This window comes from Pedococcus sp. NPDC057267, assembly GCF_042668795.1.
Taxonomy (GTDB): Bacteria; Actinomycetota; Actinomycetes; order Actinomycetales; family Dermatophilaceae; genus Pedococcus.
In genome coordinates this window covers 56,106-110,032 of record NZ_JBHUYG010000004.1, presented here as the reverse complement: position 1 = coordinate 110,032, position 53,927 = coordinate 56,106, and the positions used below count along the sequence as shown (strand labels likewise).

Annotated in this window: 54 protein-coding genes and 1 tRNA gene (1 of these 55 only partly in view); 19 read left to right on the top strand and 36 right to left on the bottom strand. The window is 72.9% G+C overall.

Annotated elements, in window-relative coordinates; translation table 11 throughout:
- The 5 genes from ACFUC1_RS02290 to ACFUC1_RS02270 form a co-directional block, all read right to left on the bottom strand.
- Positions 1–640 (bottom strand): nucleoside/nucleotide kinase family protein (locus ACFUC1_RS02290; RefSeq protein ID WP_379116284.1); only part of this gene is annotated, 640 nt, incomplete at its 3' end.
- Positions 637–1,029: a universal stress protein gene (locus ACFUC1_RS02285; protein ID WP_379116283.1), complete on the bottom strand. Its 393-nt coding sequence runs from the start codon at positions 1,027–1,029 to the stop codon at positions 637–639. The genes ACFUC1_RS02285 and ACFUC1_RS02290, both read right to left, overlap by 4 nt.
- Complete coding sequence (locus ACFUC1_RS02280; RefSeq protein WP_379116282.1) at positions 1,026–1,892, bottom strand: ATP-binding cassette domain-containing protein; 867 nt, start codon at positions 1,890–1,892, stop codon at positions 1,026–1,028. The genes ACFUC1_RS02285 and ACFUC1_RS02280 overlap by 4 nt, the downstream gene beginning before the upstream one ends.
- Positions 1,892–2,890: an ABC transporter permease gene (locus ACFUC1_RS02275; protein ID WP_379116281.1), complete on the bottom strand. Its 999-nt coding sequence runs from the start codon at positions 2,888–2,890 to the stop codon at positions 1,892–1,894. Before ACFUC1_RS02275 ends, ACFUC1_RS02280 begins: the two co-directional genes overlap by 1 nt.
- 2 nt (positions 2,891–2,892) lie before the next feature.
- A complete protein-coding gene (locus tag ACFUC1_RS02270; protein WP_379116280.1) occupies positions 2,893–3,930 on the bottom strand; it encodes a substrate-binding domain-containing protein in 1,038 nt (345 codons plus the stop codon).
- A 160-nt stretch (positions 3,931–4,090) separates the two neighbouring features.
- Here ACFUC1_RS02270 and ACFUC1_RS02265 point away from each other — a divergent pair, with 160 nt between their 5' ends.
- The gene (locus ACFUC1_RS02265; RefSeq protein WP_379116279.1) at positions 4,091–5,116 is read left to right on the top strand and encodes a LacI family DNA-binding transcriptional regulator; all 1,026 of its coding nucleotides are present in this window, start codon (positions 4,091–4,093) and stop codon (positions 5,114–5,116) included.
- A gap of 5 nt (positions 5,117–5,121) precedes the next feature.
- On the opposite strand, the gene ACFUC1_RS02260 is transcribed toward ACFUC1_RS02265, so the two are convergent.
- The gene (locus tag ACFUC1_RS02260) at positions 5,122–6,357 is read right to left on the bottom strand and encodes an alpha/beta hydrolase family protein (RefSeq protein ID WP_379116278.1); all 1,236 of its coding nucleotides are present in this window, start codon (positions 6,355–6,357) and stop codon (positions 5,122–5,124) included.
- 319 nt (positions 6,358–6,676) lie between these two features.
- Between ACFUC1_RS02260 and ACFUC1_RS02255 the strand changes: the two genes are divergently transcribed.
- A complete protein-coding gene (locus ACFUC1_RS02255) occupies positions 6,677–7,240 on the top strand; it encodes a hypothetical protein (RefSeq protein WP_379116277.1) in 564 nt (187 codons plus the stop codon).
- A 36-nt stretch (positions 7,241–7,276) separates the two neighbouring features.
- Here ACFUC1_RS02255 and ACFUC1_RS02250 read toward each other — a convergent pair whose 3' ends face one another.
- Positions 7,277–7,831, bottom strand: coding sequence for a MarR family winged helix-turn-helix transcriptional regulator (locus tag ACFUC1_RS02250; protein ID WP_379116276.1), 555 nt, complete (start codon positions 7,829–7,831; stop codon positions 7,277–7,279).
- A gap of 100 nt (positions 7,832–7,931) precedes the next feature.
- Here ACFUC1_RS02250 and ACFUC1_RS02245 point away from each other — a divergent pair, with 100 nt between their 5' ends.
- Genes ACFUC1_RS02245 through ACFUC1_RS02235 form a run of 3 tightly spaced genes read left to right on the top strand, consistent with a single transcriptional unit; the run spans position 7,932 to position 10,244 of the window.
- Positions 7,932–8,504 carry an NADPH-dependent F420 reductase gene (locus tag ACFUC1_RS02245; protein WP_379116275.1) on the top strand — a complete coding sequence of 191 codons (573 nt, stop codon included), beginning with the start codon at positions 7,932–7,934 and terminating at the stop codon, positions 8,502–8,504.
- A gap of 49 nt (positions 8,505–8,553) precedes the next feature.
- Complete coding sequence (locus ACFUC1_RS02240; protein ID WP_379116274.1) at positions 8,554–9,060, top strand: VOC family protein; 507 nt, start codon at positions 8,554–8,556, stop codon at positions 9,058–9,060.
- Positions 9,060–10,244 (top strand): phospholipase, encoded by a 1,185-nt coding sequence (locus ACFUC1_RS02235; RefSeq protein WP_379116273.1) that lies wholly within the window; start codon positions 9,060–9,062, stop codon positions 10,242–10,244. Before ACFUC1_RS02240 ends, ACFUC1_RS02235 begins: the two co-directional genes overlap by 1 nt.
- A 356-nt stretch (positions 10,245–10,600) precedes the next feature.
- On the opposite strand, the gene ACFUC1_RS02230 is transcribed toward ACFUC1_RS02235, so the two are convergent.
- Complete coding sequence (locus ACFUC1_RS02230) at positions 10,601–11,443, bottom strand: hypothetical protein (RefSeq protein ID WP_379116272.1); 843 nt, start codon at positions 11,441–11,443, stop codon at positions 10,601–10,603.
- A 195-nt stretch (positions 11,444–11,638) separates the two neighbouring features.
- Here ACFUC1_RS02230 and ACFUC1_RS02225 point away from each other — a divergent pair, with 195 nt between their 5' ends.
- Entirely contained in the window at positions 11,639–12,145 is a 507-nt protein-coding gene (locus ACFUC1_RS02225) for a hypothetical protein (RefSeq protein ID WP_379116270.1), read from the top strand.
- 134 nt (positions 12,146–12,279) lie between these two features.
- On the opposite strand, the gene ACFUC1_RS02220 is transcribed toward ACFUC1_RS02225, so the two are convergent.
- A tRNA-Tyr gene (locus ACFUC1_RS02220) sits at positions 12,280–12,360 on the bottom strand.
- A 102-nt stretch (positions 12,361–12,462) separates the two neighbouring features.
- On the opposite strand from ACFUC1_RS02220, the gene ACFUC1_RS02215 reads away from it, so the two are divergent.
- Positions 12,463–12,963: a YajQ family cyclic di-GMP-binding protein gene (locus ACFUC1_RS02215; RefSeq protein WP_379116269.1), complete on the top strand. Its 501-nt coding sequence runs from the start codon at positions 12,463–12,465 to the stop codon at positions 12,961–12,963.
- A gap of 116 nt (positions 12,964–13,079) precedes the next feature.
- On the opposite strand, the gene ACFUC1_RS02210 is transcribed toward ACFUC1_RS02215, so the two are convergent.
- The 5 genes from ACFUC1_RS02210 to pepN form a co-directional block, all read right to left on the bottom strand.
- Positions 13,080–15,227, bottom strand: coding sequence for a carboxypeptidase regulatory-like domain-containing protein (locus ACFUC1_RS02210; protein WP_379116268.1), 2,148 nt, complete (start codon positions 15,225–15,227; stop codon positions 13,080–13,082).
- A 246-nt stretch (positions 15,228–15,473) separates the two neighbouring features.
- Positions 15,474–17,687 (bottom strand): catalase/peroxidase HPI, encoded by a 2,214-nt coding sequence (gene katG / locus ACFUC1_RS02205; protein WP_379116267.1) that lies wholly within the window; start codon positions 17,685–17,687, stop codon positions 15,474–15,476.
- A 105-nt stretch (positions 17,688–17,792) separates the two neighbouring features.
- Entirely contained in the window at positions 17,793–18,212 is a 420-nt protein-coding gene (locus ACFUC1_RS02200; protein ID WP_379116266.1) for a Fur family transcriptional regulator, read from the bottom strand.
- Between the two features lie 138 nt (positions 18,213–18,350).
- Complete coding sequence (locus ACFUC1_RS02195; RefSeq protein ID WP_379116264.1) at positions 18,351–19,568, bottom strand: serine/threonine-protein kinase; 1,218 nt, start codon at positions 19,566–19,568, stop codon at positions 18,351–18,353.
- A gap of 293 nt (positions 19,569–19,861) precedes the next feature.
- A complete protein-coding gene (gene pepN / locus ACFUC1_RS02190) occupies positions 19,862–22,333 on the bottom strand; it encodes an aminopeptidase N (protein WP_379116263.1) in 2,472 nt (823 codons plus the stop codon).
- Positions 22,334–22,479: 146 nt separating this feature from the next.
- On the opposite strand from pepN, the gene ACFUC1_RS02185 reads away from it, so the two are divergent.
- A complete protein-coding gene (locus tag ACFUC1_RS02185; RefSeq protein ID WP_379116262.1) occupies positions 22,480–23,358 on the top strand; it encodes an SGNH/GDSL hydrolase family protein in 879 nt (292 codons plus the stop codon).
- Positions 23,359–23,459: 101 nt separating this feature from the next.
- Here the strand turns inward: ACFUC1_RS02185 and ACFUC1_RS02180 are convergent, their stop codons facing one another.
- From ACFUC1_RS02180 to ACFUC1_RS02125, 12 genes are all read right to left on the bottom strand, one after another.
- Positions 23,460–23,663: a cold-shock protein gene (locus ACFUC1_RS02180; protein WP_379116261.1), complete on the bottom strand. Its 204-nt coding sequence runs from the start codon at positions 23,661–23,663 to the stop codon at positions 23,460–23,462.
- A 273-nt stretch (positions 23,664–23,936) separates the two neighbouring features.
- A complete protein-coding gene (gene htpX, locus ACFUC1_RS02175; RefSeq protein ID WP_310153897.1) occupies positions 23,937–24,824 on the bottom strand; it encodes a zinc metalloprotease HtpX in 888 nt (295 codons plus the stop codon).
- 71 nt (positions 24,825–24,895) lie between these two features.
- Complete coding sequence (locus ACFUC1_RS02170) at positions 24,896–26,386, bottom strand: NADH-quinone oxidoreductase subunit N (protein ID WP_379116260.1); 1,491 nt, start codon at positions 26,384–26,386, stop codon at positions 24,896–24,898.
- On the bottom strand, positions 26,383–27,858 hold the full coding sequence (locus tag ACFUC1_RS02165) for a NuoM family protein (protein ID WP_379116259.1): 1,476 nt from the start codon (positions 27,856–27,858) through the stop codon (positions 26,383–26,385). Before ACFUC1_RS02165 ends, ACFUC1_RS02170 begins: the two co-directional genes overlap by 4 nt.
- Positions 27,852–29,690 carry an NADH-quinone oxidoreductase subunit L gene (locus ACFUC1_RS02160; RefSeq protein ID WP_379116257.1) on the bottom strand — a complete coding sequence of 613 codons (1,839 nt, stop codon included), beginning with the start codon at positions 29,688–29,690 and terminating at the stop codon, positions 27,852–27,854. Before ACFUC1_RS02160 ends, ACFUC1_RS02165 begins: the two co-directional genes overlap by 7 nt.
- Positions 29,687–29,986, bottom strand: coding sequence for an NADH-quinone oxidoreductase subunit NuoK (gene nuoK, locus ACFUC1_RS02155; protein WP_379116256.1), 300 nt, complete (start codon positions 29,984–29,986; stop codon positions 29,687–29,689). Before nuoK ends, ACFUC1_RS02160 begins: the two co-directional genes overlap by 4 nt.
- Positions 29,983–30,549 (bottom strand): NADH-quinone oxidoreductase subunit J, encoded by a 567-nt coding sequence (locus ACFUC1_RS02150; protein ID WP_379116255.1) that lies wholly within the window; start codon positions 30,547–30,549, stop codon positions 29,983–29,985. The genes nuoK and ACFUC1_RS02150 overlap by 4 nt, the downstream gene beginning before the upstream one ends.
- On the bottom strand, positions 30,546–31,256 hold the full coding sequence (locus ACFUC1_RS02145) for a NuoI/complex I 23 kDa subunit family protein (RefSeq protein WP_379116254.1): 711 nt from the start codon (positions 31,254–31,256) through the stop codon (positions 30,546–30,548). Before ACFUC1_RS02145 ends, ACFUC1_RS02150 begins: the two co-directional genes overlap by 4 nt.
- Positions 31,253–32,209, bottom strand: a complete 957-nt coding sequence (locus ACFUC1_RS02140) for an NADH-quinone oxidoreductase subunit H (RefSeq protein WP_379116253.1) — start codon at positions 32,207–32,209, stop codon at positions 31,253–31,255. The genes ACFUC1_RS02145 and ACFUC1_RS02140 overlap by 4 nt, the downstream gene beginning before the upstream one ends.
- Positions 32,206–32,736, bottom strand: coding sequence for an NADH-quinone oxidoreductase subunit C (locus ACFUC1_RS02135; protein ID WP_379116252.1), 531 nt, complete (start codon positions 32,734–32,736; stop codon positions 32,206–32,208). Before ACFUC1_RS02135 ends, ACFUC1_RS02140 begins: the two co-directional genes overlap by 4 nt.
- Complete coding sequence (locus ACFUC1_RS02130; protein ID WP_379116251.1) at positions 32,733–33,341, bottom strand: NADH-quinone oxidoreductase subunit B; 609 nt, start codon at positions 33,339–33,341, stop codon at positions 32,733–32,735. Before ACFUC1_RS02130 ends, ACFUC1_RS02135 begins: the two co-directional genes overlap by 4 nt.
- Positions 33,341–33,700: an NADH-quinone oxidoreductase subunit A gene (locus ACFUC1_RS02125; RefSeq protein ID WP_379116250.1), complete on the bottom strand. Its 360-nt coding sequence runs from the start codon at positions 33,698–33,700 to the stop codon at positions 33,341–33,343. Before ACFUC1_RS02125 ends, ACFUC1_RS02130 begins: the two co-directional genes overlap by 1 nt.
- A 66-nt stretch (positions 33,701–33,766) precedes the next feature.
- Between ACFUC1_RS02125 and ACFUC1_RS02120 the strand changes: the two genes are divergently transcribed.
- Positions 33,767–34,414 carry an LON peptidase substrate-binding domain-containing protein gene (locus ACFUC1_RS02120; protein ID WP_379116249.1) on the top strand — a complete coding sequence of 216 codons (648 nt, stop codon included), beginning with the start codon at positions 33,767–33,769 and terminating at the stop codon, positions 34,412–34,414.
- Between the two features lie 31 nt (positions 34,415–34,445).
- Here ACFUC1_RS02120 and ACFUC1_RS02115 read toward each other — a convergent pair whose 3' ends face one another.
- From ACFUC1_RS02115 to ACFUC1_RS02100, 4 genes are all read right to left on the bottom strand, one after another.
- Entirely contained in the window at positions 34,446–34,988 is a 543-nt protein-coding gene (locus ACFUC1_RS02115; RefSeq protein WP_379116248.1) for a GNAT family N-acetyltransferase, read from the bottom strand.
- Between the two features lie 75 nt (positions 34,989–35,063).
- Positions 35,064–35,366: a hypothetical protein gene (locus ACFUC1_RS02110; RefSeq protein ID WP_379116290.1), complete on the bottom strand. Its 303-nt coding sequence runs from the start codon at positions 35,364–35,366 to the stop codon at positions 35,064–35,066.
- On the bottom strand, positions 35,260–36,462 hold the full coding sequence (locus ACFUC1_RS02105) for a DUF222 domain-containing protein (protein ID WP_379116246.1): 1,203 nt from the start codon (positions 36,460–36,462) through the stop codon (positions 35,260–35,262). The genes ACFUC1_RS02110 and ACFUC1_RS02105 overlap by 107 nt, the downstream gene beginning before the upstream one ends.
- Positions 36,463–36,602: 140 nt before the next feature.
- Positions 36,603–37,577: a glycosyl hydrolase gene (locus ACFUC1_RS02100; protein WP_379116245.1), complete on the bottom strand. Its 975-nt coding sequence runs from the start codon at positions 37,575–37,577 to the stop codon at positions 36,603–36,605.
- A 247-nt stretch (positions 37,578–37,824) separates the two neighbouring features.
- Between ACFUC1_RS02100 and ACFUC1_RS02095 the strand changes: the two genes are divergently transcribed.
- From ACFUC1_RS02095 to rarD, 10 genes are all read left to right on the top strand, one after another.
- A complete protein-coding gene (locus ACFUC1_RS02095; RefSeq protein WP_379116244.1) occupies positions 37,825–38,127 on the top strand; it encodes an urease subunit gamma in 303 nt (100 codons plus the stop codon).
- A gap of 9 nt (positions 38,128–38,136) precedes the next feature.
- Complete coding sequence (gene ureB, locus ACFUC1_RS02090; RefSeq protein ID WP_379116242.1) at positions 38,137–38,475, top strand: urease subunit beta; 339 nt, start codon at positions 38,137–38,139, stop codon at positions 38,473–38,475.
- On the top strand, positions 38,468–40,177 hold the full coding sequence (locus ACFUC1_RS02085; RefSeq protein WP_379116241.1) for an urease subunit alpha: 1,710 nt from the start codon (positions 38,468–38,470) through the stop codon (positions 40,175–40,177). Before ureB ends, ACFUC1_RS02085 begins: the two co-directional genes overlap by 8 nt.
- 14 nt (positions 40,178–40,191) lie before the next feature.
- On the top strand, positions 40,192–40,860 hold the full coding sequence (locus ACFUC1_RS02080) for an urease accessory protein UreF (RefSeq protein WP_379116240.1): 669 nt from the start codon (positions 40,192–40,194) through the stop codon (positions 40,858–40,860).
- Positions 40,853–41,545 carry an urease accessory protein UreG gene (gene ureG / locus ACFUC1_RS02075; RefSeq protein ID WP_379116239.1) on the top strand — a complete coding sequence of 231 codons (693 nt, stop codon included), beginning with the start codon at positions 40,853–40,855 and terminating at the stop codon, positions 41,543–41,545. The genes ACFUC1_RS02080 and ureG overlap by 8 nt, the downstream gene beginning before the upstream one ends.
- 73 nt (positions 41,546–41,618) lie before the next feature.
- The gene (locus ACFUC1_RS02070) at positions 41,619–42,329 is read left to right on the top strand and encodes an urease accessory protein UreD (RefSeq protein ID WP_379116238.1); all 711 of its coding nucleotides are present in this window, start codon (positions 41,619–41,621) and stop codon (positions 42,327–42,329) included.
- Between the two features lie 69 nt (positions 42,330–42,398).
- Positions 42,399–42,647 (top strand): SCO4226 family nickel-binding protein, encoded by a 249-nt coding sequence (locus ACFUC1_RS02065; protein WP_379116237.1) that lies wholly within the window; start codon positions 42,399–42,401, stop codon positions 42,645–42,647.
- Between the two features lie 125 nt (positions 42,648–42,772).
- On the top strand, positions 42,773–44,680 hold the full coding sequence (locus tag ACFUC1_RS02060; protein WP_379116236.1) for a 2-oxoacid:acceptor oxidoreductase subunit alpha: 1,908 nt from the start codon (positions 42,773–42,775) through the stop codon (positions 44,678–44,680).
- Between the two features lie 17 nt (positions 44,681–44,697).
- The gene (locus tag ACFUC1_RS02055) at positions 44,698–45,777 is read left to right on the top strand and encodes a 2-oxoacid:ferredoxin oxidoreductase subunit beta (RefSeq protein WP_379116288.1); all 1,080 of its coding nucleotides are present in this window, start codon (positions 44,698–44,700) and stop codon (positions 45,775–45,777) included.
- 22 nt (positions 45,778–45,799) lie between these two features.
- Complete coding sequence (gene rarD, locus ACFUC1_RS02050) at positions 45,800–46,792, top strand: EamA family transporter RarD (RefSeq protein ID WP_379116235.1); 993 nt, start codon at positions 45,800–45,802, stop codon at positions 46,790–46,792.
- 127 nt (positions 46,793–46,919) lie between these two features.
- On the opposite strand, the gene ACFUC1_RS02045 is transcribed toward rarD, so the two are convergent.
- The 6 genes from ACFUC1_RS02045 to nuoL all read right to left on the bottom strand — a co-directional run.
- Complete coding sequence (locus tag ACFUC1_RS02045; protein WP_379116234.1) at positions 46,920–48,245, bottom strand: D-arabinono-1,4-lactone oxidase; 1,326 nt, start codon at positions 48,243–48,245, stop codon at positions 46,920–46,922.
- Entirely contained in the window at positions 48,242–49,396 is a 1,155-nt protein-coding gene (locus ACFUC1_RS02040; RefSeq protein ID WP_379116233.1) for an amino acid deaminase/aldolase, read from the bottom strand. Before ACFUC1_RS02040 ends, ACFUC1_RS02045 begins: the two co-directional genes overlap by 4 nt.
- 222 nt (positions 49,397–49,618) lie before the next feature.
- Complete coding sequence (locus ACFUC1_RS02035; RefSeq protein ID WP_379116232.1) at positions 49,619–50,659, bottom strand: polyprenyl synthetase family protein; 1,041 nt, start codon at positions 50,657–50,659, stop codon at positions 49,619–49,621.
- Positions 50,660–50,691: 32 nt separating this feature from the next.
- Positions 50,692–52,293: an NADH-quinone oxidoreductase subunit NuoN gene (gene nuoN / locus ACFUC1_RS02030; RefSeq protein WP_379116287.1), complete on the bottom strand. Its 1,602-nt coding sequence runs from the start codon at positions 52,291–52,293 to the stop codon at positions 50,692–50,694.
- Positions 52,294–52,301: 8 nt separating this feature from the next.
- On the bottom strand, positions 52,302–53,834 hold the full coding sequence (locus ACFUC1_RS02025; RefSeq protein WP_379116231.1) for an NADH-quinone oxidoreductase subunit M: 1,533 nt from the start codon (positions 53,832–53,834) through the stop codon (positions 52,302–52,304).
- A protein-coding gene (gene nuoL, locus ACFUC1_RS02020; protein ID WP_379116230.1) for an NADH-quinone oxidoreductase subunit L crosses the window boundary here: on the bottom strand, positions 53,834–53,927 show its final stretch. Its footprint extends 1,844 nt past the window's final position; 94 of the gene's 1,938 nt are visible here — the last part of the coding sequence; its start codon lies off the right edge, out of view; it ends in the stop codon at positions 53,834–53,836. Before nuoL ends, ACFUC1_RS02025 begins: the two co-directional genes overlap by 1 nt.

Genomic DNA, 53,927 nt, shown 5'->3' with positions numbered 1-53,927 from the left:
CCACGAGGTCCGCGCGGACGCGGGTGCGCCGGACCAGCTCGGCGTTGACCTGGTCGTGGGTCCGCGCCCGCTCCCAGGCCTGGGCCTCGGCACGGCCGAAGGACCGGTGCCGCAGCGCGAGCCGGCGCAGTCGCTCGTCGTGGTCGAGGTCGAGGAACCAGACCGCGTCGAGGTGCTGGCGCACCTGCAGCCACGGGTGCTCGTCGAGCAGGAGGTAGTTGCCCTCCACCAGCACGACGGGGGTGTCACGCGTGACGGCGATGCGGCCGGCGATGGACTCGTCGTGCTCGCGGAGGAACTCCGGCGCGTAGACGACGTCCTCGCGCTGGTCGCGCAGCCGCTCGAGGAGCTGGACGAAGCCGTGCGCGTCGAAGGTCTCGGGCGCTCCCTTGCGCTCGCGCAGCCCCAGGTCGTCCAGCACCTTGTTGGAGAGGTGGAAACCGTCCATCGGAACGGGTGCGGCTTCGGGCCCCAGGGCCTCGGCGAGCTCCGCAACCAGGGTCGACTTGCCGGCACCGGGCTCGCCGACCACCCCGACGATCGTGCGCCGCCCGGGTGGTGAGGCAGCCCGCATCCGACCGATGAGGTCGCGGAGGTGCTCGACGTCCCGTGGCGCGACGGGCGGGGCCTGCGCGCTCACGGGGCCTTGACCGCGAGCACCGCGCACTCGGCGTCGAGCAGCACCCGCTGGGCGGTGCTGCCCGTGACGAGCTTCCCGACGGGCGAGCGCCGGCGGATCCCGATGACGATGAGCTCGGCCGACACCTCCTCGGCCGCGGCGAGGATCTCCTGCGCGGCCGAGGACGCTGCCGTGGGCTGCCGGATCTCGTGCTCGATCCCGAGGCCGTCCAGCTTGGCGTCCAGGGCGTCGAGGTCGGCGGCCGTGGCGAACAGCGCGTGGGCGTTGTCGCCGTGGTGGCCGGTGTTCACGACGACGAGGCGCGCGCGCTCCCGCTCGGCGAACTCGATCGCGTGGTCCACCGCCGCCAGGCCCTCCGGGGTGGGGATGTAGCCCACCACGACGGTCACGACGGCCCACCCCCTCGCCCGGCACCGGCACCGGCACCGGCACCGGCGATGTCGACGTCCGCAGGGATCTCCTCCGCACCGGTGATGAACGACACGACGTCGCTCATGGACACCCGGCTCGGCTCGACCACGCCGGCACGCCGCCCGAGCCGGTGGACGTGGATGCGGTCGGACACCTCGAACACCGCAGGCATGTCGTGGCTGATGAGGACGACCGGGAGCCCCCGCTCCTTGATCCGCCGGATGAGCTCGAGCACCTGCGCCGTCTCGCGGACGCCGAGGGCAGCGGTCGGCTCGTCCATGATGACGACCTTGCTGCCGAACATCGCCGCCCGGGCCACGGCCACCGCCTGCCGCTGGCCGCCCGAGAGCGTCTCGACGGTCTGGGAGATGTCCTGGATGGTGGCGATGCCGAGCGAGTTGAGCTCGTCGCGGGCCGCGGCGCGCATGCCCTTCTTGTCGAGCAGCCGGAACCGGCCGAGCACGCCCTCCCGCCGCCGCTCGCGCCCGAGGAAGAGGTTGCTCGCGATGTCGAGGGCCGGCGCCACCGCCAGGGTCTGGTAGACGGTCTCGATCCCCTTGCGGCGCGCGTCGATCGGCGAGTGGAACCGGACCTCGTCGCCGTCGAGGGTGATGGTCCCCGCGTCGGGCTGCAGGGCGCCGGTGAGCGCCTTGACCAGGCTCGACTTGCCGGCTCCGTTGTCGCCGACGATGGCCAGGACCTCGCCCGGGTACAGGTCGAAGTCCGCGCCGTTGATGGCCGTCACGTGGCCGTACCGCTTGACCAGGCCGCGGCCGGTCATCACGGGCTCACGGGTGGCCGTGCCGCCCGGTGCGGTCTCGCTTCGCGTCACGGTGTCCATCACGCCCTCCTGCGGGTCGCCTGGTCGAACGCGACGGCTGCGATGACGAGCACGCCGGTCGCGAGGTTCTGGTAGTTGGAGTCGATGCCCATCTGGGTCAGGCCACTGCGCAGGATCGCCACGATGAGGGCACCGACCACCGTGCCGACGACGCCACCACGCCCACCGAACAGGCTCGTGCCGCCGATGACGACCGCGGTGATGCTGTCGAGGTTGCCGGTCTGGTAGGCGTTGGGGTCGGCCGTCGGCGTCCGGCCCAGAGCCATCCACGCGGCGAACCCGTAGATCAGCCCGGCCACGAGGTAGACGCTCACGAGGGTCCGGTCGATATGGATCCCGGTGAGGCGGGCCGCCTCGGGCTCGTTGCCCACGGCATACACGTGCCTGCCCCACGCCGTCTTGCCCAGGACGAACCACATGACCGCGAACAGGATCGCCGCGAGGATCATGCCGAGCGTGAACTGGACGCGCCCGAAGAGGTAGAGCGACGTGCCGAGCCACGTGAGCGCGCCGTCCGGGACCGCGAAGGTGGTGCCCGTGCTGTAGAGGTTCGTCACCGCGGTCATCACGGCGAGCATGCCGAGGGTGACGATGAACGGGGGCAGCTTGACCCTGGTGACGAGCAGGCCCGAGATGGTCGCCGCGATGGTGCAGGCCACGAGGCCGGCGAGGATGGCCAGGCCGCTGGGCAGGCCGCCGATCGTCAGCCGGGTCAGCAGGAGCGTCCCGAAGACGGCGATCGCCGCGTTCGCGAGGTCGATGCCGGCCGTGAGGATGACCAGCGTCTGGCCCAGCGCGAGGGTCCCGATGACGACGGACTGCTGGACGATCAGCGAGAAGTTGTCGATGTTGAAGAACGTGCTCGTGCTGACCGAGAAGAACGCGATGGCGATGACGAGCGCGGCCGTCGGCCCGAGGACGGGGTTGCGGGCGAAGGCCCGGCGTATGCCGTCGCCGCGGCCCCGGTGCTGGGCGGCGGTTCCCGAGGTGGTCGACATCGTCAGCCCCAGCAGTTCGCGGCGCCCCAGGTCGTGTCCTTGGACGCGAGACCGGGAACGGGCTTGTCGGTGATGAGGGTGGCGCCGGTGTCGATGAAGCCGCTGGGCTTGGTGCCCGACTTGGCGTACTCGACGACGGCGTTGACGCCGTCCTCGGCCATCTTCTTCGGGAACTGCATCACGGTGGCGACGAACTGGCCGTCCTTGACGTTCTGCACGCCGGCGCAGCCGCCGTCGATCGCGCCGACGAGCACCTTGTCGGCGATGCCCTTCTCCTTGAGGGCCTGGTAGGCGCCCCGGGCGGCCGGCTCGTTGATGTCGTACACGACGTTGACCTGGCCGCCGACGCGCTGCAGGAGGTTCTCCATGGCCGCCTGGGCCTTGGTCTGGTCACCCTGCGTCAGGGCGCTGCCGATGATGTCCGGGGTCTGGAGCGGCAGGCCCATCCCCTCGAGGAAGCCGTTGTGCCGCTGGATGCCGACCGAGGCGCTGGGGTCGAGGTCCATCGCGACGATCTGCGGCTTGGTGCTGCCGAGGCGAGCCTTGACGTACTGGCCGAGCAGCTTGCCGGCCTGCTCGTTGTTGGTGGCGTAGGTCGCCGCGACCGCGTCGGGCGGCGTGGTCGCCGTGTCGAGCGCGATCACGATGACGCCGGCGTCCTGCGCCTTCTTGATGGCCCCCAGCACGCCGGCCGAGTTGCTCGGGGTGATGAGGATGCCCTTGACGCCCTGCTGGACGAGGTTCTCGATGGCGGTGACCTGCCCCGCGTTGTCGCCGTCGAACTTGCCGGCGAGGGCGATCAGGGTGTCACCGTTCTTCTGCGCCTCGGCCTTGGCCGACTCCCGCAGCTTGACGAAGTAGGGGTTGCTGTCGGTCTTGGTCACGAGCCCGATCTTGATCGGGCCCTTGGATCCTCCGCTGCTGCCGACCGCACCCGGGCCGGACGTCTTCGTGGTGCTGCACGCCCCGAGGGCGAGGGCGGTCGTCGATGCGAGCGCGACGGCCGCTGCAGCCGTCCGCGTCCTGCTGTGCCGGTTCATGTGCGTTCTCCTGGTTCGAGGCCTAAGCGGCGTTGGTCGGGACTCGTGACCTTCGGCGTGATACCTCCGGGCTTCCGTCACAGTAGGAGCGTCGGCCGCCCGGGAAAATGGTTTGCGCAAATGCTTGCGCGAAAACTCGGCGTCCCGGGACGATGCCACGGTGAAGCCCGCGCGGCGTACCCCTCGGCTCGCAGACGTCGCCACGCTGGCGGGGGTCTCGATCTCGACGGTGTCCCACGTCGTCAACGGCACCCGCTTCGTCTCGCCCGACACCCGGGACCGGGTCCGGCAGGCGATGAGCACCCTCGACTACGAGCCGCCGCCCATGGCCGTCCGCACGCGGTCGGGTCGCGCCATCGGCCTGGCCATCACGGGCGCCTCCAGCCCCTACTTCGCCGAGCTCATCCAGGGCGTGGAGTCCGAGGCGAGCCGCGCCGGGTTCGCGCTGCTGCTGTGCGACACCCACGACGACGTGCAGCGCGAGGCGGATGCCGTGTCGATGTTGTTGGCACACAACGTCGAGGCGATCGTCATCGCCCCCACCACGGGCTTCCAGTCCGAGACCCTGCCGCTCCTGCGCAAGCACGAGACGCCGTTCGTCTTCGTCGACCGCATGAGCGACGTGCGCTGCGACCAGGTGGGCACCGAGAACGAGGCCGTGTCCGTCGCGCTGGTGGAGCACCTGCTCGAGCTGGGTCACCGCCGCGTGGGCATGCTCACGGGGCTCGAGGGCCTGTCGACGACCGAGGAGCGCAGGCGCGGCTACGCCCGGGCGCACGAGCTCGCAGGGGTGCCGATGGACCCTCGGCTCGTCGTCCCGGCCCACTCGACGGTGGGCGGCGGACGCGCGGGCACCACGGCCATGCTGCGTCTCCACGAGCCGCCGACAGCGATCTTCAGCGGCAACAACGCGATGACCATCGGTGCGCTGCTGGCCCTCAAGCAGGGCGGCCGGCGCGTCCCCCAGGACGTCGCGCTCGTCACGTTCGACGACTTCGAGTGGGCCAGCGCCATGTCACCCGCGCTCACCGCCGCCGCCCAGCCGTTCCACGCCATGGGGGCGCAGGCCGTGCAGCTGCTCATGCGTCGGCTCGAGGACCCCTTCGCCCCTCGCCGGGTGGTCCGGCTGCCCGTGGAGATCGAGCACCGGGAGAGCTGCGGCTGCCGCGCAGAGCCCGCCCCCTGACGGAGTCAGCCGACCCTGCGCAGGAAGGCGCTCACGAGCGCGTCGTACCGTGCGCTGTCGAAGTTCCAGGACTCGGCATGGAGCGCGCCCGGGAACTCCTCGAGCCGCACCCGGTCCGGTCGAGCCGCGTGAAGCCTGCGCGACAGCTCGACAGGGACCGACGGGTCAGCCGTCCCGTGCAGGACCAGGGTCGGCACCCGTACCCACGAGCTGTCGCGCACGTAGTCGATCGCCTGCCAGTCCACCCCGAACCGCGCACTGGCGAAACGCTCGCCGAACCACAGGACGGAAGCGGGAACTGCGCGGCTCCCCGGCAGCATGTCGCGGGCGCCGTACGTGACCATGTCGGCCAGCGAGAGCGCCGGTGCGTCCAGGATGAGGCCCGTGACCTCGCTGCGGCGCGGGGAGTTCTCCATGAAGGCCGCAACGACCGCGCCCCCCATCGACTGTCCCGCCAGGACGACGCTCGTCGCGCCGTGCCCGAGGGCCCACTGGACGGCCGAGTCGAGGTCACGCCACTCCGTCGCGCCGTACCCGAGCCGGCCCGACGGGTCCTTGGGCGCGCCGACGTCGTTGCGGTACGTGATGTCGAGGACCGCGTTCCGGGCCATTGCGGTCCGGGTGAGACGCAGCCCGTCGAGCCGCGTGCCGTTCTGCCCGTGAACGAAGATGACCGTGGCGCCGGTCGAGGCGCCTGCCCGGGACCCGAACAGCCACGCCGGCATCCCGGCGATGTCCACCGACGTCGGTGTCCGGCCCGTGGCCGCCTCAGGGGTGAACCAGACCGCTCGATCGACGGCGGCGGACTGCCCCACCGTGGGAGCCCTGCCACTGACGAGGCCGAACGGCCGGGTCACCGTGCCGTCCGCGTTGCGGGTGGCAGGACCGACGACACCCGTTCCGCCCTGCCAGGCGAGGCCGTACCGGCCCGGGGCGTCGAAGTTCTCGGCCGCGTCCGGCAGGCGCTGCAATGTCACCCTGCCCCCACCGAGGGCACTCACCTTCACGTCGTCGTATGCCGGGGTGCCGGTCGCGGGCGTCGACGCCAGGGCGCTGGAGTAGATGCGGCCGGACAGGTACCAGCCGCCACCGAGGTGCGCCAGCACGAGGAGGCCGACCACGACCCAGAAGACGATCCACCAGCGCCTGCGCCCTCCCCGACGGTGTGGCGACGGTCCCTCCTCGCCCGGCACCTCGACCTGCGTCCCCGTGGGACGATCCTGCTTCCACTCCGTCGTCATGGCGGCCACCTCCCCCCGGGCCCGGCCGACCGGCCACACCCCGTGCCGCCCAGACTGGCTGGCACCGGGGCGGACGGTGCAGAGGCGATGGTCCCGCAAGCCGGCGACGTGAGGGCCTCGCGCTTGCGTGCGACGCCGACGTGCGGGTTCGCGTAAACCGGGTGAGCCGACCGCGGGACGTTCGCCCCTGACCGCGCTGCGCCAGCAGATCGAGCGTGGTCACACGGGGCCGCGCTAGGGAGTGCCCGGACAACCACCCGTGCATGCGCGCGGGCAGCTGTGCGCGAACAGCCCACATGGACGACGACGGGGGCGGCAGATGAGGAAGTGGTTGGCGGCGGGCGCGGTCGTCACCGCGATGGCGCTGGGTTCGTGCTCGGGTCAGGCGAGCCCGTCGCACCCCGCCCGGCCGGGGGAACCGGCGCTGGTCCAGGTCTCGGATTTCTCCTACGAGGACTACACCCCAGCCGAAGCAGCCCGGATCGACATCTCGGCGACCGTCGACGGCCTGAACGCTTGGATCCCCGGTCTCGTGACGGGGTCGTCCGTCCATTGGGTCCATGGAGGCAGTGGGGAGACCGTGACCTTGGTGGAGTTCCAGCTCGACCCCTCCACGGTGAAGAACCGGTCCTCCGCCTCGCGATCCGCGTTCGAGAATCCCCTGCTCGAGGGAGTGCTGGCCTCTGCCGCAGGCGCCTTCGCGCCGGCGACCGAGCAGAGGGTCCTCGGCCAGCGAGTGGGAGTCTCCGACGCCACGGACAGGACGGGCGCGCGGCGCGTGGTGTATGCGTGGCTTCGCCACGACGTCGTGACGGTCGTGATCAGCCGCTCACTCGCGCAGGTGCAGGCGTACGCCACCTCGGCACTCTCGGCCGACCGTTGACACGGCACACGACCTGGGTCGGGATGATTCGGAGCATCAGGCCCCTCGACTCGTTCCGGGCGCGTCCACGTGCGAAGCGTCCTGGTCCAGCAGGGATCGCACCCGGCCCTCCGGGTCCAGCAGGGATCGCACCCGGCCCTCCGGGTCCAGCCGGCCCAGCACCGCATCGCCGATGCGCTCCAGCTGTCCCACCTGCGCCGGCGTGAGGGCGTCGATCACCAGCCGGCGGACCGTCGCGACGTGATCGGGTGCCGCCTCGACCACGAGGTCCCATCCGACGCCGGTCAACCGCGCGTTCGTCGCCCTCCGGTCCTCCGGGCACGGGAACCGCTCGACCAGGCCACGCTTCTCCAGCTTGTGCACGACGTGGGACAGGCGGGGAAGCGACGCGCTCGTCCGCTGTGCGAGGGCGGTCATGCGCAGGGTGCGCTCCGGGGCCTCCGAGAGCATGGCCAGCACGAAGTAGTCGAAGTGGCTCACCCCGGCGTCCCGCCGCAGCTGTGCGTCCAGCGCGGCTGGAAGGAGCTCCAGCACGGCCGCGAGCCGCAGCCACGCTGCGCGCTCCTGCGGATCCAGCCATCGCGTCGTCATGCCCTCGAGCGTAACGTCTTCAGTTGTAGGAACAACTTTCGACACCCTGACGTTACTTGTATCGACAACCAAAACGGCACCACTTCCCAGGAGGCACCTCATGGCTCACATCTCGATTCTCGGCACCGGCACCATGGCCCAGGCGATCGCAGCGGTCGCCGGTCGCGGCGGCCACACCGTCACCTTCGTCGGCAAGGACGACGCCGACGTCCGCTTCGGTGACGTCGTCGTCCTCGCCGTCCCGCACTCCGCCCTCGGCGACATCGTCTCCCGGCACGGCAGCGAGCTCGCCGGACGCATCGTGGTCGACATCACCAACCCGCTCGACTTCGAGACCTTCGACTCGCTCACCGTTCCCGCCGACGGCTCGGCGGCCGCCGAGCTGGCCGCGGCGCTCCCCCAGTCCCACGTCCTCAAGGCGTTCAACACCAACTTCGCCGGCACCCTGGCCTCCGGGACCGTCGGGGAGCTCACGACCACGGTCCTCATCGCCGGCGACGACGCAGACGCCAAGGCGACCCTGGCAGGCATCGTCACCAGCGGTGGCCTCAAGGCGATCGACGCGGGCACCCTGCGCCGCGCCCGCGAGCTGGAGGCCCTCGGCTTCCTCCAGATCACCCTGGCCGCCACGGAGAAGATCTCGTGGACCGGCGGCTTCGGCGTGGTCGCCTGACCCCCGCCCCCGGCACACCACCGCACCCCCCGAGAGGAAACCCAGCACCATGACCGCCAACGCAGTCCGGCTCAACCATGCCGTCCTGTTCGTCAGCGACCTCGACCGCAGTCTCGACTTCTACCGGCAGGCCTTCGGGATGCAGGTCGTCGCGCAGGAACCCCGGGCCAACGCCGCCTTCCTGCGACTTCCCCGCTCGGGCAACCACCACGACCTCGGCCTCTTCGGCGTGGGCCCGCAGCCGCCGCGACCGCGCGGCGCGCTCGGGCTCTACCACCTCGCCTGGCAGGTCGACACCGTTGACGAGCTCGTCGAGGCCCGAAGCACCCTGCTGCGCCTCGGCGCCCTCACCGGCGAGTCCAGCCACGGCGCCACCAAGAGCCTGTACGGCCAGGACCCCGACGGCAACGAGTTCGAGGTCATGTGGATGCTTCCGCGGGCTTCGTGGGGTGAGTTCGAGCACGCGGCCCCTGTCGAGCGCCTCGACCTCGCGGCCGAGGTCGACCGGTGGTCGGGTGTGCGCACCGCCGCCGAGCTCGTCCCGCAGGACGCCTGATGAGGACCGCGCCGACCTTCCCGGCGCCGGTCGTGGCGACCCGCGGAGCAGCCGACCCGTCAGCCCCGCTGGTGGTCCTGCTCCACGGCCGCGGCTCGAACGAGCAGGAGATCATCGGGCTCACGGCCCACCTCCCCGCAGGAGTGGAGTATGCCGCCGTGCGCGCCCCGATCGCCGAGGGCGGCGGCTTCGCATGGTTCGCCAACCGCGGCATCGGTCGCCCGGTGGCCTCGTCCCTCGCCGAGACCATGGCGTGGTTCCGGGAGTGGCTCGACGGGGTCGCGCCGGCCGGACGGCCCGTCGTGCTCGTCGGCTTCAGCGGCGGGGCCGCCTTCGCGGGCGGCCTCGTGCTCTCCGACCCCGGGCGGTATGCCGGGGCGGCGATCCTCTACGGGACGCTCCCGTTCGACGCCGGCGTGCCCCTCGACCGCGGCCGCCTGGCCAACCTCCCCGTCCTCGTGGCGCAGGGCGAGGCGGACCACGTCATCCCCCGCGAGCTGCTCGACCGCACCTGGTCGTGGCTGCACACGGAGTCCGGGGCCCCGACCGTCGGGCGACGTGACCCCGGCGGGCACGGACTCGCCGTGGCGACCGTGCGCCGGCTCGCGGCGTGGCTCGGCGAGCGGTTCGTCCACCTCGAGTCCGAGGGCAGGGCTCCCGTCGGCGCCCCGGTGGACGTCAGGTGGGACCTCATCGGCTCCGGTCGGCTCCCCCGGCGCGAGGGCACGGCCCCCGAGGTCTCGTGGGACATCCCGCAGCAGCAGCGGTCGCAGAACGCCCCGCCCGAGCTGCAGGAACGGCTGTTCGCCTTGGTGAGCGCGCTCGAGGGGGTGCAGGTGGGACCGTCACTCATCTCGGTGCCGGGTGCCCGCGCGTTCACGCTCCCCGGCGGCACCGGGCCGGACGCGGCATACCTCGTCCCCGAGGCCCGCGAGTTCGCGCACCTGCACCCGGGGTACGACGGCTCGATGCACCTCGCCCTGCCCCCGGCCCACGCGGCGGACCTCGTCGCCCACGGATGGGGCGTGCCCCACCCGTGGGCCGGCACCCGGCTGTCCGCCGGCTTCGTCATGCTCTTCGGGCCACGCACCGAGGACGAGCTGGCGACGGTCGCGGCCGTGGTCGCCACCGCGCACGCCCATGCCTCCATTCCGCGGCAGGACGGGCCGCCGGCCGGACGCTAGGCCGATCCGCTCCGGAGAGCACCGTGCTGGTGCCCTGGCGGACCCGCTCGGCCATCCGCAGCACCAGGCGCCGGCCGGGTGAGGTTCGAGGTTCTGGTGTGGCAGCGCGGCTCCGGCAAGGGCGGCGGACCCGGATTCAGGGACGTTGACCGTGGTGGGGAATCCCCCCTGCCTCCGCAGTAGGCGTCGATGAAGCCGCTCTCCTTGGCCTTGCCCTCGTGGGCGGGGTGCCAGCGGCGTCGTGGGAGTGCAGCCGCTGGCCCGTGACCAGATCTCGCTGGATGGCCGCGAGGACGGCCTGCCGGTGCTCGTCGGGCAGGGAGCAACACATCTCGGGTGACTGCGGCGTCCCTTCGTCAAGCCCCGCTACCCAGCGAGTTGACGTCAGCGCCAGACCCGTCGCCATGCGCCCCGACGTCGCGGCCGAGCGTGCGGGCAAGGCCCATGGCCGACAGCGGTCCAAGGAGAACCCCAGTGAGGAACGCCAGCACCGAGTACACCACCTGCGGCCCGACGATCGACGTGAGCACGACGAGCGGCAGTGCCACTGCCTCGGAACACGCCACCCGAGCCGCCCAGCGTGGAATGCGCGGCTCGCTCCGCGCCAGCACCCACAGGCACCAGAGAGACAGGGCGAGCAGGAGGAAGCCGGCGGCCTGCGGGTAGAACGTGATGGAGTCGATTGCCTCGACCGCTCGCCCACTGGCGATCATGTTCACCGTCGTCGCGTGGCCCCAGTCGAAGCGCCAGTAGCTCACCAGGTTCAGGTACGCCAGGTCGCTGACCGCGCTGAGCAGTGCGCCCATGCCGAAGAGCACCACCAGGAGCACCGCGGCGGGGTCGCGACGCTGCAGCCAGCCGACCAGCGCCACCACCGCGACCACGAGCGACAGCAGCCCCAGCGGACCGAGGCTGTCCCGTAGCGCGATGTCCCACCAGATGGCGTGCTGACGCGCGAACCACCCTTCGTAGTGAGCGGCCACCCGGAGGTCGGCACTGCGCCCGGCAGCCGGCTCCCGCACTGCCGGGGTGAGGATGTTCAGGGAGTCCAGCAGGAAGAGGATCGACTCGGTGAACAACCCGAACGCACCCAGGTATGCCGCCCAACGGCCGATGAACGCCCACGTGGCCGAGTGCCCGGGGTCGAGGACTGGGGCTTCTCGGACCGCCGCGGCGACAGGCACGGTGCGGTCGGCCATTTCCTCATGGTGGCTTCCGTCGGTGCCGCCCACCTCACGCAAACGGCGCAGAACAGGACCCCGGGCGCCGTCTACGCCCCACGATGGAGGACCGGTTTCCCCGGGCGGTGGAACACTTGATTCCGGCCCAGCCCCATCGCAGCCTCGACTGGCTACGTGACCCCGGGCCGGCAGTCGCATCCACGAGGAGCACGCATGAGCCGACTCGGACGACCCGACCGACACGGCGCTGACCCGACCGGGCCCGAGGCCGATGACCAAGTCGTTCGCCAGTACCGCTACCTGCTACGCACGGCGCCCGTCGACGCCCTCGAGCACGTCCTCGTCGAAGCGTTGGAGGTGATCGGTCCCGACGCTCGACAGGTCGTCCTGACCACGGTGCAGGCCCACCTGCTCACCGGCGCCCACCTGAGATCGGACGACATCACCGCTCTGGCCCATCTGTGCGCCGCCGGGGAGCGACAGCGTCCGGGAGCCCTCACCGGGACCCTGCCTGCGACCACGCTGCACGCCCTGGCTCGTGAGGCGATCAACAGCGAGGCGGCATTCGGCCTCTTCGGCGGCTACGCGGCTTGGGACGGCTCCGACCCCGAACCACCGCCCGAGCACGACGACAGCGAGTACGGCCAGCGCTGGCACGCCTCACTGCACACCAGGGACGGCAACGCCCCCGGCATGAACGGCGCCTTCGGCGGGACGTGAGTCAGTCCGCGCAGGGAGGATGCGGCCGCGGGCCTCGCCGAAACCGCTACGCGAGCCGCCGGGACCAGCCCGGTAGGTCGAAAAGGGCCCCCGACCGGCGTCTCCGCTGGTCGGGGGCCCTTCGATGCACGGGGTGGCGGGTGAAGGATTCGAACCTTCGTAGCTTTCGCGACGGATTTACAGTCCGCTCCCATTGGCCGCTCGGGCAACCCGCCTGGTGCGCGTGGAAGGATAGCAAGGACCACCACGATTGCCGAAACCGGCGCCGACGTGGGCTGCCCGCACCGGGCCTCCGGCGCCACAGGAAGGACCCACCCATGGCCGACAGCTCGTTCGACATCGTCAGCAAGATCGACCACCAGGAGGTCGCGAACGCCCTCAACAGCGCCGCCCGCGAGGTCGCCACGCGGTACGACTTCAAGAACGTCGGCGCCTCGATCGAGGCCAGCGGCCAGGACAAGGTCATCATCAAGGCGAACACCGAGGAGCGCGCCAACGCCGTCCTCGACGTCTTCCAGACCTGGCTGGTCAAGCGCAAGGTCTCGCTCAAGCACCTCGACGTCCCCGAGCGCGGGCCGCAGCTGTCCGGCAAGGAGTACCGCCTCGAGCTGGGCCTCAAGGAGGGCATCAGCCAGGAGAACGCCAAGAAGATCAACAAGATCATCCGCGACGAGGGCCCCAAGTCGGTCAAGTCCCAGATCCAGGGCGACGAGCTGCGGGTCACCAGCAAGTCGCGCGACGACCTCCAGGCGGTGCAGGCGCTGCTCAAGGGCAAGGACGACCTCGACGTCGCCCTGACCTTCACCAACTACCGCTGACCTTCACGGGGTACCCCTGACCCTCCCGGCGCGACGACGCCCGGGCGAGCCTGCGCGAGACAGGGGTATGCCGCGTGGTCGAGGCGACCACGCGGCATACCCCTGTGCGGGACCGGTCAGGGCAGGTGCACCGTCACCTGCGCCTGGCCGCCCTCGGTGACCCGGACGCGAGTCGCGTCGCGCCTGGTGGCCGCGCCGTCGTACCACGTCGTCTGCCCGGTGTCGGCGTTCTCCAGGCGCAGGGTGAAGCGCCCGGCCGGCAGGGCGGTGGTGGTGAAGGTGTTGCCGCCGTAGACGTCGAAGTCACCGATGTAGGTGCCGTCGGCGGCGTAGACGAACCCGAGCCAGTAGTCGGTCGAGGGCGTACCCGACGCGGTCAGGACGTCCCCGCTGATGTGGGCACCCGGTGCCAGCTGCGCGTCGAAGTCCGTGGTCCTCCCGGCACGGATCCGGATCGTCGAGGCCCCGGCCTTGGTCGCGGAGTTCCCGGACCACTCGGGCGCCAGGTCCGAGCCGTAGCCGGAGTACACGAAGACCGGGTGGTCACCGAGGGGGGCACCGGTGATGGTGTACCGCCCCTGCGCGTCGGTCTGGGCGGTGTAGCGACCCTCCCCCGGCCCGGCCCTACCCGGCCACCCGTCGTCGATCGACACCCAGGCGCCCTCGACGGGCTGGCCGGCGGGGTCGGTCACGACCCCGCTCACCGTGCCACCTGTGGATACCTTGACCGGCCGGACCGCCTTGACCTGACCCGTGTCGACCGTGATGAGATCGGCGCTGGCCTGGGTGGCGGCCTTGAAGGCCCAGGTCCCCGCGTACGGGCTGCCCGGGCCACCGTCCAGGCGCACCGCGTACGACCCGGCGGGAAGCCCACGCAGGGTCCAGACGCCTCGGTCGTTCGAGCACTCCTTGGTGCTCCACGGGTCCGCGGCGCCGGCGTTGCCCAGGTAGGCGAAGGGGCACACGTTCGCGACCGGGCGACCGGTCACCGAGTCCACCACCGTGCCGGTGACCTGCGCCCCGGGCGCCAGCCCGGCATCGACCGTGACGGTGTCACCCCGCGCGAGGGTGTACGTCGTCGCCCGGTCGCGCTTGCGCGTGTTGCCGGCATACTCCCCGGCGAAGCGACCCTGGGGATCGGTGACCTTGACGGCGAAGGTGCCCTTCACGGGTACGTCGACGCTGTACCGCCCGTCGGAGTCGGTGCAGGCCTGGGCCACGCTGACGTCGCCGTCGAACCGGAGCGCCACGACGTCGACACAGGCACCCTCCACCGGGGCCCGCGTCCCGTCCGCGGTGATGCGGCCTGCGACCGTTGCCCCGGGCAGGAGCCGGTCGTCGACCGTGGCGGTCGCACCGGGCGACACGGTCACGGCGTCCGCCTCGGCAGCGGTCTCCTTCCCGAAGGCCCACTGGACGGCCGGGTAGGCGTCGAAGCGCACGCGGTACGTGCCGGCAGGGACGAGCGCGTCCCAGTGGCCGTCCTCGTCGGTGTACGCGCCGTCCGGGGCGCTGGAGCCGTCCACCGGCTCGGGTGAGACGTTGACCCACGACGCGGGGGCCCCGTCGGGGCGCAGGAGGGTCCCCCTGAGGTGGGCGCCCAGGTCGAGGGCGATGGCCACGGTCGCCGGGGCGTGCAGGACGGTCGCGTCCTGCTGACCGGCCTTGCCGTCGTACCACTCGCCGACGTGCTCGCCGTCCCAGGTCGTCGCGTGGATCGTGTACCCCACGTCCTCGGACAGCCGGGTGAACTGCCAGGAGCCGTCCTCGCCGACCTCGCAGCTGGTCTCGAGGTAGTCCCCGGTGTCGGTCCAGAGGTCGAGGCAGCCCTGGATCGGGGCCCCGGTGTCGGCGGCCGTGAGCGTGCCACTGATGGTGCCGTCGCCGACCGCCCTGGCCAGCTGGAGCGAGGCGTCCACGGTGGCCGGTGCGGTGTAGGCCGTCGTCGTCTCGAACGCGTCGGCGCCGTCGGCCCAGCCGCTGCGGTAGGTGCTGTCCTGGGCGTCGACCCACACCTTGTAGGAGGCACCGGCCGTCAGCCCGTCGGCGGTGTAGTGGCCCCCGTCGTCGGTGCACGTGTAGGCCGCCGCGTCGTAGCTGGTGTCGTAGACGGCGACGCAGGCAGCGACGGGTGACCCCGTGTCGGCCGCGGTGATGGTTCCGGTGATGGTCGTGGTCTCCGCGTGCGCGGGTGCGGCGAGGACACCGGTGGCCAGCACGGCCGCCGCGACGATCCCCCCGACCCGCGAAAGTCGTGCGCGCATGTGCGCCGTCCCTCCCCTGGGCGTTGATGAAGCGAGCGCAACCTAGCAGCGCGCCCCGGGGCGGTGGGGGTTCCTTGGCACAGTCCTTACCCACGGCCGGCTGTGCCCCGCCCAGCGACCTCACGCACCGCCCTCACCCGCCGGCCCCACCCCTCGGCGGCGGCCCCGGACGCGCGTGTGCCGCGTGGTCGAGGCGACCACGCGGCACACGCGTGTGGGAGGCCGGGCCCGCGCCCGGCAGTGGGGTCAGCGCAGGTCGAAGCGGTCGAGCTCCATGACCTTGGCCCACGCGGCGGCGAAGTCCTGGACGAACTTCTCCCGGGCGTCGGCACCGGCGTAGACCTCGGCGATCGCCCGCAGCTGCGAGTTCGAGCCGAGGACGAGGTCGACCGGGGTGGCGGTCCACTTCGTCTCACCGGTGGCGGCGTCCTTGACCTCGTAGACGTTCGGGTCGGTCTGCGAGGCCTTCCACTCGGTGCCGGGCGCGAGGAGGTTGACGAGCACGTCGTTCGTCAGGGCCCCGGCGCGGTCGGTGAGGACGCCGTGCTTCCCGTCGCCCGCGGAGACGCCGAGCGCACGCAGACCGGCGACGAGCACCGTCATCTCCGGCGCGGAGAGCTGCAGCATGTACGCGCGGTCGAGAAGCAGCGTCTCCAGCGGCAGCTTCTCGCCCTCTCGGACGTAGTTGCGGAAGCCGTCGGCCCGCGGCTCGAGGACGGCGAACGACTCGACGTCCGTCTGCTCCTGGCTCGCGTCGGTACGGCCGGGGGTGAACCGCACGCTGACCTCGTGGCCACCCGCACGGGCGGCCTGCTCCACCGCGGCGACGCCGCCGAGGACGATGAGGTCGGCGAGCGAGATGCGCTTGCCGCCGGTCTGCTTGTCGTTGAACTCGCGCTGCACAGCCTCGAGCGCCTCGAGCGCCCGGGCAAGCTGCTCGGGGTTGTTCGCCTCCCAGCTGCGCTGCGGCTCGAGGCGGATGCGGGCGCCGTTGGCGCCACCCCGCTTGTCGGTGCCGCGGAAGCTGGCCGCCGAGGCCCACGCGGTCTCGGCGAGCTGGGTGACGGTCAGGCCGGACGCCAGCAGCGCCGTCTTGAGCTCCTCGACGTCGGACGCGTCCACGAGCTCGTGGTCGACGGCCGGGACGGGGTCCTGCCACACCTGGGCCTCCGGGACCCAGGGCCCGAGGAAGCGCGAGACCGGGCCCATGTCGCGGTGGAGCAGCTTGTACCAGGCCTTCGCGAACGCGAGCCGGAACTCGTCGGGGTTCTCGTGGAACCGCCGGGAGATGGGCTCGTAGTCCGGGTCCACGCGCAGCGCCAGGTCGGTCGTGAGCATCGTCGGGCGGTGCTTCTTGGCCGGGTCGAACGCGTCGGGGGTGATCTCGTCGGCGTCCTTGGCCACCCACTGCCACGCGCCCGCGGGGCTCTTGGTGAGCTCCCACTCGTGCCCGAAGAGGCGGTCGAAGAAGCCGGTGCCCGCGCCCCACTGGGTCGGCGTCGCGCTCCAGGTCACCTCGAGGCCGCTGGTGATGGTGTCGCCGGCCTTGCCGGAGCCGTAGGTGTTCTTCCAGCCCAGGCCCTGGTGGTCGATGGGGCAGCCCTCCGGCTCGCGCCCGACGTACTCCGCCGAGGCCGCGCCGTGGGTCTTGCCGAAGGAGTGGCCGCCGGCGATCAGGGCCACCGTCTCCTCGTCGTTCATCGCCATGCGGCGGAACGTCTCGCGGATGTCGCGCGCGGCCTTCAGCGGGTCGGGCTCGCCGTTGGGGCCCTCCGGGTTGACGTAGATCAGGCCCATCTGGACCGCGCCGAGAGGGTTGGACAGCTCCCGGTCACCGCTGTAGCGCTCGTCGCCCAGCCATGTGCTCTCCGGGCCCCAGTAGATCTCCTCGGGCTCGAAGATGTCCTCGCGCCCGAACCCGAAGCCGAACGTCTCGAAGCCCATGGACTCCAGGGCGACGTTGCCGGCGAGGACGAGCAGGTCGGCCCAGGAGATCGCCGAGCCGTACTTCTGCTTGATCGGCCACAGCAGGCGACGGGCCTTGTCGAGGTTGGCGTTGTCGGGCCAGCTGTTGAGCGGGGCGAAGCGCTGCGCGCCCTGGCCGCCACCGCCGCGGCCGTCCTCGATGCGGTAGGTGCCCGCCGAGTGCCAGCTCATGCGGATGAACAGGCCGCCGTAGTGGCCGAAGTCGGCCGGCCACCAGTCCTGGGAGTCCGTCATGAGGGCGGTGAGGTCCGCCTTCAGCGCCTCGACGTCCAGGCCCGCGAAGGCCTGCTTGTAGTCGAAGGAGGCGCCCAGGGGGTTCGACGCGGGGTTGTGCTGGTGCAGCACCCGCAGGTCGAGCTGGTTGGGCCACCAGTCCTGGTTGGTCTGCGGCCGGTTGCCCTTGGGCTCGGGCGCGGGGATCGCCGGGTTCTCGCTCTCGCTGCCGTGCTGCTGCGTGGCGGACTGCTCGCTCACTCGGGGTACCTCTCTCGTCGTTCTCTTCGGTGGTCCGGTGGGTTCGGTTCTCGCGGTGGTTCGTCTGGCAGTCGGTGTGCCCCGGGGGGGGCTCGCCTGCGGGGCTCAGGCGGCGCACTCGGGGCACAGGCCCCAGTACGTCACCTCGGCCTCGTCGATCGTGAAGCCGTGGTCGTCGGAGGCGTCGAGGCACGGCCGGTGGCCCACCGCGCAGTCGACGTCGGCGATCGCCCCGCAGGAGCGGCACACGACGTGGTGGTGGTTGTCCCCGACGCGGGACTCGTAGCGCGCGACCGAGCCGGACGGCTGGATGCGACGCAGCAGCCCGGCAGCGGTGAGCGCGCGCAGCACGTCGTAGACGGCCTGGGTGGAGACCTGCCCGAGCTCCTCGCGGACGGCCCCGACGATGACGTCGGTCTCCGCGTGGGGGTTCTCGTGGACCGCGGACAGCACCGCCAGGCGGGGGCGCGTCACGCGCAGCGACGCGGCGCGCAGGGCGCGCTCGGCATCGGTGCGGGACGGCATACCGGCACCCTCGCGCACTTTCTGGAACGAGTCAAGAAAACAGCCGGAAACGTCCCGGCGACCGGACGGCGACCGAGCGGCCGTCGCCGCCGGGTCGGCGCCACGGCGCCACGGCGCCACGGCGCCGGGCGGGACGCCTCAGCCGGGGATCGTCGCGTCGGGGTCGGCGGACGCCGGACCGTTGACCAGGCCCTCGACGTGGGCGGGGTCGACGACGTTGACCACGTCGACGGCCGCCGCCATGTCGGCGCCGGCGACTGGCGGGACCACACCCTGCTCGGCGGCACCCGCGTCGGCGCTGCGCTCCTGCTGCTGCTCCGCCGCCGTGGGACCGGCGAGCACCGCGCTCGCCGAGTGGCGCCCTGCGGGGCGGTCGAGCTGCAGGTCCACCCACGACGTGGGCGCCTCGCCGGCGACGGGGGTGGGTCGCGGGTCGCTGTGGCGGGGCGCGGGCATCGCCTGGGTGACGGGCATGACGTCCGGGGTCTCCACCTGGTCGTCGAGCTCCGCGGCCAGGCCCAGGGCCAGACCGGTGATCTCGTCGTCGGCGAGACCGAGCTCGACCACGACGGCGCGGGCGTTCTCGGGACGGTCCGCGGGGTCCTTGGCCAGGAGCCGCCAGACGAGGTCGGCGAGGTCGTCCGGCACACCCTCGGGCAGCGGCGGCGGGGGCTCGGTCACGTGGCTGAGGGCCGTCGCGATCGGCGTGCCCTTGTCGAAGGGCCTGCGGCCGGACAGCATCTCGTGCGCCACGACGCCGAGGGCGTAGAGGTCGCTGGCACCGGTGGCGGCCTTGCCGAGCGCCTGCTCGGGGCTGATGTAGTCGGGGGTGCCGAGCATCTCGCCGTGGCGGGTGTGGCCGGCCGCGTCGAGGGCGCGGGCGATGCCGAAGTCGGTGATCTTCGCGATGCCGTCGGGACGCATCATGATGTTCGCCGGCTTGACGTCGCGGTGGACGACGCGCGCCTCGTGGGCGACGCCGAGGGCCAGCGCGACCTGGCCGATGATGGAGCGCACGACGAGCGGGGACTGCGCCCCCTCGCGCCGCAGCAGCGTCGAGAGCGGCTCACCGGGCACCAGCTCCATGACCAGGTAGGCCAGCCCGTCCTCCTCGCCGTAGTCGAAGAGGGTGACGATGTTGGCGTGCATGAGGGACGCTGAGTGGACGGCCTCGTCCCGGAACCGGAGGGCGAAGAGCTCCTCGTGGCCGGTGTCGGGGCGCATGACCTTGACGGCGACCTCGCGCTGGAGCACCTGGTCCACCGCCGACCACACGTCTGCCATGCCGCCGGAGGCGATCCGTGAGCCGAGCTCGTAGCGGCCACCGAGTACGAATCCCTCGTGCAGCCTGTTCATGCGCGCACCACCTGGGTGACACCTCCGTCGACGAGGCGCGCGTCGACTGACATCACGGGGAGACCTCGTAGGACCACAGCGTACCTCCGCTCGGACCCCTTCGCGCGCCATCCGCGAGGGGCGAACACCGCGATGACCTGCAGCAACACCAGTCACAAGGGTTTCGGAGCGCAACCACCTCTGCGGTGCGAAACGGCAGTTGCGGGCACGAGACGGCAGTTGTGGACTCCCGTTTCGCGCCAGCAACTGCCGTTTCGCGGGGGCAGCCAGCCGGGCCGGGAGTCCCCAAGCCCTCAGGCGAACCGGGCGCGCGAGCGCAGGGCCTCCCCCAGCTCGGAGCGCGCGTCGACCATGCTGCGGCGCACCGCGGCCGAGACGTCGTCGCGCTCGAGGGCCGCGTCGACGAGCTCCGCGGTCGCCGGCTCGACGAGCACCCACGGGAACGACAGCGTCGCCACCCGAGCCAGGGCGTCCTCCCCCACCCATGCGCTCATCGCGGGCACGTCGGCGACGTAGCGCTCGGCATACGGCCGCAGCACGTCGTCCTGCGACGCCTGCCAGAACCCCTGCGCCAGCGCGTTGAGCTCGTAGTTGGAGCGCTCGCGGTTCGCAGTGAGCTGCTCCCAGGCCCAGGCCTTGGACTCGGCACCCGGCCGGGCCGCGAGGGCCTGCAGCGCGGCCAACCGGCCCTGCAGGGTGTCGTCTCCGGCCCGCACCGACTCCACGAAGTCGCTGTCGACGAGGCCACGGGCGGCCAGGTTGCGCACGGCGATCCAGCCGAAGTCCGAGTCGTCCTCGAGCCCGGCGGGCCGCTCGCGCCCCTCTGCCCAGGCGCGCAGCCGCTGCTCGTCGTCGGTGGTGCGGGCGAGGTAGCGGGCGGCGACGAGGGCGCGGGTCGAGCCGGGCTCGGCGGCGTCGAGCACCCCGGCGGCTGCGGTGGCCACGGTGCGCGTCGCGTCCTCGCGCTCCCCCAGCTGCAGGAACGCCGGGACGACCTTGCCGACGAGGTTGAGGGCCACCCGGTTGAGCACCGACTCGTTCGGCTCGTGCGGCCAGGCGCGGCCGAACGTGTCGACGACGACGCGCGGGTCGAGCGCGCCCAGGCAGACCCCGTCGAGGAGCGCGACCCACGTGACGGCCCGCGCCTGCGCGTCGGGGACCGTCGCCAGCCGCGCGGGCACGAGCGAGGCGCTGACCGGGTCGAGGGTCACCGTCGCCCAGGTCAGGTCCGCGGCGTTGGGGAGGACGAGGACGTCGTCGGACAGGTCGCGGAGCGCGTCGACCTCGGTGCGGTCGTCGGTCACCGTGACGCCGACGCGGAACACCTCGGCGCCCTCGGCGAACCCGGCGACGTCGAAGGTGTGCGGCCGGTCGGCCGGGAACCGCTCCGGGACGACCCGCTCGACGACCCCGGCGGCCCGGTCCACGGCGAGGACGTCGACCCCGGCGGTGAGCAGCCACGCCCGCACCCAGTCCTGGAGGTCGGTGCCGGAGGCGCGCTCGATGGAGCCGATGAAGTCCGCGAGGGTGCCGTTGCCGTAGGAGTGCTCGCGCAGGTATGCCGAGACGCCGGCCACGAACGCGTCGTCGCCGATGTGCTCGATGAGCTGTCGCAGGACGGCGGCACCCTTGGCGTAGGAGATGCCGTCGAAGTCCTGCAGCGCCGCGGCCGCGTCGAGCGCGGCACCGCCGGCGACGGGGTGCGTCGAGGGGGTGCGCTCCGCGGCATACCCCCACACCTTGCGCGCCATGGTCGAGTCGACCCAGGCGTCGGTGAACTCGGTCGCGGCGACGCAGCTGCGGTGCGCCATGTACTCGGCGAACGACTCGTTGAGCCACAGGTCGTCCCACCACTGCATCGTCACGAGGTCGCCGAACCACATGTGCGCCATCTCGTGGGTCACGGTGTTGGACCGGGCGAGCACCTCGTCGTGGGTCGCCGCGCCCCGGAACATCATCGTGTCGCGGAACGTGACGCAGCCCGGGTTCTCCATCGCCCCTGCGTTGAACTCGGGGACGAAGACCTGGTGGTACTCCCCGAACGGGTACCGGATGCCGAACAGCGAGTGGTAGTAGTCGAACCCCTGTCGGGTCACCTCGAGGATCTGCGGTGCCTCGCGCTCGAGCGCGTCGGCGAGCGAGGCGCGGGCATGGATGCCCAGCGGTATGCCGTCGTGCTCCGCGCGCACGGAGGCGTACGGCCCCGCGCAGACGGTGACGAAGTAGGTCGCCAGCGGCCTGGTCTCGGCGAGCTCCCACTGCCCGGGCGCCGTGGACGTGGCCGCGCCGTTGCCGATGACGGTCCAGTCCTGCGGTGCCTTCACGGTGATGGCGTAGGGCGCCTTGAGGTCGGGCTGGTCGAAGCAGGCGAAGACGCGCGGTGCCGCGTCGAGGAACAGGTGGCCGTAGACGTACGGCCGGTCGTCCGCCGGGTCGACGGCCCGGTGCAGGCCCTGCCCGTCGCGGCTGTAGGCCATGACCGCCTCGCACTCCAGGACGTTCTCGGCCGCCAGGCCGTGCAGCTGCACGCGGCCGTCGTCGAGCGTGGCGACGTCGACGGCCTCCCCGTTGAGGACGAGCGAGCGCAGCTCGACCGACTTCACGTCGACGAACGTCGAGGCGCCGGGGTCGCTGCAGGAGAAGGAGATCCGCGTCCGGGAGTGGAACGTCTCCGGCCCGCGGTCGAGGTCGAGGTCGACCTCCATCCGCTCGACGGTGAGCAGCTCGGAACGCAGGCGGGCCTCGGCACGGGTCAACGACGGCATACGGCGATCCAACCATCCTGCCTGCCGTGGCCCGGCGGGAGTGCGGGGCGGCCCGGGAGGTGGAGGGGGTTGTCTGGCGGACGGATCTGGGGAACCATCGCTACCCGAAGGTAACTTACCCGAGGTAACAACAAGGGAGTTGTTCCATGCGCCGTCCCCTGCACCGACTGCACCGCGTCGCCGCCGGCCTGGCGGGACTGGCCCTCGCCGCCACCGCCGTCGCCGTCGCCACCCCGGCCAGCGCGGCCGGCGTCGACTACGTCGCCCTCGGCGACAGCTACTCGGCGGGCTCGGGCGTCTGGCCGCCCGACCCGACCGCGCCGCCCGTGTGCCTGCGCTCGAGCAGCAACTACCCGCACGTCATCGCGGCGGCAACCGGGACCTCGCTCACCGACGTCACCTGCGGCGCCGCGCAGACCAAGGACTTCTCCTCGTCGCAGTACCCGGGGGTCGCGCCGCAGCTCGACGCGCTCGGCCCGGGGACCGACCTGGTGACCCTCACCATCGGCGGCAACGACAACAACACGTTCATCGGCGCGATCGTCGCCTGCGGCTCCGCCGGCGCCGCGACCCTCGGCTACGGCAGTCCCTGCAGGGACCTGTACGGCAGCACCTTCGACGACGCCATCGACGCGAAGACCTACCCGGCCGTCCGGCAGGCGCTCGCCGACGTGCACGCCAAGGCACCGAACGCCCGCGTCGCCGTGCTGGGATACCCGTGGATCGTGCCCAGCTCGTTCGTGGCGAGCTGCTACGCCAAGATGCCGATCGCGCGTGGGGACATCCCGTACCTGCGGGCCCTGCAGGCCCACCTCAACGCGGTGGTCGCAAAGGCCGCGAGCGAGACGGGCACGACGTTCGTCGACTTCTCGACGGCGTCGGACGGGCACGACGCCTGCACGCCGATCGGCACGCGGTGGGTCGAGCCGGTGTTGTTCGGCACCAACACCGTGCCGGTCCACCCCAACGCCCTCGGCGAGTCCGCCATGGCCAACCGCACGATGTCGGTGCTGCACCTGCGCTGAGGAGTCGTGGCTGCACGTGCACCCAACGGTCCCCCGGAACGACCGAGGCCCCCGACCAGGACTGGTCGGGGGCCTCGGCGGATGTCACCGGTTGCGGGTGCTCAGATCGCGCGGACCTTCTCGGCCTGCGGACCCTTGGGGCCCTGCGTGATGTCGAACTCGACGCGCTGGCCGTCCTCGAGGGACCGGTAGCCGTTGGACTCGATGGCGCTGTAGTGCACGAAGACGTCGGGGCCGCCGCCGTCCTGCTCCACGAAGCCGAAGCCCTTCTCAGCGTTGAACCACTTGACTGTTCCCTGTGCCATGGGATCTCTCGTTTCTGTCGGCCGAGGTGGTCGCAGTCGCGAACCACCAGCTGCGCACACCACCACGACACGGAACGGACCGCTCAAAGCAAAGGGCCCGCACACCGGCGGGCCCACTCAGACGAGGAACTGCAACTGCAACTGGCGACAAGCATACCGCCTCCGCGACCCTCGTCCGCACACCCCGCCCGCGCACCGCAGGCCCCCATCCCCGTAGAGGTGTGCCGCGCGGAGGACTCGGCCGCGCGACACACCTCGGTGCGGGGGAGCGGGTCAGCGCTGGCGGAAGCCGTACGCCATCTGCTCGAGCCGGGCGATGCGCTCGGCCATCGGGGGGTGGGTCGAGAACAGCCGGGAGACGTCCTGCGGCCGGAACGGGTTGGCGATCATCATGTGGCTGCTGTTCTGCAGCGCGGGGGTCGGCTGCAGCGGCGCCTGGGCCACACCGGCCTCGAGCTTGCGCAGCGCCGAGGCCAGGGCCAGCGGGTCGCCGGTCAGCTTCGCGCCGTCCTCGTCGGCGTCGTACTCGCGCGTCCGGCTGATCGCCATCTGGATGAACATCGCGGCGATCGGGGCGAGCAGCGCCATCAGCAGCAGCACCAACGGGTTCGGCCGGTCCTCGTCGTTGCTGCCGCCGCCGAACATGCTCGCGAACATCAGCATCTGCGCGACCGAGGTGATCACGCCGGCGATGGCCGCGGCCACCGAGCCGGTGAGGATGTCGCGGTTGTAGACGTGCATCAGCTCGTGGCCGAGGACCCCGCGCAGCTCGCGCTCGTCGAGCATGCCGAGGATGCCCTCGGTGCAGCAGACGGCGGCGTTCTCGGGGTTGCGGCCGGTGGCGAACGCGTTGGGCGCCTGGGTCGGGCTGACGAACAGCCGTGGCATCGGCTGGCCGGCGGACGTCGACAGCTCGCGCACGATCCGGTACATCGCCGGCGCCTGGGCCTCGCTCACCGGGTAGGCGTGCATGGCGCGGATGGCGAGCTTGTCGGAGTTCCAGTAGCCGTAGATGGTCGTGCCGACACCGATGAGGGCGAAGATCCACAGGAACGACATGCTGCGGGTCGAGGCGGAGATGATGCCGCCGATCGCCAGGAGCAGGGCGAAGATCGCGCCGAACAGCGCAGCGGTCTTCAGCCCGTTGAAGTGGTTGTGCATGTCCGGTCAACGCCGCGTCGTCCCGCGGCGTTCCCAGCCGACGCCCAGCCTCGGCCCGAACCGCCCCAGCGTCAGTCGAGCAGCCCCAACAGCAGCTGCGGCGCCACGCTGGTGGCCACGAGCAGGCCGCCGGAGAGCAGCAGCGCGACCAGTGCCGGTCGGGGCACGCGGCGCACGACGGCCGCGCTGGGGCCCGTCTCCGGGTCGCGCAGCAGCACCCCGAACCAGCGCAGGTAGACCGCGATCCCGAGGACCGCGTTGAGCACGGCCACGAGCGCGAGCGCCCACTGCTCACCCCCGACGACGGGCCGCAGTGCCACGACCTTCGCCACCAGCCCGACGAGCCCCGGCGGGAGCCCGGCCAGGGACAGCAGGGCGAGACCCAGGGCGCCGCCGAGGACCGGGTGCGAGCGCAGCAGCCCGGTGTATGCCGCGAGGGTCCGCCGGTCGCGTGCGACGCCTCGCGCCGGCGGCGCGGACGACACGACGTGGACGACGGTGAAGGCGACGAGGGTCGCGACGACGTAGGCCAGCAGGTAGCCGGCGGACGCGGCGGCCGACCCCCGTGAGAGGGCCGACAGGGGCAGCACGACCCAGCCGGCCTGCGCGACGGTGGACCAGGCGAGCAGCCGCACCGGGTCGTCCTGGACGAGGGCGAGGACGTTGCCGAGGGTCATCGAGGCGGCCGCGACCACGCCGATCGCGGCGAGGACGGGGCCGCCCGCCTCCGCGACCGGGCCGAGCACCACGACGAGGGCAGCGAGGGCGGCCACCTTGGACGTGGCGGCGAGGAAGGCGGCGACCGGCTCGCTGCCACCGGTGTACGCCTGCGGTGTCCACACGTGGAACGGCACGAGGGAGAGCTTGAAGCCGAGCCCGGCGAGGAGCAGGAGCACGCCGAGGAGCAGCACGACCCGCCGGTGCGGGTCGGCGAGCGCGTCGGCCGCGGCGCCCCGGGTGAAGACGGCCTCCCCGGTGGCGACGAGCCACAGCGCCACGCCGAGGACGACCACCGCGAACGACACCAGCGACGTCGTCAACAGCGCGAGCGCCCCACGCCCGGCGGCGTCGGTGCCCCGGAGCGCGACGAGCGCGACCACCGGCAGGGTGGCGAGCTCGAGGCAGACCAGCCACGAGCCCAGGTCGTGGGCGGCCGCCACGCCTGCCGCACCGGCCGTGGCGGTGAGGACGAGGCAGACCTGCACCGCAGGGCCGCCTCGTAGCCCGTCCGGCCGCGGGACACCGGGCCAGGCGAGCAGGAGCACGACGAACGCCGAGACGAGGGCCGCGAGCTGCAGCGCACTGGCGACGGGCCCCGCCTCGTAGAGGCAGGTGCCCGCGACGGCCGGGACGCAGAGGGTCCGCAGCGGCGCGGCCCCGCCCTGCAGGGCGCCGGGCACGGTGAGCGCGACGCCCGCCGCGAGGGCGAGGAGCCCGAGGGCGGCATGGACCCGGGCGGCCCGCGGCGCGACCGCGTCGACGACGAGGACCAGCACCGCCCCCAGGGCGGGCGCGAGCACCGGCCCGAGGACCGCCCAGTCGACCGACACGAGCGTGGTCATCGTGCCGCCCCCAGGAGGGACGCGACGGCGGGACTGGTCAGCGCGAGCAGCGGCCCGGGCAGGACGCCGAGCAGCACCGTGGCCAGCGCGAGGACCGCGATGACGTCCCACTCGCTGTCGCGGCTGTCCTCGATGAAGGGCTCGCGGCGCTCCCCCGCCCAGACTGTCCGCGCGACGCGGAGGGCGTAGGCGGCGGCCAGCACGGTCCCGAACGCGGCGACCACCGCCAGGCCGCGGAACAGCCCGGTGGGCCGGTCGTCGGCCGGCGACCACGCGGCATACACGGAGAGGAACTCGCCCCAGAACCCGGCGAGGCCGGGCAGCCCGAGCGAGGCGGCGAGCCCGAGGACGAGCGCGAACCCGAGCCGCGGCGCGACCTCGCGGACGGCGGCACGGGCGGTCCGCAGGTCGGCGTCGCCCCAGCGCTCCTTGAGGCCGCCGACGACGACGAAGAGCAGGGCCGAGATGACGCCGTGGGCGATGTTCGCGAAGAGGGCCGCCTGCAGCCCGGTGCGGGTGCCGCTGGCCAGGCCGAGGACGACGAAGCCCATGTGCGCCACCGAGGAGTACGCGATGAGCCGCTTGAGGTCGCGCTCGACCAGGCAGGCGAGGCCTCCCCACAGGATGCCGACCGCGCCGAGCACGGCCAGCACCGGAGCGACGCGGGAGAAGCCCTCCGGCACGGAGGCGAGCGGCAGGCGCACCAGGCCGTACGTGCCCATCTTGAGCAGCACCGCGGCGAGCAGCACCGACCCGGCGGTCGGGGCGGTGGTGTGGGCGGACGGCAGCCAGGTGTGGAGCGGGAAGACCGGCACCTTGACGGCCAGCCCGGCGACGAGCAGCGCGGCGACGAGGGTCTGGGTGCCGACCGGTATGCCGGTGCGCCCGCCCTGCGCGAGGACGTCCAGGTCGGCCGTCCCGGCCTTCGCGACGAGCGCGAGGATCCCGACGAGCATGAGGGTGGAGCCGAACGCGGTGTAGAGGACGAACCGGCCGCCGGCGTCGGCGCGGGCCCGGGCGTCGTGCGGGTCGCCGTACCGGGTGATGAGGACCCACATCGGCACGAGCACCAGCTCGAAGGCGACGAAGAACAGGACGGCGTCGCGGGCGTAGAACGTCGCGAGGGCCCCGAACTCCACCAGCAGGAGGCAGGCGTGGAAGGCGCCTGTCGTGCCCCCGGTGGGCGGCCGGTCGAGGGTGTGCAGCACGACGCCGACCCCGAGCAGCGCGGTCATCAGGAGCAGGGGCGCGCTGATGCCGTCGACGGCGAGCTGCCAGCGCAGCCCGAGCGAGGGGACCCAGGCCCGGTCGACGGTGGGGCGGACGATGACGGCCCAGAGGACCGCGCCGAGGGTGACGACGCTGGCGGCGGTGGCCACGGCGTTCGCGGCCCGGTGGCCGAGCCCGCGCCCGGCGGTGAGCAGCCAGACCGCCACCGCGGCCGGCACGACGAGGCTGACGAGGATCACCACAGCGCCACCCCCGCGAGGGCGACGGCGACGACCCCGGCCACGACCCAGGCCAGCCCGGACGCGGCGCGCTCGCGGTCGTGCACCCGCTGGCCACCGCGGCCGGACCAGCGGGCGGTCAGCGCGGCGCCGCGGACGTAGGCGTCGACGACGTCCCGGTCGAGGACCACGACGAGCCGGGCCAGCGCCAGCACGGGGGTCGCCACCGCGGCGACGTAGAGGCGGTCGACGCCCAGGCCTCGGTCGAAGAGCGGGCGGCGGTCGCCGACCAGGCGGGTGGCGGGGTCGGGGTCGTCGACGAGCGGGACCGACCGCACCGCCAGCGCCGCGCCCACGATGAGCAGGACGCTGAGCAGGGCCACGAGCCAGCCGATGTGGCCGCGCAGGTCCAGCAGCGGGGTGAGCACGACGAGCCCGCCCACCACGGACAGCAGCGCGAGGACGGTCACGGCCGTGCGCACCGGCCGCGTGGCCGTGTCGGCCTCGTGCCGGGTGACGTCGGTCGTGGCGAGGTCGTCGAGCACGAGCCAGGCGCGCATGCAGTAGGCGGCCGTCAGCGGCACCGTCACGATGCCGGCGAGGAGCACCAGCCAGGCGCGGGCGTCCCCGGCGGAGACACCGGCCTCGGCCGCGCCGAGCACGTGCTCCTTGGACACGAAGCCCACCAGCGGCGGCACACCCGCGAGTGAGAGCAGGCCGACGAACATGGCCGGGCGGATCACGAGGTGGCCGCGCAGGCTGCCCCGCAGCGCGCTCGCGGCGGTCCCGCCGACGGTGACGCTGAGCCACCCGACCGCGAGGAACAGCAGCGCCTTGAAGAACGCGTGCGAGTACAGGTGCAGGACACCGGCGCCGGGGCCTTCCGCCCGCGGCGCCACCGCCAGCGCCGAGAGCATCAGGGCGACCTGCGAGAGCGTGGAGTACGCGAGCAGCCGCTTGAGGTCGGACTGGCCGAAGGCCAGCACCGCGGCATACACCATCGTCACGGCGGTGCTCACCGCGAGCAGCCAGCGCGCACCGCCGCTGGCGACGAGGACGTCGAACAGCTGTGCCAGGACGAACGTGCCCGCGGCGACCATGGTCGCCGCGTGGATGAGCGCCGACGCGGGCGTGGGGCCCTCCATCGCGTCGGGGAGCCAGTCGTGGAACGGCACCATGCCGGACTTGCCGAGCACGCCCACCACGAGGAGGGCGATGCCGACCTTCGACAGCGTCCCGGGCGCCCCCGCGAGCACCTCCCGGTATGCCGTCGTGCCGGCGTCCGAGGCGAGCAGCACCACCCCGAGGACGAACCCGACGTCGGCGAGCCGGGTGACGAGGAACGCCTTGAGCGCGGCCCGGCGCGCGGACTCCTTGCGGCTCCAGTGCCCGATGAGCAGGTAGGAGCACCAGCCCATGACCTCCCAGCCGACGAGTGTCAGGACCAGGTCGGCGGACTGGACGGTGAGCAGCATGCCCGCGCAGAACAGGGAGACGGTCGCGGCGAAGGTGCCGTAGCGGTCGTCGTCGCGCAGGTACCAGCCGGCGAAGGCCTGCACCGCCCAGCCGACCACCGCGACCACCACGGCGACCAGGGCGGGTGCGTCGGTCGCCTGCAGCTGCAACGGGATCCGCAGCTCACCCGCCTGCAGGGACGGGAGCAGGTGCAGCGCCTGCACCGGCCCGGCCGAGTGGACGGCGACCAGCTCGACGAGGGCCACGAGGAGGGTGAGCAGGGAGCCGACCGTGGCGACCGCCCGCGGGATGTGCGGGCGGGGCCGGCGCGCGACCAGAAGGCCCACCAGCGCGGCGGCGGCCGGGACGAGGACGACCAGCCGGGCCGCTGCGGCGCTCACGAGCGGTCCGCCTCGAGGTCGACGTCGCCGCGCAGGCGGAAGACGGCCAGCACCACCGCGAGCGCCACGCAGACCTCGGCCGCGGCGATGGTGATGACGAACAGCGTGAGCACCGAGCCGGCGTTCCAGCGCTCGTCGCCGGACGCCGCCACGGAGACGAGCAGCACGGTGGCGGCGTTGAGGACCAGCTCGACGCCGATGAGGACGAGGACGGCGTTGCGGCGGGCCAGGATGCCGTAGGTGCCGAGGCCGGCGAGGACGGCGGCCAGCAGGTACGGCCCGGCGAGGTGGATCATGCCCGCTCCCCCGCGTCCACGGCCGCGTCCTGCGGCTCGTCGGCGGCCACGACCGGCGTCTCGGGCTCGGGGGCGACCATCCGCGACACGGCGAGTGCGCCCACGAGGGCGACGAGCAGCAGCAGCGACAGCAGCTCGAACGGCCACACCCACGTGCCGAAGACCTGTCCCGCGAGCCGGTCGCTCGGCGTCTCGACCCGCGGCCGCGCCGGTCCGGCCAGCGGGAGGAGCGCGGCGCCGAGGAGCGCGGTGACGGCGGCGCCGAGGACGGCAGCCAAGGCGCGGTGCAGCCGGCTCGTCGACACCTCGCGGTTGGGGCCGATCGGCGCACGGGTCAGCATGAGTGCGAAGAGGACGAGCACCACGATGGCGCCGACGTACACGAGCAGCTGCACCAGCGCGACGAACTCGGCACCGAGGACGAGGTAGCAGCCCGCGACCGACCCGAGGCAGACGACCAGCCACAGGGCGGCGTGCACGACGTGCCGGGTGGTCACGGCCAGCAGCCCGCTCGCGGCGGCGAGCATGCCGACCGCGGCGAACGCGACGTCGAGACCGGTCATGCCTCGTCCCCGCCTGCCTCGTCCCCGCCTGCCCCGTCCGGGGCGGGCGGGGCGGCCTGCGCCTCGGCAGCGGCGGCCTCGCGGGGGGTCGCACCGGCCGCGCCCGAGGGCGAGTCGTCGCCGACGCGTGCCGGTCGGACCCGGGCGGGCCGCTCGCGAGGCACCAGCCTGGACGCACCACGGGCCGGCTTCTGGCTGGCGGCAACCTCCGCCGGCTCGGCCGAGTGCTCGTCGAGCGCGGGCGGCGGGGGCACGGTCGGCATCCACTGCCCGAGCCGGTCCTTCTCGTGCAGCAGGTCGCGGATGTCGAGCTCGGCGTACTCGAACTCCGGGCTCCAGTGCAGCGCGTCGAACGGGCACACCTCGATGCAGATCCCGCAGTACATGCAGAGGCTGAAGTCGATCGCGAACCGGTCGAGCACGTTGCGCTGCCGCTCGCGGCCGCCGGGCGTCGCCGCCGGGACCGTCTCCTTGTGCGAGTCGATGTAGATGCACCAGTCGGGGCACTCGCGAGCGCACAGCATGCAGGAGGTGCAGTTCTCCTCGAGCAGAGCGATGACCCCGCGGGAGCGCGGCGGCAGCGTGGGCGGCACGTCGGGGTACTCGGCGGTGTGGGTCGGGGTCGCGAGCGTCCGCGCCGTCGTGGCGAGCCCCTTGAGGATGCCGGGTATGCCAGTGCCGCCCGGCCTGCGTGCGGACGGGCTCACGAGGTCACCACCACCCAGACGCCGGTGATCGCGAGCTGGGCCAGGGCCAGCGGCACCAGCACGAGCCAGGCCAGCCGCTGCAGCTGGTCCTCGCGCAGGCGCGGCCACGCGACCCGGAACCAGATGACGACGACGGCCACGACCAGCCCCTTGAGCATGGTCCACACCCAGCCGAGCTGGGCGGAGAACAGGCCGTGCCAGCCGCCGAGGTAGAGCACCGCGAACAGCAGCGACATCACCACGATCCCGGCGTACTCGGCCAGCAGGAAGAACGCGAACCGCAGCCCGGTGTACTCGGTGTACGCCCCGAACACGATCTCGGAGTCGGCCACCGGCATGTCGAACGGCGGCCGCTGCAGCTCGGCCACGGCGGCGACGAGGAACACGACGGCACCGGGCAGCTGCCACAGCAGCCACGCCGGCCGCCAGGCTGCGGCGATCCCGCCGAGTGACAGGGACCCCGCCGCCAGGCACACCGAGGCGACGGCGAGGACCATCGGCAGCTCGTAGGACAGCAGCTGAGCGGCGGCACGCATGCCGCCCAGCAGCGAGTACTTGTTGGCGCTGGCCCAGCCGGCCATGAGCGTGCCGAGGATGCCGACGGCCGTGACGGCGAGGACGAAGACTGCGGACGCCGGGACGTCGGCCGCGACGACGGACGGCGACAGCGGGATGACCGCGAGCGCGACGAGGTAGGGGACGAGCGCGACGGCCGGGGCGAACCGGAAGACGCGGCGGTCGGCGGCAGCCGGGGTGATGTCCTCCTTCTGCACGAACTTGACCCCGTCGGCGACCAGCTGGGCCCACCCGTGGAAGCCCCCGGCATACATCGGGCCGAGCCGGCCCTGCATGTGTGCCATCACCTTGTGCTCCGCCTGACCCACGAGCAGCGGCAGGACGAGGAAGGCTGCGAGGACGCCGACCGCGCGCAGCGCGACCTCGAGGGCGGTCACCGGGGTCCCCACTCGGGGTCGGGGACGCCGGGGGCGCTCACCCGCCGGCGGCCGGTCGGCCGGGCGTGCTCGGACTCGCCGGGCTCCTTGGCCCCCGGCCAGGCCTTGGACGCCCGGGCGGCGAGCACGAACGACTTGCGCAGCGGCGTCCCCTCGAACCCGTCGGGCAGCAGCAGCGGGCGCAGGCCGAGGCCGGTGCCGTCGTCGAAGCCGTCGAAGTCGAGCCCGAACATCTCGTGGGTCTCGCGCTCGTGCCAGGCCGCCCCCCGGAAGACGGGCGTCAGGCTCGCGAGCGCCGATCCCTCGGCCACGCGCGTACGCAGCAGCCGCCGGCGCAACGCCCGCGGCGTGGAGGGATCGAGCAGGTGGCAGACGACGTCGAACCCGGGGTCCTCGGCGGCATCCGTCTGGTCGACGGCGGTCAGCCAGTCGAAGAAGGCGTAGCCCTCGTCGCGGGCCGCGGTGACCGCGGCGACCCAGTCGCCGGACGGCACCTCGACCCGGTCCACGGTCGCCGGGTCGCTCACGGCTGCTCCCCCGCGGCACCGTCGGCGGCGGGCGTCGGGGGCGCGACCAGGCCACGGGTCACCTCACCCGCGGCGGCCGTGCGGTGCCGGGCGTACTTGGCGCGGATCCCCTTGGTGGACAACGACTCCTGCCCGATCTGCTCCTGCAGCCGCAGGATCCCCTGCAGGAGCGCCTCGGGCCGCGGCGGGCAGCCGGGGACGTAGACGTCGACGGGCAGGATCGTGTCGACGCCCTTGGTGACGCTGTAGGAGTCCCAGTACGGACCACCGGAGTTGGAGCAGGCCCCGAACGAGATGACGTACTTCGGCTCGGGCATCTGGTCGTAGAGGCGCCGGACGGCGGGTGCCATCTTGTCCGTCACGGTGCCGCTGACGACCATGAGGTCGGCCTGGCGCGGCCCCGGCGCGAACGGGATGACGCCGAGCCGGATGAAGTCGTGCCGGGCCATCGAGGCGGCGATGAACTCGATCGCGCAGCACGCCAGCCCGAAGTTGAAGACCCAGAGCGAGTAGCGCCTGCCCCAGTTGAGGACGACCTTGACGGGGGTCGGGGCCACGTCCTGGGCGGCGCCGACACGCGGCAGCGGGAGGTCGACCGGGGCCATCACAGCCACCTCAGCAGGCCGCGTCGCGCCGCGTGCACGAGTCCGACGAGCAGGACGCCGACGAAGACGGCGATCTCGACGAGCGAGGCGGCCCCGAGGTGGGCCGAGCGCACGACCAGGGCCCACGGGAACAGGTAGACGGCGTCGACCGCGAAGATGACGTAGAGGAACGCGTAGACGAAGTACCGCACCTGGGTCTGCGCCCAGCCCTGGCCGACCGGGTCGACGCCGGACTCGTACGTCGTGAGCTTCGCGCGGGTCGGGGCCTTCGGCGCCAGCAGCGCACGGGCCGACATCGCCGCGACGAAGAGCAGCAGGCCGACCACGACCACGGCGGCGACGACGACGTAGGGCGACACGCTGGCAGCCTAGTAGCCCCCTGCCCGTGGGTGTCGGTGCCGACCGCGGGCGCTTACCGTGTACCCATGCCGCGGCTCCCGCTGTTCCCGCTCGGCACGGTGCTGGTGCCCGGTGCCGAGCTCCCCCTGCAGGTCTTCGAGCCGCGGTACATCGCGATGCTCCAGGACCTCGTCGCCGGTGCCGACCAGCCCGACTTCGGCGTGGTCGCCATCCGCCACGGCCACGAGGTCGGCGCCGACGCCGCCCGCGACCTGCACGAGATCGGCTGCGTGGCCAGGGTGAGCGGCGCCGCCGCGGTCGGGGACGGCCGGTTCCTCGTCCTCGGCGAGGGCCGTCGACGCTTCCACCTGGACCGGGTCGCGACCGAGGCCGGCACGGCATACCTCACGGGCGAGGTCTCGTGGCTCGGCGAGGAGACCGGGGACCCGGCGGAGGCGGCCGACCTGGCGGAGTCGGTGCGCGACGCGCTCGACGCCTTCGCCCGCGCGCTCGGTGCGCGGGAGCTGGACTGGCCCGACGACCCCACGGAGCTCTCGTACGCGGTGGGGACGGCGGCCTCGCTCGGCCTGACCGAGCGCCAGCAGCTGCTGGCCGCGCCGGACACGTGCGCGCGGTTGCGGCTCGGGTTGCGCATGGTGCGGCGTGAGACCGCCCTGACGCAGGGACTCGGGCTGGCGCCGCGCGAGGCCGAGCACGGCTGGAACCCCAACTGACGCGGGCCGGCCTCGCTGGAAGGACCGCTGCTCAGTCGACCCGCTCGAACGGGTCGGCGTACCGGAAGGCGCCACGGATCCCGTCGCCCCAGGCGGTCAGCCGCCGCAGCAGGAAGAACCGCGGCCCCCAGTCGTGCGGCGGCGTGATGCCGTGCTCGACGGCCGGCCCGAACCCGAACCGCGGGTAGTACTCGGGATGCCCGAGCAGGACGACCCCGCGGACGTCGAGGGCGTCGGCCGCCCCGAGCGCGGCGTGCACGAGCGCCGAGCCGACCCCGGTGCGCTGGTGCTCGGGCAGGACGCCGAGCGGGCCGAGCGCCACGAGCTCGCCGGCGCGCCCGTCCACCGTGGCGGCGCTCATGGCGACGTGCCCGACGACGACGCCGTCGCGCTCGGCGACGAACGTCATCGCGTTGAGCAGGTGGCCGTCGGCCCGCAGCTCGTCGACGAGCCGGGCCTCGGCCGCGCCGTCGCTCGCCGGACGCCCGTCCTCCGTGGGGCCGTGGGCGAAGGCGTCGCGGTGCAGCGCGTGGACGACGTCGTGGTCGGCGGTGGTCTCACGGCGCACGAGCATGGCTGGAGGGTATGCCGCCGGGGCCTGCGCCTGCCCGTCGTTTCCGCCGGGGTCGTCGGTGAGCGCGACCGGAGCTCAGCGGGACCGGAGCATGGCGTCGGGGACGATGTCGAGGTCCTGCCAGCGCACGTCTTCACCGGTCGGGGGCTGGTAGGCGTCCAGCGGGACGGGTGGGTCGCCGCCGGGTGGCGGTGTGGTGTCGACGGGGCGCGGTGGCCGGATGCGTAGGCCGTACCGGTTGGTGGCGACGAGCCCGTCGGGCCTGGTCGGGTCACCGGTCAGGGTGAAGTCGCCCCGGTCGAGGGCGTCGTGGTGGTGTGGGCAGAGGCTGGCCTGGTTGTCCTCGTCGGTGGCGCCCCCGTCGGACCAGGCCTGCAGGTGGTGGACCTCGACGAACCGGGTGGCCCCGCACCCGGGAAACCGGCAGCCCGCGGTCGCGGTCCTCGACCAGCCGGCGTGTCCGCTCGGGCAGGATCCGCATGCCGCGGCCCACCGAGACGGGTCGGCCCTCGGTCTCCCACACCGGCTGGACCACGCCGTCGCTGACGAACCGGCCCAGCAGCCGCAGCGGGATGGCGTGACCGCCGTTGACCCAGGCGCCGTCGGTCGACAGGTGCAGGTAGACCCGGTAGTGCGACGCCCGGCTGGTCGAGGCGATCGAGGCCAGCGACCGGTTCGCCAGCTCCTCCAGCGCGTCCGCATAGGTCGGGCGACCCGTGCTGGCTGCTCCACAACCCGCGCCCTCGGCAGCGCTGCCAGCGCGCTTCTCGTCCGCGTCGCCGCCATGCGCGGTGTCGCGGTTCGCGGTGACGAGAGCGTCCTTGGCCTCCTTGATGGCCTGCTCGACCAGCGCACCGACCGTGGCGGGAGCCGAGTACCGCAGGTGGAACCGGCCGTCGGCGTCGTAGTGCATGGCGAGCTCCGGCTTGTCGCAGGCACGACGCTCCGGTGCCGACTGCCCGGCCAGCGAGTCACGGACCATCGTGGGCCGACCGTCGACCGGCTGGCCCGGCGCCTCGACCGGCTGGCCCGGCGCCCCCGCCGGCGTCCCGCCGCCCTGGTCGAACACGTGGCGTGCGCACATCCGGCGCAGATGCGGCACCGTCGCGTGCCGCGCCAGCCGGGTCATCTGCTCCTGGTGCGTGGACGGGACCCGCCGGGCCACGACGGCGACCTGGTCCAGCGACAGCTCACCCGCGTCCAGGGCCCGCACCGCGGCCGGCAGCTCCTCGCGGCGACGCGCGACGCGCACCACATCGGCCGCGTGCTCCGGCGAGAGGCCGGCCCGCACCACGAGGTAGTGCTCCGGCGACCGGAACCCACCATCACCCCAGTGCCGGTCCTCGATGAGCTCGCGGGCGACCTCGACCAGCTCCGCCTGCGCCCGGTTGAGCCGGCCCGCCACCTGCGCCGTGCGCGCCCACAGCTCCCGCTCCCGGGTGTCCCGGGCCAGTGCGAGAGGGGTGGGCGACATGCCCCAATCGTACACCTGTTCGAATTTTGACACCATGGTCGTCCACTGGAATTCCTTTGCTGCGCAACTGAATTGCGTACGCAGCGCCGAGGGACGCGTCGTTTCTCCCTCCGGGTGTCCGACGGCGGTGGACGGGTCCCTCAGCGGGTGACGAGGTAGCCCTCGGCGTCGAGCGTCACGGGCATCGGGTCGATGATCTCGAACCCGTCGAGACCCTTCGGCTCGAGGTTGCGGAAGCCGATGAGCACCCACGAGCCGTCCCGCTGCTGGACCAGTGGTGCCGCGAAGAGGTCGGGCTCGGCGGTGAACGGCCGGGCGGCGTCGACGTCCCACGGCCCGAGCGGGCCGGGGCCGGGCACCGACCAGGTGCAGAACTCGCCGGTCCGGGCGATGCGCTCGGGGGTCATCTCCTGCGGGTGGCAGGTGAAGACGAGGACCCAGCGGCCGTCGAGCTGCTTGACCTGGAGCACCTCGAGCTGGCCGAACCCGGTGCCGGTCTCGCTGAGCGGGGGCCCGAGGGTCCAGTGCTCGAGGTCGGTGCTGGTGGCGTGCCCCACGACGCCGTCGTCGTTGCGGCCCGCGCCGACTCCCCTGGCGGTGATCAGCATGTGCCAGCCCTCGCCACCGGGGTCGGGCAGGACGAGCGGGTCACGCCAGGTCTCGCTCGACCCCTCGAGGTCCGGGCCCTCGGTCGGGGCCGGGGTGTTCGCGAGGTTCTTGTACCAGGTGCCGTCGACGCGCACGGACGGCTGGTCGGAGACCCTGGTCCAGTGGTGCAGGTCCTCGGACGCCGCCGAGCCGACGCGCTGGTCGTAGACGTGGTGCCCTGCGGTCGAGATCGCCGTGTAGAACATCCGCCACCGGTCGCCGTCGCGCACCACCGACCCGGTCCAGATCGCCAGGTCGTCGAAGCCGGTGTCGGCGGGGCCGAGGCACTCGCCGAGGTAGTCCCAGGTGACCAGGTCCCGCGAGGTGGCGTGCCCGACCCGGGCCGCGGTGTGGCGCTTGGCCGGGTCGCCGAGCGACCTCGGCGCCTGGAGGAAGAAGAGGTGGTAGAGGTCGCCGTCGTCGGCCACCCAGGAGTCCCAGACCCAGAGGTCGTCGAGCCGCAGCATGCGCACAGTGTGGCGGTGCCGGTGCGCCTCCGCTACCGGTCGTCCACCGATCCAACCCCCGGCACGCCCGCCCCCCGAAGTCTGGGACTTCGGGCCTCGCGGCCGGGCTTGGGGCCGAACCCGCTCGAACCCGCTCGGGCCACGCGTGTTCCCACGCCCTGATGACGAAATGCGCGCGAAACACGGGCTTGGTCTACTGGCCACGCACCCGCTCGCCGGGCCCGCCCCACCCCCCAGGAGGCCGCCGATGCACCTGTCGCCCGCCGACACCGAGAAGCTGCTGCTGTCCGTGGCCGGCATGGTCGCGCGCGACCGGCTCGCCCGCGGGGTGCGGCTCAACCACCCCGAGGCCGTGGCGCTGCTGTCCACCTGGGTCCTCGAACGCGCCCGGGAGGGCGCCCTGGTCGCCGACCTCATGGAGCAGGGTCGCACGGTGCTCACCCGTGAGCAGGTCATGGAGGGCGTGCCCGAGATGCTCCCCGACGTGCAGGTCGAGGCGACGTTCCCCGACGGCCGCAAGCTCGTCACCCTCCACCACCCGATCGCCTGAGGAGCAGCGATGGCCACCAGCAGCACCGGCCCGGGGGCGGTCCGCGTCCGGCCCGGCACCGTGACCCTCAACGGCGACCGCACCGACGCGGAGCGGATCACCCTCGTCCTCGTCAACACCGGGGACCGGCCCATCCAGGTCGGCTCCCACCTGCACCTGCCCGACGCCAACCCGGCGCTGGGCTTCGACCGCGAGGCGGCCCACGGGTTCCGCCTCGACATCCCGAGCGGCACATCCGTGCGGTTCGAGCCCGGCGTCAGCCGGGAGGTGGACGCGGTGGCGTTGAAGGGGCGCCGCCGCGTCCCCGGCCTGCAGGTGCGCGACGGCGACGGAGCCCTCGATGGCTGAGATCGACCGCGAGCGGTATGCCGCCTTGTACGGCCCCACGACCGGGGACCAGGTGCGCCTCGGCGACACCGACCTGTGGGTCGAGGTCGAGGACGACCTCACCATCGGCGGCGAGGAGGCCGTCTTCGGCGGCGGCAAGTCGATCCGCGAGTCGATGGCGCAGGGCACCCGCACGAGCGCCGAGGGCGCCCTGGACACGGTCGTCACCAACGCGGTCGTCCTCGACCACTGGGGCGTCGTCAAGGCCGACGTCGGGATCCGCGACGGCCGCATCGTCGCGCTCGGCCGGGCCGGCAACCCCGACGTCGCCGACGGCGTTCACCCCGACCTCGAGATCGGGCCCGGCACCGACGTCATCTCCGGCGAGGGCCGCATCCTCACCGCGGGCGGCATCGACCTGCACGTGCACTTCCTGTCGACGAGCCAGGTGCACGAGGCGCTGGCTGCCGGGCTGACGACCCTCGGCGGTGGCGGCACCGGCCCGTCCGAGGGCTCCAAGGCCACGACCGTGACGCCCGGTCCGTGGCACCTCGCGGGCGTCCACCGCGGCCTGGACCACCTGCCCGTCAACGTGCTGCTCATGGCCAAGGGCAACACGGTCAGCGAAGCCGGATTGGCCGAGCAGGCCCTCGCCGGCGCGGCGGCATACAAGGTGCACGAGGACTGGGGCAGCACCCCGGCGGCCATCGACGCGGCCCTGCGCGCGGCCGACCGCTGGGGCCTGCAGGTGACGCTGCACAGCGACAGCCTCAACGAGGCGGGGTACGTCGACTCGACCATCCGCGCGATCGGCGGGCGTGGCATCCACGCGTTCCACACCGAGGGCGCCGGCGGCGGCCACGCGCCGGACATCATCACCGTCGCGTCGCTGCCCAACGTCCTGCCGGGCTCGACCAACCCGACGCTGCCGCACACCGTCAACACCGTCGCCGAGCACCTCGACATGCTCATGGTCTGCCACCACCTCAACCCGGCCGTCCCGGAGGACCTCGCGTTCGCCGAGAGCCGGATCCGCGCGACGACCATCGCCGCCGAGGACGTCCTGCACGACCTCGGCGCCCTGTCGATGACGAGCTCGGACGCGCAGGCCATGGGTCGGATCGGCGAGGTCGTCACCCGCACGTGGCAGGTCGCCCACGTCATGAAGCACCGGATCGGCGCGCTCGGCGGCACCCTCCCAGCGGACAACGAGCGCGCCCGCCGGTACGTCGCGAAGTACACGATCAACCCGGCGGTCGCGCACGGCATCGACCACCTCGTCGGGTCGGTCGAGCCGGGCAAGCTGGCCGACCTCGTCCTGTGGGACCCGAAGTTCTTCGGGTGGCGTCCCGACGTCGTCGTCAAGGGCGGCGCGATCGTGTATGCCGCGCTGGGCGACCCGAACGCGTCCATCCCCACGCCGCAGCCGGTGCTCATGCGCCCGGCCCTGGTCGCCGAGGGCGGCGCGGGCGCGGACCGCTCGGTCACGTTCGTGGCGCCTGCCGCACTCGAGGACGGCCTGGCGGACCGGCTCGGCCTGCGGCGGCGGCTCGAGGCCGTGCGTCCGACCCGGGACGTCACCAAGGCCGACATGGTCAACAACGACGCGACGCCCCGGATCGAGGTCGACCCCGAGTCGTTCGCGATCCGGGTCGAGGGCGAGCTCGTCGAGCCGGCGCCGGCGACCGAGCTGCCGCTCGCCCAGCGCTACTCGCTCTTCTGAGGGTGCCCGCGACCGTGCTCCCCCATCCCGAGTTCGCGGCGATGATGCTGGCCGACGGCCGGCTGCCCGTCGGCGCGCACACCCAGTCCTCCGGCCTCGAGCCGGCCCTGCTCGGTGGTCTCGACCCGGCCGACGTGCCCGACCTGGTGGCGACGCGCCTCGCGACGGTCGTCGCGGTGGAGGCGGGCGCCGCCGTCGTGGCCCGGCACCGCGTCCTGGCCGGCCTGCCGCTGGGTGACGTCGAGGAGGCCTGGGCCGCGCGCACCCCGAGCGAGGTCGCGCGGGAGGCCAGCCGCGCCGTCGGTCGCGGCCAGCGCAGGCTCTGCAGGCGGCTGTGGCCGGGCAGCGCCGCGTGCACCGCCCTGACCCCGCTGGCGCAACCGTCCCGGCCGGTGGCGGTCGGCGCCATGGCGGCCGCCGGCGGACTGGACGGCGCGCGCACGGCCCGGCTCGTGGCGTACGACGACGTCCAGTCGCTGTGCAGCGCAGCCCTCAAGCTGTGCCCCCTCGACCCGGCGGAGACGACCGAGTGGCTGCTGGCCGCCGGGCCTGCCGTCGAGGCCCTCGTCGCCGGGGTCGCGCACCTCACCGAGCCGGCCGACATACCCGTCGGCTCCGCCCCGCTCCTCGAGTCCTGGCAGCACCGCCACGGCTCCGCACCCCGGAGGTTGTTCCGTGCCTGAGAGCTCCCGCTCGTTCCGCCTCGGCGTCGCCGGCCCCGTCGGAACCGGCAAGTCGAGCCTGATCGCGATGGTCTGCCGCGAGCTGGCCGGCGAGCTGCAGATCGGCGTCGTCACCAACGACATCTACACCGACGAGGACGCGCGGATGCTCCGCGCGGCCGGCGTGCTGGACCCCGAGCGGATCCGCGCGGTCGAGACCGGGGCCTGCCCGCACACCGCGATCCGCGACGACGTCACGGCGAACCTGCTGGCGGTCGAGGACCTCGAGGCCGACTTCGCGCCCCTCGACATGGTGCTCGTCGAGTCGGGCGGGGACAACCTCACGGCGACGTTCTCGCCGGCCCTCGTCGACGCCCAGGTGTTCGTCCTCGACGTCGCGGGCGGGGGCGACGTCGTGCGCAAGGGCGGTCCCGGCATCGCCCGCGCGGACCTGCTCGTGGTCAACAAGACCGACCTCGCACCCCACGTCGGCGTCGACGCGGCGCTCATGGCCGAGCAGGGTCGCGAGGCCCGTGGCGGGCGCCCGGTCATCGCCCTGTCCCGGCACGACCCGGCCTCCGTCGCCGAGCTGCGGTCGTGGCTGCTGCACCTGCTCGACCACCACCGCTCGGGCGCCCACACGCCCGTCGACCCCGGGCCGATGGCACCGCACTCCCACGCCGATGGCACCGCGCACACCCACTGAGGTCGGCCCTGCCGTCGGGGACGGAGACCCGGGGCCGGTCGCACGGGTGACGCCGCGGCGCACCCGGGTCGCGGTGGCACTCGACGCAGGGCGGGCGCGGCTCGACCTCGCCACCGGCCTGCTCGCGCCCCGGGTCGTGCGGGTGACCGGCTGCCGCGCCGAGGTGGCGCTGGTGGCGACGACGGCGACGCTGCTGGGCGGCGACGAGGTCCGGCTCGACGTCGAGGTGGGGACCGGCACTTGGCTGGACCTGCGCGACGTGGCCGGTACGGTGGCGTACCACGGCCGCGGCAGGGCGTGCCGGGTCGACGTCCGGCTCACCGTCGCTCCGGGCGGGACGCTCACCTGGGCCGGCGAGCCGCTCGTGGTCTCGGGCGGCGCCGTCGTCACCCGCACCCTCGACGTCGACGTCGCGGCGGGCGGCCGGCTGCTGCTGCGCGACACGGTCGCGCTCGGGCGCTCCGGCGAGGCCGGCGGCGACCTGCGGTGCACCACGACGGCCTGCGTCGACGGGCGGCCGGCCCTCGTGGAGGAGCTCCGGCTCGGGCCGTCGGCGCGCTCGCAGCCGGGAGTGCTCGGGGGCGCCAGGGTCGTCGACACGGTCACCGCGCTGGGGTGGCGGCCGACGGGGGCACCCGACGTCCCCAGCGCCGACGTCTACGTCCTCGAGCGGGGCGGCACCGTCGCGCGGGTCCTCGCGGGCGAGGCGCACCAGTCACGCCTTCGCGACCTCTGGGACCACTGGGGGGCCCAGCTCGAGGCCTCGGACGAACCACCCCTGTGACGGATCCGGTCGGCGCTCGCCCGGCGTAGCGTCCTGGGCCTCAGGGGACCCAGCCGGAAGGAGCCGCTCATGGCCCAGTTCATGGACGTCCACACGAACATGCAGGGAGTCACCGCGGAGGCCCTGCTCGAGGCGCACCGAGCCGACCTCGCGATCCAGGGCGAGGAGGGCGTGGACTTCAAGCAGGCGTGGGGCGACCCGAGCACCGGCCACGTGTTCTGCCTGTCCGAGGGGCCCGACGCCGAGGCGATCCAGCGGATCCACGAGCGCGCCGGGCACCCGTACGACGAGATCCACGAGATCACCGTCACGGCCTGACCGGGGCCGCCACCCGCCCGCGTCCGAGGGGCGGGTGGCCACCTGCCCTCCTCCGTGCCCGATCTACCATGGAAGAACGCCCGCGCCGGCGGGAACGACATGGAGAACAGGTGGCGGAAACGCAGATGAGCAGCAAGTCCGTCCAGCAGCTCGACCGGGTGGTCATTCGGTTCGCTGGGGACTCGGGCGACGGCATGCAGCTGACGGGGGACCGGTTCACGAGCGAGACCGCCGCCCTCGGCAACGACCTGTCGACCCTCCCCAACTTCCCGGCCGAGATCCGTGCGCCCCAGGGCACCCTGCCCGGTGTCTCGAGCTTCCAGCTGCACTTCGCCGACCACGACGTGCTGACGCCGGGCGACGCCCCCGACGTCCTCGTCGCGATGAACCCCGCGGCGCTCAAGGCCAACCTGCGCGACCTGCCCCGCGGCGCCACGATCATCGCCAACACCGACGAGTTCACCAAGCGCAACCTCGGCAAGGTCGGCTACGCCACCAACCCGCTGGAGGACGGCAGCCTCGAGTCGTGGCACGTCCACCCGGTCGCGCTCACGAGCATCACGGTGGAGGCGCTGGCCGAGTTCGACGGCCTGTCCCGTAAGGACAAGGAGCGCGCGAAGAACATGTTCGCGCTCGGGCTGCTGTCGTGGATGTACCACCGCCCCACGAGCGGCACGGAGTCGTTCCTGGAGAAGAAGTTCGGCAGCAAGCCGGAGATCCTCGCCGCCAACCTCGCAGCGCTCAAGGCCGGTCTCAACTACGGGGAGACCACCGAGGACTTCGCCGTCTCCTACGAGATCGCCCCGGCGAAGATGCGGCCGGGCACCTACCGCAACATCACCGGCAACCTCGCCCTCGCACTCGGCCTCACGACCGCGGCGCACCGGGCCGGCATACCGCTCGTCCTCGGCTCGTACCCCATCACGCCCGCCTCGGACATCCTGCACACCCTCAGCGGGCTCAAGCGGTACGGCGTCACGACGATGCAGTGCGAGGACGAGATCGCGGGCATCGGGGCCGCGCTCGGAGCGAGCTTCGGCGGGGCCATCGGCGTCACGACGACCTCGGGCCCCGGTGTCGCGCTCAAGTCCGAGACGATCGGCCTCGGCGTCAGCCTCGAGCTGCCGCTGGTGATCGTCGACGTCCAGCGCGGCGGCCCGTCGACCGGCCTGCCCACCAAGACCGAGCAGTCCGACCTGCTGCAGGCGATGTTCGGCCGCAACGGCGAGTCGCCGGTGCCGATCGTCGCGCCGCAGTCCCCCGCGGACTGCTTCCCGGCCGCGCTCGAGGCCGTCCGCATCGCGACGACCTACCGCACGCCGGTGTTCGTGCTGTCCGACGGCTACCTCGCCAACGGGTCCGAGCCGTGGGCCGTCCCGCAGGTCGAGGACCTGCCCGACCTCACGGTGCAGTTCGCCACCGAGCCCAACGCCACCGCCGCCGACGGCACGCCCGTCTTCCACCCGTTCCTGCGCGACGAGACGACGCTGGCCCGGCCCTGGGCCGTCCCGGGCACCCCGGGCCTCGAGCACCGCGTCGGCGGCATCGAGAAGGCCGACGTCACCGGCAACATCTCCTACGACCCCGACAACCACGACCTCATGACCCGGCTGCGGGCCGCCAAGGTCGAGCGGATCGCGGACACCATCGGCGACCTCGAGGTCGACGACCCGAGCGGCGAGGCGGACGTCCTGGTCCTCGGCTGGGGCTCGACGTACGGCCCGATCGCCGCGGCCGTCCGGAGCGTGCGCAACACCGGCGCCAAGGTCGCCCGGGCGCACCTGCGCCACCTCAACCCGTTCCCCCGCAACACCGGCGAGGTGCTGCGCCGCTACGACCGCGTGCTCGTGCCCGAGATGAACATGGGCCAGCTCGCGATGCTGCTGCGCGCGAAGTACCTCGTCGACGTCCACTCGTTCACCCAGGTGCGTGGCCTGCCGTTCACGACCGTCGAGCTCGCCGACGCGGTCGTGTCGCTGCTCGAGGAGGCCGGGTCCGCCACCACCGACACCACGCAGGAGGTCCGGGCGTGAGCGCCATCGACCTGGGTATGCCGGGCAGCGCACCGGAAGGCGGTACGGCCGGCGTGCCGCGGCTGCCCGACGACGCCGCCCGCCAGACCAAGAAGGAGTTCACCTCCGACCAGGAGGTGCGCTGGTGCCCGGGCTGCGGTGACTACGCGATCCTCGCCGCCGTGCAGGGCTTCCTGCCCGACCTCGGCCTCAGGCGCGAGAACATCGTGTTCGTCTCCGGCATCGGCTGCTCGTCGCGGTTCCCGTACTACCTCGACACCTACGGCATGCACTCGATCCACGGCCGTGCGCCCGCGATCGCGACCGGCCTCGCGACGAGCCGCAGCGACTTGTCGGTGTGGGTCGTCACCGGTGACGGCGACGCCCTGTCGATCGGCGGCAACCACCTCATCCACGCGCTGCGCCGCAACGTGAACCTCACGATCCTGTTGTTCAACAACCAGATCTACGGACTCACCAAGGGCCAGTACTCCCCCACGTCCGAGGTCGGCAAGATCACCAAGTCCACCCCGATGGGCTCGGTCGACCACCCCTTCAACCCGGTCTCCCTCGCCCTCGGCGCCGAGGCGACCTTCGTCGCGCGCACGATGGACTCCGACCGCAAGCACCTCACCGAGGTCCTGCGCCGGGCCGCCGAGCACCGCGGCACGTCACTGGTCGAGATCTACCAGAACTGCCCGATCTTCAACGACGGCGCGTTCGACCTCATCAAGGACCGCAGCCAGCAGGAGGCCCGCATCGTCCACCTCGCCGACGGGGAGCCGGTGCGGGTCGGCCCCGAGGACGACCGTCAGGTGCTCGTCCGCACCGCCGGCGGCGGGATGGAGTTCGTGCCGGAGGCGCAGGCAGGGGGCCGCGACGTCGTCGTGCACGACGTGGGCGCACCCGACCCGACGCAGGCGTTCGCGCTGTCGCGGCTGGACTCCCCGGAGATGACGCACGTCCCCATGGGCGTCTTCCGCGACGTCGACCGCCCCACCTACGACGACCTCGTCCGCGGCCAGGTCGCGGCGGCCGTCGACACCGCAGGTGGCCGGGCCACCGACGCCGACCTCGACGCGCTCATCCGCGGGCGCGACACCTGGACCGTGGCGTGACGCAGTCCCCCGGACCCGCCGCGTGAGCGGCGGCGACGAGCAGGCGCGCGACGCGGTGGCTGCGGACCGGCAGCAGCGCGGCGCGAGCGAGGCGGACGAGACGCGGCGTGGCGCGGCATACGGCTTCACGGCGTATGCCGTGTGGGGGCTCTTCCCCCTCTACTTCGCCGCGCTCAAGCCGGCCGGGGCGTGGGAGATCCTGTCCCACCGCATCCTGTGGACCCTGCTGCTGTGCCTCGTGGTCCTGGGGCTGCGGCGCGACCTCGCCTGGCTGCGCGACCTGGTCCGCCGGCCCCGGCTCGCCGGTGGGGTGACCGCGGCCGCGCTGCTGATCGGCGTGAACTGGGTCGTCTACGTGGCTGCCGTGCTCAACGACCACACGACCGAGGCCGCGCTCGGCTACTTCCTCAACCCGATCGTGACGGTCGCCCTGGGGGTGCTGGTGCTGCGCGAGCGCCTGCGGCCGCTGCAGTGGGTCGCCGTGGCGATCGGCGCGCTGGCGGGGGTCTACCTGTCCGTCGCCGCCGGGTCGGTGCCGGTCATCGCGCTGACCCTCGCGTTCTCCTTCGGCGGCTACGGCCTCGTCAAGAAGAAGGTCGGCGTCTCCCTGACGGCGATGCAGTCGCTGTCCGCGGAGACGCTCGTCCTCGGGCCGATCGCGGTGGTCATGCTCGCCGTGCTGACCGTGCGCGGTGACACGACGTTCACGACCGACGGCGCGTGGCACACGACGCTGCTCGTCCTGGCCGGCGTCGCGACCGCCACCCCGCTCCTGCTCTTCGCCGCGGCCGCCCGGCGGGTGCCGCTGGTGACGATCGGCCTGCTGCAGTTCATCACCCCGGTGCTGCAGCTGCTGTGCGGCGTGCTGCTGCTCCACGAGCACATGTCGACCGCCCGATGGATCGGCTTCGCCATCGTCTGGCTGGCCCTCGTGGTGCTCACGGTCGACACCCTGCGGCACCGATCTGGCCTCGCGCGAGCACGCGCCGCCGAGCTCGCCGACGTCGCGCCCTGAGCTGCCACCGGCAGCGCACGGGACGGGCTCGCCGGAACCGTTGCTCAGGCGTCGGGCTCCTCCGGGCCGACGTGGTGGCTGCGGTCTGGCGTCGCACCGGGGACCGGCACCGGGCTCCGTCGCCAGCTCAGTCGCCGAGGACGCGGCGCAGGTAGTCGTTGGCGAAGACCCGACCCGGGTCGAGGCGGTCGCGCACGGCGCGGAAGTCGTCGAACCTCGGGTACAGGCCCTGCAGCCGCTCGGCGTCGAGGGTGTGCAGCTTGCCCCAGTGCGGCCGGCCGTCGTGCTCGGCCACGATCTCCTCGAATGCCGCGAACGCGCCCGCGTCGTCCATGCGGTGGTACTGGTGCATGGCGATGTACGCGTTCTCGCGCTCGTACCCCGTGGACAGCCAGACGTCGTCGGCCCCGGTGAACCGCAGCTCCAGCGGGAACGTCAGCGGCGGCCGGTGCCGCTCGAGCCAGTCACGGACAGCAAGGACGACGTCACGGGCGTGGGTCCTCGGCACGGCATACTCGCTCTCGCGGAAGCGCACCGCACGCTCGGCGACGAACACGCGCCAGGAGTCGTCGGTGTACTCGCGGGCGCCGAGCAGCCGTGCGCTGACGGTGTTGAGGGGCGGGACGATGCGGGGGAAGCGGGTCGCCGCCCGGTTGGTCGCCTCGTAGAGCCGGTTGGAGAGGAAGTCGTCGTCGAGCCAGGCCCGCCACGCGGGCAGCGGGTCGCCCGGGGCGTCGGGCCCGACGCGGTCGTTGTGCTTGACGAGCACCCGGTCGGTGAGCGGGAACCAGTGCATGTCGACGTGGTCGTGGGCGGCCAGGTCGTCGTCGAGGCGGTCGAGGACGTCGTGCAGGTCGGCGCCGAACTCGCGGGCGTGCAGCCGGAACGCCGGGACGCACTGCAGCTCGACCTCGGTGACCACCCCGAGCGCGCCGAGCCCGACCCGGGCCGCCTGGAACACCTCGGGCTCGACCTCCTGCGAGCAGGCCAGCACCGACCCGTCGGCGAGGACGAGAGTCAGGCCGCGCACGGCCGACGCGATGCCCTGGAACCGCAGTCCGGTGCCGTGGGTGCCGGTGGAGATCGCGCCGGTGACGGTCTGGCGGTCGATGTCGCCCAGGTTGGGCAGCGCCAGGCCGAGCGCCTGCAGCGCCGGGTTGAGGACGTGCAGCGGCGTGCCCCCGAGGACGCGGACGCGACCGGTGACGGCATCGGCGTGCACGACACCGCGGAGGCCGTCGAGCCGCAGCTGCACCCCGTCGGTGGTCGCGATCGCGGTGAACGAGTGGCCGGTGCCGACGGGCTTGACGCCGAGCCCACGCCGCGCGGCGTCGCGCACGACGGCGGCCACCTCCTCGGTGCTGCCGGGAGTCGCCACCTCCGCCGGGTGGCAGGTCTGGTTGCCCGCCCAGTTGGTCCAGCGCCTCGACGGCTTCACCGGCCGCGCCGTCATCCGAAGTTCCTCCCCTCGCCGCGGTACGTCGGCACGGTGTCGAGGAGCTGCGCCCCACGGACGAGGTGCAGCCGGTCGAACCGCTCGCACATCTCGCCGGCCTTGGCGTAGCGGAACCAGACCCGGTCGCCGACGTGCAGGTCGCGGGTTCCGGTGCCCTGCAACGGCGTCTGCACCTCGCCGACCCCCTCGCGGCGCACCAGGCCCACGCCGGAGCGGCCGTACGGGCGCGGGAGCCGCGACCGGCTCGCCGGACCCGAGGCGACGTAGCCACCACCGAACGCCGTCGCGAAGCCGGGACCGGGGCGCCGCACCACCGAGAGCGCGTAGGCCGCGGCGGGACGCGGCGAGAAGTCGTCGTACCCGTCGAACAGCGTCGGCCCGTACAGGCCCGACCCGGCTGCGAGCTCGGTGACGACGGGGTCGCGGCCGGTCACGTGCAGCGACCCGGTCCCGCCGGCGTTGACGAACTCGAGGTCGGTCACCTCTCGCAGCGCGCCCACGACGGCCGCGCGGCGCTCGAGCAGGCTCGCCGCCGACCTCCGCTTCACCACCCGGACGGCCGGGGAGGAGTCGGGGAGGCCGGCGATCTGCGCGTCGTAGAACATCGTCCCGACCACCCGCAGTCCCTCTGCTTGGGCGGCCAAGGCCACGGCCACCGCGTCCTCGGGAGTGCGCACCGGGGACCGCCGCACCCCCAGGTGGACGCGGCCCAGGCGCAGCGAGGAGTCGACGTCGACAGCCACGCGCAGCCCGTGCGGCCGGTCGACCGAGGCCAGCAGGTCGACGTGCTCGGCGCTGTCGACGGTCAGCGTCACCTGCGCCGCGAGCCGCTCGTCCGCGGCCACCTCGGCGATGGCGGCGCGGTCGACGCTGGGGTACGCCACGAACACGTCGTCGAGGCCCTCGCCGACCAGCCAGGCGGCCTCGGCCACGGCATACGCCATCACGCCGTGGAACCCCTCCATCCCGAGCACGCGCCCGAGCAGGCTGCGGCAGCGCACCGACTTGGAGGCGACGCGGATCGGGGTGCCACCGGCCCGGCGGACCAGGTCGGCCGCGTTGGCGTCGAACGCGTCGAGGTCGACGACGGCCAGCGGCGGCTGCAGGTCTGCGGTGGCGGCGTCCCAGCGGTCGACGTCGGAGGTCACAGGCGCGACGATACCCACGCCCCTCCCCCGCCGGCCCCGGCACGCGCAAAACCGTCGTTCGCCGACCCGGCCTTCCCACTTGTTGCCACTAGATCGTCACGGCGCCCCTGTTTGGGAGGCTGCGTGACCACCTCGTGGCAACAAGTGGGGATGATGCGGGTGGCACGGGCGCGGGTGCGGGTATGCCGGGCGGTCCGGCGAGGGCGGACGCGTCCGGGTGGGTCAGCCGACGCGGGTGACGACGCTGGTCGCCAGGGCGTGCAGCGCGTCCTTGGCGGCCCCCTCGGGCAGCGGCTCGAGGACCTCCTGGGCACGACGGGCGACGGCAGCGGTGTGCTCGCGCGCCCGCTCCATGGCGGCGTTGCCGCGCAACAGTCCCAGCGCCTCGGCGAGGGCGTCCTCGTCCTCGCGCAGGTCGCGCTGCAGCAGCTCCTGCAGGCGGGCGTCGGAGGGGTCGTCCGAGGCAAGGGCATAGAGGACCGGCAGGGTTCGCTTGGCCTCGCGCAGGTCGGTCCCGGGGGTCTTGCCCAGCTCGGCCTCGTCCGACGACACGTCGATGAGGTCGTCGGCCAGCTGGAAGGCCATGCCGATCCGCTCGCCGAACTCGCGCATGACCTCGACGGTCGCGGCGTCGCAGCCGGAGAACATCGCCCCGTAGCGGGCAGCCGTGGCGATGAGGACGCCGGTCTTGTCGGCCAGGACGCCCAGGTAGTACTCGACCGGGTCGGTGCCCTCGGGCGCGCGGCGGGTGTCGCGGATCTGGCCCGCGCACAGCCGCACGAACGTCTCGGCCTGGATCTTGACCGCCTCGGCGCCGAGGTCGGCGATGATCGACGACGCCGTGCCGAAGAGCAGGTCGCCGACGAGGATCGCGGTCGAGTTGCCGTAGCGGGCGTTGGCGCTCGGGGCGCCGCGGCGCACGTCGGCCTCGTCCATGACGTCGTCGTGGCACAGCGACGCCACGTGGGTCAGCTCGACGCCGGCGGCAGCGGCCACGACGTCCGGGTTCGTGCCGGTGCCGAGCTGCGCCGCGAGCAGGGTCAGCAGCGGCCGGAACCGCTTCCCGCCCGCCTCGATGAGGTGGCTGTTCGCGCCCGCGATGAACGGGTCGTCGTGGTCGACCTCGCGTCGCAGCAGCGCGTCGACCTCCGCGAGCCCCCGCTGGAGCTCGTCGGACAGGTCGTCCGGCACGGACGGCAGCGAGAGCCCCGGCACCGTGCCACCCGCTGCCCGGGGCTGGGTCACCTCGGCGGATCGGGTCACGTCGGCAGACCGCGTCGCCTCACCGGACCGGGTCACTTCACCAGGAACTGCGAGGACCGGTCGGCCAGGTCGAGCACCTGGGTCGGCATGATGCCCAGGGCGAGGGTGACCAGCGTGCCGATGGTGATCGCGACGGTGAGGAACGGCGATGCGGTCTCCGCCACCACGGCCTCACCGGCCGGCGGCTCGGTGAAGTACATGAGGACGATGAGCCGCACGTAGACGAACGCCGTCACGACCGAGGCGATGACGCCGATGACGACCAGGGCCACGCCCGAGGTGCCGCCGTAGGAGACCGCCGGCGAGAACGCGGCGTACTTGGCCGCGAAGCCCGACGTCAGCGGGATGCCCGCGAAGGCCAGCAGCAGGAAGGCGAACACGCCCGCCACCACCGGGTGGCGACGGCCGAGCCCGGCCCACTGGGACAGGTGCGACGCCTCGGAGCCGCCCTGGCGGACCATCGAGACCACCGCGAAGCCGGCGATCGTCATGAAGCCGTAGGCGACCAGGTAGAACATCGTCCCGCTGACACCGGTCTTGTCGAAGGCCAGCACCGCCACGAGGATGAACCCGGCGTGGGCGATCGAGGAGTACGCGAGCAGCCGCTTGACGTCGGTCTGGGTGACCGACAGGACCGCGCCGACGACCATGGTCAGGGCAGCGACGGCGATGACGCCGCCGCGCCAGTCCCAGCGGTTGCCCTGCGCTGCGACGTACGCGAACCGCAGGATCGCGCCGAACGCAGCCACCTTGGTGCAGGCTGCCATGAAGCCGGTGACCGGGGTGGGGGCGCCCTGGTAGACGTCCGGGGTCCAGGAGTGGAACGGCACCGCGCCGACCTTGAACAGCAGGCCGATCAGCACCAGCAGGACACCCGGGAGGAGCAGCCCCTCCATCTGGCCGTTGGCAGCCGTGACCGCCGCGGCGATGTCGCTGAGGTAGACCGAGCCGGCATACCCGTAGAGCAGCGCCGACCCGAAGAGGAAGAACGCGGAGCTGAACGCGCCGAGGAGGAAGTACTTGAGCGCGGCCTCCTGCGACAGCAGGCGACGACGACGGGCCAGGCCGCACATGAGGTACAGCGGCAGCGAGAGCACCTCGAGCGCGATGAACATCGTCAGCAGGTCGCCGGCGGCCGGGAAGAGCATCATGCCGACGACGGCGAACAGCGTCAGCGGGAAGACCTCACTGGTGGCCAGCCCCGCGCGCAGGGCGGCCGCCTCGTGGGCCGACCCGGGGATCGCGGCACCCAGGGGGGTGAAGGCGTCGGCACCCTGGCCGCCGAACTTCTCCGCCATGGTGAGCACCCCGAGTGCGGCCATCGCGAGGATGGCGCCCTGCAGGAACAGGGCCGGGCCGTCGATGACGACCGCGCGGGCCAGCGTGACGCCCTGGTGGGCGCTCTGCACCGAGACCGTGACGAGCACGACGAAGGCCGCGACGAGCGTGACGAGCGCGAGCGCGACCTGGGTGGTGTGGCGCACCCGGCGGGGCGCGAACGCCTCGACGAGCACACCGATGAGCGCGCCGGCGACGACGACGAGCATCGGCGCCACCGCGCCGTAGTTCACGTCGGCGGCCTTGAAGGCGGCGGGCACGGCGGCAGGCAGGGCCGTCGTCGCGAGGACCGTCATGGCGGGCATTACTTCGTGCTCCCGTCAGCAGCGGAGGAGGGTGCCGGGTCCGAGACGCCCACGTGGTGCAGCGTCGTCTTCACGGCCGGGTTGAGCAGGTCGAGCGCGGGCTTCGGGTAGAAGCCCAGCACGATGAGGACGGCGAGGACCGGCGCGACGACGAGCTTCTCGCGCACCGTGATGTCGCGGACGGCGGCGCCCTCGAGCTCCGGCTTGGGGCCGGTCATCATCCGCTTGTACATGAGCAGGATGTAGAGCGCCGCGAGGACGATGCCCGCGGTCGCGACCACGGCCGGGAACCGGTACCGCTGGAACGTGCCGACCAGCACCATGATCTCGGAGACGAACGGGCTCAGGCCGGGCAGCGCCAGTCCGGCGAGGCCGGACACGAGGAACACGCCGGCCAGGCCGGGGGTGACCCGCTGCCAGCCGCCGAAGTCCGGGATCCGCTTGCTGCCGCGCCGGGCGACGAGCATCGCGCCGACGAGGAACAGCGCCGCCGTCGTGAACCCGTGGTTGAGCATGTACAGCGTCGAGCCGGCGCCACCGGTGGTCGTGAACGCGAAGATGCCCAGGACGATGAAGCCGAAGTGGCTCACCGAGGTGTAGGCGATCAGGCGCATGAGGTCGGTCTGGCCGATGGCCAGCAGCGCGCCGTAGAGCACCGAGATGACGGCCAGCGTGAGGACGACCGGGGTCGCCCACTTCGACGCCTCCGGGAACAGCTGCAGGCAGAACCGGATCATCCCGTAGGTGCCGACCTTGTCGAGCACGCCGACGAGGAGCACGGCCGTCGCGGGCTTGGCCTCGGTGGCCGCGTCGGGCAGCCAGGTGTGGACCGGCCACATCGGGGCCTTGACCGCGAAGGCGAAGAAGAACGCCACGAACATCCAGCGGCCGGCTCCCTGGGGCAGGTCGAGCCCGGTGAGCTTGCTGACGAGGAAGCCGTCGGAGCCGCCGGGGCCGTAGTGGTAGAGCGCGATGACGCCCACGAGCATCACGAGCCCACCGGCGAGGGAGAACAGCAGGAACTTCACGGCGGCGTACTGCCGGCGCGGGCCGCCGAAGGACCCGATGAGGAAGTACACCGGGATGAGCATGGCCTCGAAGAAGACGTAGAAGAGGAACACGTCGGTCGCGGCGAACACGCCCACCATGAAGGTGGCGAGCGACAGCATGAGCGCGAAGTAGTTCTTCTCCCGCGCACCGCCCTCGGGCACGTCGTGCCACGCGGCGAGGATGCAGACCGGCAGCAGGACCAGGGCCATGAGGATCATGACGAGCGCGAGGCCGTCCACCCCGAGGGCGTACGAGACGCCGAACTGCGGGATCCACTCGTGCCGCTCGGAGAGCTGGAACTGCTGGGTCGAACCGGTGTCGAACTGCAGCGCGGCAGCCACACCCAGCACGAGCGTCACCAGCGAGAAGCCGAGGGCCACCCGCTTGGCCTGGTCGGCCACGGAGGCCGGCAGCGCCGCGACGACGACCGCACCGATCAGCGGGACGAGCCCGATGACGGTCAGCCAGGGGAAGTTGGACATCAGTTGATCACCCACACAGCACCGAGGAGGACGACGACGCCGGCGAGCATCGTCAGGGCATAGGACCGAGCGAAACCGTTCTGGAGGCGACGC

Bases quoted from the DNA above. Each gene is read 5' to 3' on its own strand.
- ACFUC1_RS02085 (WP_379116241.1), top strand. From the start codon at position 38,468: ATGGCTGAGATCGACCGCGAGCGGTATGCCGCCTTGTACGGCCCCACG.
- ureB (WP_379116242.1), top strand. From the start codon at position 38,137: ATGGCCACCAGCAGCACCGGCCCGGGGGCGGTCCGCGTCCGGCCCGGC.
- ACFUC1_RS02045 (WP_379116234.1), bottom strand. From the start codon at position 48,245: ATGACGGCGCGGCCGGTGAAGCCGTCGAGGCGCTGGACCAACTGGGCG.
- ACFUC1_RS02180 (WP_379116261.1), bottom strand. From the start codon at position 23,663: ATGGCACAGGGAACAGTCAAGTGGTTCAACGCTGAGAAGGGCTTCGGC.
- ACFUC1_RS02130 (WP_379116251.1), bottom strand. From the start codon at position 33,341: ATGGCCCCGGTCGACCTCCCGCTGCCGCGTGTCGGCGCCGCCCAGGAC.
- pepN (WP_379116263.1), bottom strand. From the start codon at position 22,333: ATGCCGTCGTTGACCCGTGCCGAGGCCCGCCTGCGTTCCGAGCTGCTC.
- ACFUC1_RS02255 (WP_379116277.1), top strand. From the start codon at position 6,677: ATGAGGAAGTGGTTGGCGGCGGGCGCGGTCGTCACCGCGATGGCGCTG.
- ACFUC1_RS02065 (WP_379116237.1), top strand. From the start codon at position 42,399: ATGGCCCAGTTCATGGACGTCCACACGAACATGCAGGGAGTCACCGCG.
- ACFUC1_RS02100 (WP_379116245.1), bottom strand. From the start codon at position 37,577: ATGCTGCGGCTCGACGACCTCTGGGTCTGGGACTCCTGGGTGGCCGAC.
- ACFUC1_RS02115 (WP_379116248.1), bottom strand. From the start codon at position 34,988: ATGCTCGTGCGCCGTGAGACCACCGCCGACCACGACGTCGTCCACGCG.
- ACFUC1_RS02185 (WP_379116262.1), top strand. From the start codon at position 22,480: ATGCGCCGTCCCCTGCACCGACTGCACCGCGTCGCCGCCGGCCTGGCG.
- ACFUC1_RS02270 (WP_379116280.1), bottom strand. From the start codon at position 3,930: ATGAACCGGCACAGCAGGACGCGGACGGCTGCAGCGGCCGTCGCGCTC.
- nuoK (WP_379116256.1), bottom strand. From the start codon at position 29,986: ATGATCCACCTCGCCGGGCCGTACCTGCTGGCCGCCGTCCTCGCCGGC.
- ACFUC1_RS02195 (WP_379116264.1), bottom strand. From the start codon at position 19,568: ATGAACAGGCTGCACGAGGGATTCGTACTCGGTGGCCGCTACGAGCTC.
- ACFUC1_RS02095 (WP_379116244.1), top strand. From the start codon at position 37,825: ATGCACCTGTCGCCCGCCGACACCGAGAAGCTGCTGCTGTCCGTGGCC.
- ACFUC1_RS02120 (WP_379116249.1), top strand. From the start codon at position 33,767: ATGCCGCGGCTCCCGCTGTTCCCGCTCGGCACGGTGCTGGTGCCCGGT.
- ACFUC1_RS02245 (WP_379116275.1), top strand. From the start codon at position 7,932: ATGGCTCACATCTCGATTCTCGGCACCGGCACCATGGCCCAGGCGATC.
- ACFUC1_RS02150 (WP_379116255.1), bottom strand. From the start codon at position 30,549: ATGACCGGTCTCGACGTCGCGTTCGCCGCGGTCGGCATGCTCGCCGCC.
- ACFUC1_RS02260 (WP_379116278.1), bottom strand. From the start codon at position 6,357: ATGACGACGGAGTGGAAGCAGGATCGTCCCACGGGGACGCAGGTCGAG.
- ACFUC1_RS02105 (WP_379116246.1), bottom strand. From the start codon at position 36,462: ATGTCGCCCACCCCTCTCGCACTGGCCCGGGACACCCGGGAGCGGGAG.
- ACFUC1_RS02055 (WP_379116288.1), top strand. From the start codon at position 44,698: ATGCCGGGCAGCGCACCGGAAGGCGGTACGGCCGGCGTGCCGCGGCTG.
- nuoN (WP_379116287.1), bottom strand. From the start codon at position 52,293: ATGACGGTCCTCGCGACGACGGCCCTGCCTGCCGCCGTGCCCGCCGCC.
- ACFUC1_RS02235 (WP_379116273.1), top strand. From the start codon at position 9,060: ATGAGGACCGCGCCGACCTTCCCGGCGCCGGTCGTGGCGACCCGCGGA.
- ACFUC1_RS02275 (WP_379116281.1), bottom strand. From the start codon at position 2,890: ATGTCGACCACCTCGGGAACCGCCGCCCAGCACCGGGGCCGCGGCGAC.
- ACFUC1_RS02280 (WP_379116282.1), bottom strand. From the start codon at position 1,892: ATGGACACCGTGACGCGAAGCGAGACCGCACCGGGCGGCACGGCCACC.
- ACFUC1_RS02240 (WP_379116274.1), top strand. From the start codon at position 8,554: ATGACCGCCAACGCAGTCCGGCTCAACCATGCCGTCCTGTTCGTCAGC.
- ACFUC1_RS02215 (WP_379116269.1), top strand. From the start codon at position 12,463: ATGGCCGACAGCTCGTTCGACATCGTCAGCAAGATCGACCACCAGGAG.
- ACFUC1_RS02170 (WP_379116260.1), bottom strand. From the start codon at position 26,386: ATGACCACGCTCGTGTCGGTCGACTGGGCGGTCCTCGGGCCGGTGCTC.
- htpX (WP_310153897.1), bottom strand. From the start codon at position 24,824: ATGCACAACCACTTCAACGGGCTGAAGACCGCTGCGCTGTTCGGCGCG.
- ACFUC1_RS02060 (WP_379116236.1), top strand. From the start codon at position 42,773: ATGAGCAGCAAGTCCGTCCAGCAGCTCGACCGGGTGGTCATTCGGTTC.
- ACFUC1_RS02225 (WP_379116270.1), top strand. From the start codon at position 11,639: ATGAGCCGACTCGGACGACCCGACCGACACGGCGCTGACCCGACCGGG.
- ACFUC1_RS02210 (WP_379116268.1), bottom strand. From the start codon at position 15,227: ATGCGCGCACGACTTTCGCGGGTCGGGGGGATCGTCGCGGCGGCCGTG.
- ACFUC1_RS02250 (WP_379116276.1), bottom strand. From the start codon at position 7,831: ATGACGACGCGATGGCTGGATCCGCAGGAGCGCGCAGCGTGGCTGCGG.
- ACFUC1_RS02025 (WP_379116231.1), bottom strand. From the start codon at position 53,834: ATGTCCAACTTCCCCTGGCTGACCGTCATCGGGCTCGTCCCGCTGATC.
- ACFUC1_RS02200 (WP_379116266.1), bottom strand. From the start codon at position 18,212: ATGCCGTCCCGCACCGATGCCGAGCGCGCCCTGCGCGCCGCGTCGCTG.
- ACFUC1_RS02230 (WP_379116272.1), bottom strand. From the start codon at position 11,443: ATGGCCGACCGCACCGTGCCTGTCGCCGCGGCGGTCCGAGAAGCCCCA.